Here is a 57,671-nt window from a genome sequence, read left to right as displayed (position 1 = left end):
GCAACTCTAATCATTACCGGATTTTTTAGGGGACCGACTCTCAAATCGGTACTCCTTGTATGCTAAATCCGGCCTCACGTCAAACACCTGAAACGTGTTCACTGTGAAAAAGAGTGCCAATAAAAGGCTTATTGCGCAGAAATAATACGCGGGGTAATGAACACCACCAGCTCGCGGCGCTCACTATCTTTTCCGTCATGACGGAATAACTGCCCTAGCCAGGGGATATCGCCCAGGAGTGGAATGCTGTCTCGCCCGGACTTTTTCTTTTGCGAGAAGATGCCGCCCAATGCCAGCGTTTCACCACTTTTAACCTCTACCTGCGTCTCGATTTCCTGGGTATCAATGGCCAGCACTTCGCCATCTGCCTGCTGCAATACCTGCCCCGGCATATCTTCCGTTATCTTCAATTTAAGGCGTATGCGGTCTTTTTGCAGCACGGTGGGCGTGACTTCCATCCCGAGAACCGCTTCCTTAAATTCCACCGAGGTAGCCCCACTTTCCCCGCTCGATACCTGATACGGAATTTCCGTGCCTTGCTTGATGCTGGCGGGTTGTAAGTGCGAAGTCAGCAAATGCGGGCTGGCGATAATCTCCAGCTGCTGCTGTTGTTCCAACGCCGAGAGCTCCAGCTCCAGCAGCCTGCCGCCAATTTTGCCGATGTTAAAACCGGCGTGAGTGGTCGCATTCGCCACCGAAAGATCGCTGTTAAGCGTGGTCATCTGCCCGGAACCGACGCTGCCTTCTGCATCGGCTAGGTTCCATTTCACGCCCAACTCGCGCAGGCTCTTTTCATTAATTGTTACGATATGCGCGGTCAACTCGACCTGCCCGACTGGCAAATCCATCTCACTGACCCAGGCGAGCAGGTCCGTCAGATGCGGTTGATCATCACGAACCAGCAGACGATTAGTGCGCTTATCAACCGTCATCGTGCCTCTGGCACTGAGCATTTTTTCTCCGGCTTTCGCCAGTTCCGTCGCATCAGCGTATTGCAAAGAAACGCTTTGTCCTTGCAGCGGTAACGTTTGTAAGCGCTTCTGGCTGTCGGCGTCGCTCTGCGCCTTTTTCTCCGCCAGCCAGGCTTTGGTATGCACAAACAACACGTTGCCCTGCGTTTCCAGCCCTAACCCCGCGCTACCGGTGACCGTCTGCAATGCCACTTTCCACGGCACATCAGTGAGCTGCAACGAGATCTGCCCGTTAACGTCCGGGGCGATAACGATATTCCGCTCGCCGAGCGCCGCGATAGCCTGAAGCACCTGACTGACCGGAACATCATCCACCGCCAGCGACACCGTTTTTTCTTTTGCCGGGACCGCCGCCGCCACCAGCAGGATCCCCAACAGCATCCTTCGCATCATCTTTCGTTCCCTCTTTCAGCCAGCGCCACTGCGAGGTTTCGCAATCTGCGTCGGCAGCCATGTCCATCTGCTCTGGCTGAATGCCAGACACAACCCAACCGTTATCCAGCCGCTGCCCTTTTATCAGGCGTCGCCATTTTCCGCTGGCATCGCGCACGATCCCCGTTCGCTGTTCGCCGAGGCTAACCATGCCCTGGTAATGCCAGAGCATCATCTGCGAAACGGCACAGCGGTCTTCCGGCGGCAGAAACGGGTCACGCATCCCCAACAACAGCGGCAGAGTAAGCGCCATCGGTACACGCCAGTCAGTCATCGCCGAGGGCCTCAAGCTGGAGCGTCACTTTCAGCCGCTGTCGTTCCGGCACAATACTGAATCCCCGTACCGACTGACCACGTTCCGCCAGCTGTATAAATAGCGGGGGAATACTCTGCCAGTTAGCCTCCAGAGCCAGCTCACCGCCTGCGCCTACTGGTTGCCAACTCACGAGATGGCTGTCTTCGGTATCGAAATCGAGAGCCGAAAAGGGTTTGGCTGGTGAGGCTGGTTCAACAGAATTAACACCCCGCAGCGGCATCATTTTCTGCCACTGTGAACTGAGCGGCACCGGCATCTCGTCGCTGATGACCTCACGATGGCAGTAAACCCCCAGCGCCATTAACAGCCCGACCATCACTAGCCCTATGCCGAGGCGAATACGGGGTGAGAAATCACACCAGCGTTCAGCGAGATTTCCCATCGCCGCCCTCCGCCTGTAGCTGATAGCTAAACTGCCAGCGCCCCTGCGCATCCCGAAGCATGGCTCCCGGGCTCACGGCGCGAAACCCTGGCAGGCTGCGTGCCGCCGTATCTACCTGTGACAGCGCGGGAAAGCGGTTAGCGAGCCCCGTAAAGCTGAAAGCGTTGCCCTGCCATGTCACCGCCGTCAGCCACGCCTGTTCAGGGAGATGTTCAGCTAAACGCTGCAGCGTGGATTGCCAGCGTCGGGTGAGTGCCCGCTCTTGACGCTGGGCCTCGACGCTTTCCCGCCGTTCGAACTCAGCATGCAATTGCTGTTCCCGCTGAATTAATGCCTGAAGCAGCGCCCGATCATTTTGCCGCCGCAGCACTTGCTCTTTCTGCTGGTGCATCTGCCCGGCCCGCCCGGCGAAAACCAGCATTAACGCGATTAGCCAGGCACCGACAAACAGCAGTCCCCAGAGACGCACACACTGCCGCCGACGCTGTTCACGCCAGCGCAGTAAATTCACTGGCCGCGCCATCTCACGCCACTCCTAAGGCAAGAGCCAGCGCGATGGCAAAGGCATCCCCTTGTTGAGGTAATGGAGGTTGAAGCTGATTGAGCGGAAACCAGGGATTAAAACTCAGCCCGCTTTCAGGCTGGGTGGTGCACACCAGCATATCGGCGGGGGCATCGGCGCTACAGCCCCATGCCTCACGAGTCGCCCACAGCCACTGCTGTCTGTCCTGCCAGCACACACCGGGCACCTCTTTCGCTATCCACGGCAGAAAGTTTTGCAGCGCGCTGGCATCCGGCGCGATTGCGCACAGATTCAAACCGGCGGCGTGAAGACGCTGTTGCAGTAGCTCCACGTCACGTCGTCTTACGGCGGTCACGCTGTAACTCTTGGTGTCAGCAGTGTGGTAATCAAACGCGAGGGTTTCACTTGGCATTTCTAGCTGCTTTGCCACCGTGCTGGCCACCCATTGCGCGGTCTCACTTTCGCGCAGAATCATCTGCGGTGGCGGGAGCTGTCTTTGCAGCGTGTCGGCAGCGGGAATCGCCGCGACAAGCCGATGAAAGCGCGGCATTTCACGCTGAATTCGGCGCAGGGCCGCAATAAGATGTTGTTCGCTGGCGTCCGTTTCCATAGGCAATTGCCACCAGCGCCTTAACGCTCGCCCGGAACGGGTTTTCTGTACTGCGACGCAGACGATACTCGCCTGCTGAAAGTGCAATCCTGCCTGCCAGTGACTGTAAGCCATTCTGAGATCTCCTTATCGTTTGAACCACGCACCTGCCCACGCCCGTACAGTTTGAAATATGACGGGTATATCAATGCTTATGGGTTGCCTTTATACTACCGCGCGTTTGTTTATAAACTGCCCAATGACCACTAAATGGGAAATCTCCGGTGAAGTTCGTAAAGTATTTATTCATCCTTGCAGTCTGTTGCATTCTGCTGGGAGCAGGCTCGATAATTGGCCTCTACAAATTTATTGAGCCCCAGCTACCCGACGTAGCCACACTCAGGGATGTGCGCCTGCAGATCCCCATGCAAATCTATAGCGCCGAAGGCGAGCTGATTGCGCAGTACGGTGAAAAACGTCGTATTCCTGTCACGCTGAGCCAAATGCCGCCAGAGCTGACAAAAGCCTTTATTGCCACAGAAGACAGCCGTTTCTACGAGCATCACGGGATCGATCCGGTCGGGATTTTCCGTGCAGCCAGCGTGGCACTGTTTTCTGGTCGCGCTACACAGGGTGCCAGTACCATCACTCAGCAGCTGGCGCGTAACTTCTTCCTGAGCCCGGAAAAAACGCTGACGCGTAAAATTAAAGAAGTGTTCCTGGCTATCCGCATTGAGCAGATGCTCAGCAAAGATGAAATTCTTGAGTTGTACCTGAATAAGATTTACCTCGGTTACCGGGCCTATGGCGTCGGATCTGCCGCGCAGGTCTATTTCGGTAAATCCATCGATCAGCTGACGCTGAGCGAAATGGCGGTGATTGCAGGCCTGCCAAAAGCCCCATCCACCTTTAACCCGCTGTATTCGATGGACCGAGCAACCGCCCGTCGTAACGTGGTGTTATCGCGTATGTTGAGCGAAAACTACATCAACAAAGCGCAATATGACGAGGCCATCCGCGAGCCGATCAACGCCCGTTATCATGCGCCAGAAATTGCCTTCTCCGCCCCGTACCTGACCGAAATGGTGCGCCAGGAAATGGTGAGTCGCTATGGTGACAAGGCCTACGAAGACGGCTATCGCGTTTACACCACCATCACCCGCAAAGATCAGCTGGCGGCGCAGCATGCCCTGCGCACCAACGTCATGGATTACGATATGCGTCACGGCTATCGCGGTCCGTCTAACGTGCTGTGGAAGGTGGGCGAAACCCCGTGGGACAGCCAAAAAATCACCGATAGCCTGAAAAGCTTGCCGACATACGGGCCACTTTTACCCGCGGTGGTGACCGCCGCGACCCCTCAGGATGCTACGGTGATGATGGCTGATGGCACCTCGGTTTCGCTGAATATGGACGGAATGCGCTGGGCGCGCCCGTACCGCTCGGATACACAGCAGGGTCCCACCCCGCGTAAAGTGACCGACGTGGTACAAACCGGCCAGCAAATCTGGGTGCGTCAGGTGAATGACAGCTGGTGGCTGGCACAGGTTCCGGACGTCAACTCAGCGCTGGTGTCAATTAACCCGCAAAACGGCGCGATCATTGCGCTGGTCGGCGGGTTTGACTTCAACCAGAGTAAATTCAACCGTGCCACCCAGGCGCTGCGCCAGGTCGGCTCGAACATCAAACCCTTCCTCTATACCGCCGCGATGGACAAAGGTCTGACCCTGGCGAGTATTCTGAACGACGTGCCTATCTCTCGCTGGGATGCGGGTGCCGGTTCCGACTGGAGTCCGAAGAACTCCCCGCCGCAATACGCCGGTCCGATTCGCCTGCGTCAGGGTCTCGGCCAGTCGAAAAACGTGGTGATGGTGCGCGCCATGCGTGCGATGGGTGTGGATTACGCGGCAGAATACCTGCAGCGCTTCGGCTTCCCGGCCAACAACATTGTGCGTACTGAATCGCTGGCGCTGGGCTCCGCATCGTTTACCCCGCTGCAGGTGGCGCGCGGTTATTCGGTGATGGCAAACGGCGGTTTCCTGATCGACCCATACTTCATCACCAAAATCGAAAACGACGCGGGTGGCGTTATCTTTGAAGCCAGACCGAAAATCGCCTGTGCGGATTGCGATATTCCGGTGATTTACGGTGATACGCCGAAATCTAACGTGTTGGAAAACAAAGACGTAGAAGATGTTGCGACCTCTCAGACGCCGCAGAATTCTACTGTACCGATGCCAAGCCTCGAGCAGGCCAACCAGGCGCTGGTCGCGCGGAGCGGCGGGCAGGAATACGCCCCGCACGTGATCAGTACCCCGCTCTCTTTCCTGATTAAGAGCGCGCTGAATACCAACGTCTTCGGCGAACCGGGCTGGCAGGGAACCGGCTGGCGCGCGGGTCGTGACCTACAGCGTCATGACATTGGCGGCAAAACCGGTACCACCAACAGCTCGAAAGATGCCTGGTTCTCGGGTTATGGTCCGGGCGTGGTAACGTCGGTGTGGATTGGCTTTGACGATCATCGCCGCAATCTGGGCCGTACCTCGGCGTCAGGCGCGATTAAAGATCAGATTTCCGGTTACGAAGGCGGGGCGAAGAGTGCTCAGCCGGCGTGGGATTTGTTCATGAAGGCAGCGCTGGAAGGCGTACCAGAACAACCGCTTACGCCACCAGCGGGCGTGGTGACGGTCAATATCGACCGCTACACCGGGCAGTTGGCGAACGGCGGGAACAGTCGCGCAGAGTACTTTATCGAAGGCACGCAGCCGACCCAACAGTCGGTGCATGAAGTGGGGACCACCTTGATAGACAACGGTGAAACCCACGAACTGTTCTGACAAAAAAGGCACCTCAGGTGCCTTTTTTTTGCCCGGCGTTTACAACCGGCCCTGCTCTTTCAGCCACTCGCGAACCAGGAACAGCGCGCTTACGTTTCGGGCTTCATTGAAATCCGGTTCATCCAGCAGCGTTAACAACTGGGCCAGCGGCCAGCGCACCTGCGGCAGCGGCTCAGGTTCATCGCCAGGCAGCGATTCCGGATAAAGATTTTCCGCTACCACGATATTCATTTTGCTGGAGAAATAGGACGGTGCCATGCTCAGTTTCTTCAGAAACGTCAGGTTATTGGCCCCGAAGCCGACTTCTTCTTTCAGCTCGCGGTTCGCGGCTTCGAATACGCTTTCACCGGCGTCGATCAGCCCCTTCGAAAAACCGAGCTCATACGATTCGGTGCCTACGGCATATTCGCGGATCAGAATAAGATGGTCATCAACAATCGGGACGATCATCACCGCTTCGCGAGTAGAAGGACGCATCCGTTCATACACGCGGCGCTCGCCATTGCTGAATTCCAGATCCACACTTTCGACGGTAAACAGTCGGGAACGGGCGACCGTTTCTACGTGATGGAGGATGGGTTTTGTTAATGGTTTATCCATGATGACCTGTGCTTGCTGTGATAACAGGGTAATTGTGCGACATGCCGCACAGTTTAGGCAATTCCTGTCGTCGTGTATTTACATCTGTGTAACTTTCAGCATCAGTCACTTTTTTAGATAAAAAGTCAAGCCCTTGCCTCAGTTTTGAGAATTTGCTGATATTCGCTTGCATTGACCTTTGTTATGCTCAAAAGTTGCGTCAGAACGTAATAAGTCTTTAAAGTTCTGGGTGATGCGTGCCGATAGCTAACTACGGGCTCACGTTCTGTGTTAATGGGCAACCGACGAAACCTGTAAGAATAAGTTTGATGGGAAAAGCATGGGCACCTTTTTGATTCTTCTCGCTGCTATGCTGGCCTGCGCATTGCTTGCAGGGTGGTTTTATCGACAGCGCTCGCAGCAACGGCGTCTTCCCCGACTGCACGCGTTTACTGGCGCTACCACGCGCAAACTGACCAGCGATGAGCGCGCTGCCGCTGAAAGCTATCTCGAAAGTCTTAGCCGTACGCTGGAAGTACCTGCTTCCGGTGCCACAGTGGCACCCGCGGTGCTGACCCTCAATGCCCAAAGTAACACGGTCTACAGCGTCACCCAGTCCATTACCCGCTACGGGATTACCACCGAAGACCCGAATAAGTGGCGCTACTTCCTCGACTCCGTTGAAATTCATCTCCCGCCTTTCTGGGAGCAGTACATCAACGACGAAAACGCGGTCGAACTTATTTATACCGATTCTTTGCCGCTGGTTATTTCCCTCAACGGCCATACGCTGCACGACCACAAGCAGGAAGCCAAAGGCTTTGCGCTGGAGCAACGCCCATCGACCCAGGCATCCATTCGCGGTGAAGAAAGCGAGCAGATTGAACTGCTGAACATTCGCCAGGAAACCCATGAAGAGTATGCCCTGAGTCGCCCGGACGGCCTGCGTGAAGCGCTACTGGTCGTCGGCGCGTTCCTGCTCTTTTTCTGCGCCCTGATGGTGCCGGAAGTGTTTGTCCCTTGGGTCACCGGCGGCGCGATTTTGCTGCTGGCATTCGGCCTGTGGGGCCTGTTTGCGCCCCCGTCTAAAACCGCACTGCGTGAAATCCACTGTCTGCGCGGCACGCCGAAACGCTGGGGCCTGTTTGGCGAAAATGACCAGGAGCACATCAACAATATCTCTCTTGGCATTATCGACCTGATTTACCCGCGGCACTGGCAGCCTTTTATCGCCCAGGACCTCGGCCAGCAGACGGACATCGACATATATCTCGACCGCCATGTGGTGCGTCAGGGCCGCTTCCTGTCGCTGCATAATGAAGTGAAGCATTTCCCACTCCAGCACTGGCTGCGCAGCGCAATTATCGCGGGTGGGGCACTGCTGATTGTGGTGATGCTGTGGATGAGCGTGCCGTTAGGGATGCCGTTCAAATTTACCCTTTCATGGCTGAAAGGCGCACAAACCATTGAGGCGACAACGGTCAATCAGCTTGAGCAGGCGGGCGTTCGCGTCGGCGATACGCTGCACCTTTCCGGCACCGGCATGTGTAATATCCACTCGCAGGGAACCTGGACCGCGCAGCAAAACTCGCCGTATATGCCGTTTGATTGCTCGCAGATTATCTGGAACGACGCGCCGCCGCTGCCGCTGCCAGAATCGGATATCGTGACCAAAGCCACGGCCCTGATGCAGGCGGTGAATCGTCAGCTACACCCGACCCCGGATGACAGCTCTCGCGTCAGCCCGGCGCTGCGTTCTGCGATTCAAAAATCAGGGATGGTACTACTGGATGATTTCGCCGATATCGTGCTGAGAACACAAGATCTGTGCTCTGCCGAAGACGACTGCGCCCGCCTGAAAAATGCGCTGGTCAACCTCGGGAACACCCGCGATTGGGACACGCTGACCAAACGCGCCAGCGCCGGGAAACTGGACGGGGTGAACGTGCTGCTGCGCCCGGTCAGCGCCGAGTCTCTGGATAATCTGGTCACCACCTCGACCGCGCCGTTCGTGATGCGCGAAACGGCTCGCGCGGCGCAGGCGCTTAACAGTCCGGCACCAGGCGGCTTCCTGATTGCCAGCGATGAAGGCAGCGATTTGGTGTCACAACCGTGGCCGTCGGTTAGTCTGTATGACTATCCGGCGCATGAGCAGTGGAGCGAATTTCAGCGCCTCGCGGGGATGCTGATGCGTACGCCGTTTACCGCCGAAGGGATTGTGACCAACTTATACACCGACGCCAACGGCACCAAACATATCAACCTGCACCGCATGCCGGACAGCGCCGGGCTGTGGCGCTACATCAGCATTACGCTACTGATGCTGGCGATGCTGGTATGTTTTGCCTGGAACGCTATGCAGGCCATTCGCCGCTATCAGCGCCACCGTATGCGGATGGCGGATATTCATAAATACTACGAGGACAGCCTCAACCCGGTGCTGTTAACCTCCACGGACCTGCTGCATCAGGATCCCACAGACCGCTAAGCCGCCTGCTCCCGCTCGCGCGACCGGTGTGATACCCTGTCGCGCATTCTTCCGGCTGGAGACGCACTATGCATTTTGACATTGCCTGGCAGGAGGTCGACACCGTTCTGCTGGATATGGACGGCACCCTTCTCGATCTCGCCTTCGACAACTACTTCTGGCAGCAGCTGGTGCCTGAAACCTACGGCGCGCAAAACGGCATCAGCCTGCAAGACGCGCGTGCGCGTATCAGCCAGGAATATCACGCCGTGCAGCATACGCTAAACTGGTACTGTCTGGATTACTGGAGCGAGCGTCTGGGGCTGGATATTTGCGCCATGACCACCGAGCAAGGGCCACGGGCCGTGCTGCGCGATGACACCGTGCCGTTTCTTGAGGCGCTGAAAGCCTGTGGTAAACGCCGCATTTTGCTGACCAACGCGCATCCGCACAACCTGGCGGTGAAGCTGGAACATACCGGTCTGGCATCACACCTTGATTTATTACTTTCGACCCACACATTTGGTTATCCGAAAGAAGATCAGCGCTTGTGGCAGGCTGTGGCCGAAGAAACAACGCTGGAAGCGCACAGAACGCTGTTTATTGACGACAGCGAACCGATTCTTGATGCCGCGGCGTTATTCGGGATCCGTTACTGTCTCGGCGTCACCCATCCCGATTCGGGTATCGCGGAAAAGCATTATCAGCGTCACCCGGCATTGAATGATTATCGTCACCTGATCCCGGCGATCCGGTGAAGGAGAAGCCATGAAAGAGAAACCCACTGATGCCGTCCGGCTCGATAAGTGGCTCTGGGCGGCCCGTTTCTACAAAACCCGTGCGGTTGCACGTGAGATGGTGGAAGGCGGTAAAGTGCATTACAACGGACAGCGCAGCAAGCCCAGCAAAGTGGTGGAAATGAACGCCACGCTGACGCTGCGTCAGGGCAACGATGAGCGCACGGTGATTGTTAAGGCCATCACCGAACAGCGACGCCCGGCTACCGAAGCCGTGTTGCTGTATGAAGAGACCGTCGAAAGTATCGAAAAACGGGAAAAAATGGCTGTGGCCCGTAAGCTGAACGCGCTGACCATGCCGCACCCGGACCGTCGCCCTGATAAAAAAGAGCGCCGCGACCTGATGAGATTTAAACATGGGAACAGTGAATAACCGTTCCCTTAAGAGAGAAAATGATGATTCAACACGATCAATTGCACCGCTATCTGTTTGAAAACGTGGCCGTACGCGGCGAACTGGTCACCGTCTCCGAAACGCTGGAGCAGGTGCTCGCCAACCACAGCTATCCGCAGCCAGTTAAAAACGTGCTGGCCGAATTGCTGGTGGCCACCAGCCTGCTGACCGCAACCCTGAAGTTTGCCGGTGACATTACCGTGCAGCTGCAGGGCGATGGCCCAATGTCGCTGGCGGTGATCAACGGCAACAACAATCAACAGCTGCGCGGTGTGGCGCGTGTTCAGGGCGATATCCCGGAAAATGCGGATCTGAAAACGCTGGTCGGTAACGGCTACCTGGTTATCACCATTGCGCCGGAAGAAGGCGAACGCTATCAGGGCGTGGTCGGTCTGGAAGGCGATACGCTGGCGGCATGCCTGGAAGATTACTTCCTGCGTTCAGAGCAGCTGCCGACGCGTCTGATCATTCGTACCGGTGAGCACGAAGGCAAAATGGCGGCGGGCGGAATTCTGCTGCAGGTGATGCCCGCGCAGAATGCTCAGGCGGCGGATTTCGAGCACCTGGCAACCCTGACCGACACCATCAAAGCCGAAGAGCTGTTTGGCCTGCCAGCCAACGACGTGCTGTGGCGTCTGTATCACGAAGAAGAAGTGACGGTTTACGATCCTCAGGCGGTCGAATTCAAGTGCACCTGCTCCCGTGAACGCTGCGCCGATGCGCTGCGAACGCTGCCGGATGAAGAAGTGGACAGCATTCTGGCCGACGACGGCGAAATCGACATGAACTGCGACTACTGCGGCAGCCATTACGTGTTCAACGCGATGGATATCGCCGAGATCCGTAACAACGCTTCCCCGGCGGATCCGCAGGTACATTGATCGGAAAAGCAAAAGCTCCCGGTGAGGGAGCTTTTGAACACTATCGATCACCGGTATCGTAATAATCAATCTTCATCCGCTCGCCAAAAATGGAGAGATCGTCCCACTCCTTTTTCACCGGCAGCACCTTGTTCTGACCCAACGCGTTGAGCAGTTCTTTCTTGGTTAACGATTTCGGGAATTTCCGGGATTCCCCCACCATTGCCCATTCCTGAGCCTTATGCCTGTAAATAATGGCCGTTCCCTGAGTAAATTGATACAGCACCCACTCAGGTTGCCCGTCATGATTGAGATCCTGACTGACCAGCAGGCAGTCCTCCTTACTCCTCAGGCAGGCCATAGAGAGATACTGTTCTTTTCCGATGGCGACCCACAGTTGCGCGTCCGGGTGTACATCCGCAGGCATCACGTCAACGTTGTCTTTTAACTGTGCCTGAGTCACCGCGCTGTCCACCTTTCCGCGTGGAGCCAATAACATGCTCAACTGTTGTCTGCGCTGAGGCGCGGCCATAAATTTCTCGTCCTGCTGGAGCGTTTGCAGCGCCTGCTGACCACGCTTACCCGCCTGGCTGAACAGGTAGAGGCTGACCTGCTCCGCTGTTATCTTTCCTGACTGATAGCGAGACATCTGGTCATTAACGCTAATCTTCCACACATCCAGCAGTGGGGTACGGAGTAAAATGAGAAAAATCAGCATCAGTAGAAAGACGCCAGGGACCACTTTGTCCTGCAATCTAAGGGGATCCTGTCGGTTAAACAGCAGGCTCACGCAATAGCCCATTGTCCAGATGAACGTAATGCAGGTGATCAGCACCGCATAAAGGCGTTCGGGCGTCCATCCGTACTGATGGACACGCAACCACAGTGCCCATGACGCCAGAAGGGCATACAACGGCAGCACCAGAATAGAAGCGTAGATAAGATAGCGCAGCCATGAAGGATAGCGCTGAACATTGCGTTCCGGGCCGAAAACGATGACGACCAAAAAGAGGGACATTAACGCCAGACAGTTCAGTAACCCTGCGGCAGAAATTTGGTGAGAAAGCCTCTCCAGCCCCACAAACGGCAGTACCACAATGAACGACAGCGTGAGCAGAGACAGTAAAGGTAGTAGCCAGCTGGCAAGCAGCGTCAACAGATTTTGGATAGCTGCCATCCGCTTTGCCTGATGCTGCGTCAGGATAACCGTCAGCGCAGATATCACCCCTGTTACCCCTGCAAAGAACCATCCGGAATCAAAGAAGATGTTGTTAAACAGCGCGATATCGACCATCTCGAACAATTTTGCCCACAAAAGCAAAATCAACCAGAAGAGGCCGTTGGCAATAACCACCGCCAGCAGCGTTAAGGCGTTAACCCCATTACGGTGATAGAACACCGTGTAAAACGTCTGGCCTTCAGCCGGTTCAAAACGCCATTGCAACCAGGGGAGTATCAGCAGGCCTATCAGCATCAGCTGTGCGCTAAACGTCAGCAACCATCCCTGACTATCCCACCGCTCAAGGCTGGCAAGCGCATCCTGATAACCGGCAGCGATGCCAAACAGCGCCAGCAATCCCCAAAGCCCCCCCAGGATGGCAAGTCTGAGAAGTAGCGGTTTTCGTGAAGAGGTAAACGCGGTGGAGGTCATCACGGTGGCAGGTACCGCCATCACAATGACCGCAAATGACCAAAAATTATTATCGCTCTCTGCCGTAAGCTGACTATACCGTGCCAGCAGGTAGCAAAGGATGCCCAGTACCAAGCCAACGAGCAAAACTGCTGCCCGGCTCGCTGGGGAATATCCGCTTTCATTATTCATCACAACTGCCCTGTTAATTAAAGCTGCATTTTCGTACAGAGCCGATGAATACGCACACCCTTTCGTCTTGTTTCAGATTAATGATCGAGACATGAATCGATTCTCGCTGTAACTCTTCCGTAACTTTCTTTCAGGAATGCGATTACATTCACATTCCACCAGTTCATTAAACCATTTATTAACCGTTTAAGAACATTTCCCCCCACTCAAAAACGTTTCCTGCCATAATCTGTCTCGCCTCGTGACAGGAGTCACCGTGTTTTCCGTTAGTTTGATGAGAGTCCGGATACGCAAATCTATGAGCCTGGTCGCGGTCTAAAACCCCTAAACAACCCTACAATCATTGGCAGTACATCTTGGCTAAGGAGCAGTGACATGCGTGTTAAAGGTATAACCCCGCAGGATCTCAAGGCTTATGGTATCAACGACGTCCAGGAAATCGTCTACAACCCCGATTACGACACCTTATTTAAGGAAGAGCTCAACCCCAATCTGGAAGGGTACGAGCGTGGCGTTCTGACGAATCTCGGTGCTATCGCTGTCGACACCGGTATTTTTACCGGCCGTTCGCCGAAAGATAAGTATATTGTCCGCGATGACACCACCCGCGATACCGTGTGGTGGGCTGATAAAGGCAAAGGCAAGAACGACAACAAACCGCTCTCTCCGGAAACCTGGCAGCAACTCAAAGGACTCGTCACCCAACAACTCTCAGGTAAGCGCCTGTTTATCGTCGATGCTTACTGCGGCGCAAACGCCGACACCCGTCTGTGCGTGCGCTTTATTACGGAAGTGGCCTGGCAGGCACACTTCGTCAAAAACATGTTCATTCGCCCAACCGACGACGAACTGGCAACCTTTAAGCCAGATTTCACGGTGATGAATGGCGCGAAATGCACTAACCCAAACTGGCAGCAGCAGGGCCTGAATTCCGAAAACTTCGTGGCCTTCAACCTGACCGAACGCGTCCAGCTGATTGGCGGCACCTGGTACGGCGGTGAAATGAAGAAGGGTATGTTCTCGATCATGAACTACCTGCTGCCGCTGAAAGGCATCGCTTCGATGCACTGCTCAGCAAACGTCGGCGAAAAAGGCGATGTCGCGGTGTTCTTTGGCCTGTCCGGTACAGGCAAAACCACCCTCTCCACCGACCCGAAACGCCGCCTGATTGGCGATGACGAACACGGTTGGGATGATGACGGCGTGTTCAACTTCGAAGGCGGCTGCTACGCGAAAACCATCCGTCTGTCCGAAGAAGCTGAGCCGGATATCTATCACGCCATCCGCCGTGATGCGCTGCTGGAAAACGTCAGCGTCCTCGCCGACGGCACCATCGATTTCGACGATGCCTCGAAAACCGAAAACACCCGCGTCTCGTACCCGATTTACCACATCGACAACATTGTGAAGCCGGTGTCGAAAGCGGGCCATGCGACCAAGGTCATTTTCCTCACCGCCGACGCTTTTGGCGTGCTGCCCCCGGTTTCACGCCTGACGGCCAACCAGACGCAGTACCACTTCCTGTCTGGCTTTACCGCCAAACTGGCCGGTACCGAACGCGGGGTCACCGAGCCAACGCCGACCTTCTCCGCCTGCTTTGGCGCTGCGTTCCTGTCGCTGCACCCGACGCAGTACGCTGAAGTGCTGGTGAAACGTATGCAGGCATCCGGGGCACAGGCCTACCTGGTGAACACTGGCTGGAACGGCACCGGCAAACGTATCTCGATTAAAGATACGCGTGCGATTATCGACGCCATTCTCGACGGTACGCTGGATAACGCCGAAACCTTTACCCTGCCGATGTTTGACCTGCAAATCCCGACCGAACTGCCGGGCGTGGACACCCATATTCTGGACCCGCGTAACACCTACGCGTCACCGGAACAGTGGCAGGAAAAAGCCAACGCGCTGGCGAAGCTGTTCGTCGAAAACTTTGAGAAGTACACCGATACGCCAGCAGGCGCCGCACTGGTAGAGGCGGGCCCGAAGCGGTAAGCCGCGGCTAGCAATAAAAAACCCGGCACGCGTTTCGCGCTGCCGGGCTTTTTTTAACGTTTTTTTTAACTCTCTTTGCTGCCAGACGACCGCATCACCGGCACCGGCAACCAGGCGCGAATCAACAACCCGCCCCGCTGGCTGGTGTCAATTTCCAGCAGACCGTTATGGTTGTCGATAATACGCTGCACAATGGCCAGACCGAGACCCGTTCCGCTGGTACTGCGAGCGCTATCCCCGCGAACAAATGGCTGGAACAGATGCTTCCGCTGCTCCAGCTGGATGCCCGGACCATCATCTTCGACCTGGAACCAGACGCGGTTAGGTTCACTCCCGCTGCTGACTTTGATCCAACCATTGCCGTAACGCGCGGCGTTGACCACCATGTTTGCCAGCGCACGTTTAATTGACAGCGGATGCATCCGCACCGGGATTTCTCCGGGCTGCATCTCGGTTTCAATTTCACGCTCGTAGCCGCTTTCCGCCGCCACCACTTCACCCAGCACCGAGTTTAAATCGCCCAGCTCCATCGGCATTTCCTGGCCGGTGCGCAGGTAATCGATAAACTGCTCAATGATGGCGTTACACTCTTCGATATCCTTGTTGATGGATTCGGCGAGATAACCGTCCTGTTCGCCCATCATCTCCGTCGCCAGACGAATACGGGTTAGCGGCGTACGCAAATCATGGCTAACGCCTGCCATCAACAGCGTGCGGTCGTCCGCCAGCTGCTTCACGCCTGCTGCCATATGGTTAAAGGCACGGGTCACCGAACGTACTTCCGACGCGCCGTATTCACGCAGCGGCGGCGGAATAATCCCTTTCCCTACCTGCAAAGCCGCATGTTCGAGATCGACAAGGGGTCGGTTCTGAATACGGATAAACAGCCACGCCCCCCCAATGGCCAGCAGCATAATCGCCAGGGTGTAGCGGAACAGCGGCGAAAAGTCGCCCTGATGGATTTCAGTCAGCGGCACGCGCACCCAAATGTTGGGCGACAGCCAGGTTTTCAGCCACACCACTGGCGAGCTTTTGTTGACCTCAACGCGCACTTCCGTTGGACCACCCAATTGCTGCGCCATCTGCTGGCTTAAGAATTCGTAATGCTGCGCCCAGCGCAGCCCGGCATCTTCCGCCGCTTCATCGGAATAGAGCGAAATGCCAAGCTCGCGGTAAATCTCACGCCGAAATGCTGGCGGCACCACCAGTTGGGTGCCGTCTTCGAGCTGCAGTTTGTCGGTCATCAGCATACGGACTTCGTACGCCAGCACCTTGTTGAACTGCTGCAGGCTCGGCAATATCGCGAAGTTCAGGACCACCAGATAGGTCGTCACCAGGCTGACGAACAGCAAGGTGACGATTAAAAGCAGCGTGCGGGCAAATGAACTTCGTGGTGAGAAGCGCATTCGCCTCATGCCTTAGAACCGTCCGGCACGAAGACGTAGCCCAGACCCCACACGGTCTGAATGTAGCGCGGATGCGCTGGGTCTTCTTCAACCATGCGACGCAGGCGAGAAATCTGTACGTCGATTGAACGCTCCATCGCCGAGTATTCCCGGCCACGCGCCAGGTTCATCAGCTTGTCGCGAGACAGCGGCTCACGCGGATGGCTTACCAGCGCTTTCAGCACCGCAAACTCACCGCTGGTCAATGGCATAGGCTCATCTTCACGGAACATCTCACGGGTGCCGAGGTTCAGCTTAAACTTACCGAAGGCAATGACCGCTTCTTCCTGTGACGGCGCGCCCGGCAGTTCGTTAGCCTGACGACGCAGCACGGCGCGGATACGGGCCAGCAGTTCACGCGGGTTAAACGGCTTTGGAATGTAATCATCGGCGCCAATTTCCAGGCCCACGATACGGTCAACTTCTTCCCCTTTCGCCGTCACCATAATAATCGGCATCGGGTTACTCTGGCTGCGCAGACGGCGGCAGATAGAGAGTCCATCTTCGCCAGGCAGCATTAAATCCAGCACCATCAGGTGGAAAGATTCACGGGTCAGCAGGCGGTCCATCTGTTCGGCGTTGGCGACGCTTCGAACCTGGAAGCCTTGTTCAGTCAGATAACGTTCAAGCAGCGCGCGAAGGCGCATATCGTCATCTACAACAAGAATCTTATAATTCTCTTGCATTGTGTGTACTCCCAGAAGGTTCGTAACAATTATGAGTGCGTATTCTCAAAAAAGCGTACGCTACGCTCCAGCTAAATCTGGTATAAATTCTAACCGAAATTGTTACAAAGCATATTTAACAGCAGCTTATCTGTACATTTCATCACAGAAAACTATTTTTTAACCATCTGTCGAATTCTTTGAGGCAAAATGTGCGCAAGCACAAGGTAGTCACAAGGTAGCATTACAATGAAAACGCCGCTAATCACCCGTGAAGGGTACGAGAAATTAAAGAAAGAGCTGGATTACCTCTGGCGTGAAGAACGCCCAGAGGTCACCAAAAAAGTGACCTGGGCGGCAAGCCTGGGCGATCGCAGTGAAAACGCTGATTATCAGTACAATAAAAAGCGGCTGCGTGAAATCGACCGTCGGGTTCGCTATCTGACCAAGTGCCTGGAAAATTTGAAAATTGTCGATTACTCACCGCAGCAGGAAGGCAAAGTCTTCTTTGGCGCGTGGGTGGAAATCGAAAATGACGACGGCGACACCAAACGCTTTCGCATCGTCGGCTATGACGAGATTTTTGGCCGCAAAGATTACATCTCGATTGATTCACCCATGGCCCGCGCGCTGCTGAAAAAAGAGGTCGGCGACCTGGCCGTCGTTCAGACGCCGGGCGGTGAAGCCAGCTGGTACGTCAATGAGATCGAATATGTGAAGTGACCCGCCTGGAACTCTCTGATTACGGACCCGAACGGCTGGCAATTTTGCCGTTCGATCCGTATAACTATCCCCTGATTTTCGACCCTAAAGATGAAATAAAGCCATGATGAATGATTCGCTCTGCCGCATTATTGCGGGTGAACTTCAGGCCAGAAACGAACAGGTAGCCGCTGCCGTTCGCCTGCTTGATGAAGGGAACACCGTGCCGTTTATTGCACGTTATCGTAAGGAAGTCACCGGCGGTCTGGACGACACCCAGTTGCGTAACCTGGAAACGCGTCTTGGCTATCTGCGTGAACTGGAAGAGCGTCGTCAGTCGATCCTCAAGTCCATCGACGAACAGGGCAAGCTGAGCGATGAGCTGGCCAAAGCCATCAAGGGCACCCTGAGCAAAACCGAGCTCGAAGATCTCTACCTGCCGTATAAACCGAAGCGCCGTACCCGAGGACAAATCGCGATTGAAGCAGGCCTTGAGCCGCTGGCCGATTTGCTGTGGAACGAGCCGTCGCATACGCCAGAAGACGAAGCCGCCAAATACATCAATGCCGACAACGGCGTGGCCGACACCAAAGCCGCCCTCGACGGGGCGCGCTACATCCTGATGGAGCGCTTTGCCGAAGACGCACAGCTGCTGGCGAAAGTGCGTGAGTATCTGTGGAAGAACGCCCATCTGGTGGCCGTTGTGGTCAGCGGCAAAGAGGAAGAAGGCGCGAAATTCCGTGATTACTTCGACCATCACGAACCGATTGCGACCGTGCCGTCTCACCGCGCGCTGGCGATGTTCCGTGGCCGTAACGAAGGCATTCTGCAACTGTCGCTGAATGCCGACCCGCAGTTCGACGAGCCGCCGAAAGAGAGCCAGGGCGAGCACATTATCATTAATCACCTCGGCCTACGTCTGAACAACGCCCCGGCAGACAGCTGGCGTAAAGGCGTGGTGAGCTGGACCTGGCGTATCAAGGTGCTGATGCACCTCGAAACCGAACTGATGGGCACCGTACGTGAACGCGCAGAAGACGAAGCGATTAACGTCTTTGCCCGTAACCTGCACGACCTGCTGATGGCCGCGCCAGCGGGCCTGCGCGCCACAATGGGCCTCGATCCTGGCCTGCGTACCGGCGTTAAAGTGGCGGTAGTTGACGGCACCGGCAAGCTGGTTGCTACCGACACCATCTATCCACACACCGGTCAGGCGGCGAAAGCGGCTGTCGCGGTGGCCGCGCTGTGCGAGAAACACAACGTGGAGCTGGTGGCTATCGGCAACGGCACCGCGTCGCGTGAAACCGAGCGTTTCTTCCTCGACGTGCAGAAGCAGTTCCCGAAAGTGACCGCGCAAAAAGTGATTGTCAGCGAAGCCGGGGCGTCGGTGTACTCCGCGTCGGAACTGGCAGCGCTGGAGTTCCCGGACCTCGACGTCTCTATCCGTGGGGCGGTGTCTATCGCCCGTCGCTTGCAGGATCCGCTGGCAGAGCTGGTGAAAATCGACCCGAAATCAATCGGGGTCGGCCAGTATCAGCACGACGTCAGCCAGAGCCAGCTGGCACGTAAGCTGGACGCGGTGGTCGAAGACTGTGTGAACGCCGTTGGCGTTGACCTGAATACTGCCTCCGTGCCGCTGCTGACCCGCGTAGCGGGCCTGACACGAATGATGGCGCAGAACATTGTCAGCTGGCGTGATGAGAACGGTCAGTTCCAGAACCGTCAGCAGCTGCTGAAAGTCAGCCGCCTGGGGCCAAAAGCCTTTGAACAGTGCGCGGGCTTCCTGCGTATTAACCACGGCGATAATCCGCTCGATGCCTCCACCGTTCACCCGGAAGCCTATCCGGTAGTCGAGCGCATTCTGGCGGCGACCGAGCAGGCGCTGAGTGACCTGATGGGCAACAGTAGCGCGCTGCGCGACGTCAAAGCCGTCGATTTTACCGACGAGCGTTTTGGTTTGCCGACGGTGACCGACATCATTAAAGAGCTGGAAAAACCAGGCCGTGACCCGCGTCCGGAGTTCAAAACCGCGCAGTTTGCTGACGGGGTGGAAACCATGAACGATCTGCTGCCGGGCATGGTGCTGGAAGGCGCAGTCACCAACGTGACCAACTTCGGTGCGTTTGTGGATATCGGCGTGCATCAGGATGGCCTGGTTCACATCTCTTCCCTGGCCGACAAGTTCGTCGAAGATCCACACACCGTTGTGAAAGCGGGCGACATCGTGAAGGTCAAAGTGATGGAAGTCGATCTGCAGCGCAAGCGTATCGCCCTGACCATGCGTCTGGACGAGCAGCCTGGCGACAGCAACACACGTCGTGGCAGCGGTGGCGGTCGTGAACAGAACGCCCGCCCGGCGGCCAAAGCGGCGAAACCTCGCGGTCGTGACGCGCAGCCTGCCGGTAACAGCGCAATGATGGACGCGCTTGCTGCGGCAATGAAGAAAAAATAAGCTTGTCCTTCTCAGGCCCTCTATTTTCAGAGGGCTTTTACTCTTAAATTATCCGCCTATTTATTTTCACTTTGATAACAACTCTGCTTTTTAGCAAACACACCTCTCAGCAGTAATATTGAGCCACATCAACTTCCCGTGAATTATTCAACAAACTGAACATCCGCTCACATTTTATTGATTGAAGGTGGAAACCATTCTCATTATCATCGTCGCTGTTGATATTTTATACTCTACAAAATTAGCGACCCAAGCAGGCCATATGCAATTCACTCCTGACAGTACGTGGAAGATTACCGGGTTCTCACGCGACATCAGCCCGGCTTATCGGCAGAAATTACTTTCGCTCGGCATGTTGCCGGGTTCGTCTTTTCATGTGGTTCGCGTCGCCCCGCTTGGCGATCCGGTGCATATCGAAACCCGTCGCGTCAGCCTGGTATTACGTAAGAAAGACCTGGCATTAATTGAGATTGAAGCGCTTACCCGTTAATTCCCGCCAGACATAGCGAGTTTTAGAAAATGAAGAAATTAACCGTTGGCCTGATTGGCAATCCTAACTCCGGGAAGACAACCTTATTTAATCAATTGACCGGGGCGCGTCAGCGCGTAGGCAACTGGTCAGGCGTAACGGTTGAGCGTAAAGAAGGTCAGTTCAACACCACCGACAGTCAGGTGACGCTGGTTGACCTGCCGGGCACCTACTCTCTGACCACCATCTCTTCGCAAACCTCTTTAGATGAGCAGATTGCCTGTCACTATATTCTGAGCGGTGACGCCGACCTGCTGATCAACGTGGTCGATGCCTCGAATCTCGAACGCAATCTGTATCTGACGCTCCAGCTGCTGGAACTCGGCATTCCCTGCGTGGTAGCGCTGAACATGCTGGATATCGCAGAGAAACAGCAAATCCGCATTGAAGTCGACGCGCTGTCGAAACGCCTCGGTTGCCCGGTTATCCCGCTGGTATCCACCCGTGGGCGTGGCATTGAAGCACTGAAAATGACCCTTGACCGCCACCAGGCTAATGATGATTTAGAGCTGGTGCATTATGCGCAGCCGTTGCTGCGTGAGGCCGAGGGTCTGGCGAAAGTGATGCCACAGGAGATGCCGCTCAAGCAGCGCCGCTGGCTGGGGCTACAAATGCTTGAAGGCGATATCTACAGCCTGGCGTACGCCGGAGACGCCGCACAGCAGCAGCTCGATGCCGTGACGCATCGCCTGCATGAAGAAATGGATGACCCGGCGCTGCACATTGCCGACGCGCGTTATCAGTCGATCGCCGCCGTGTGCGATGTGGTGAGCAACACCCTGACCGCCGAACCGAGCCGTTTCACCGCCGCCGTCGATAAAATCATTCTCAACCGTTTCCTCGGCCTGCCGGTATTCCTGTTTGTGATGTACCTGATGTTCCTGCTGGCTATCAACATCGGCGGCGCACTGCAGCCGATTTTTGACGCGGGTTCGGTTGCCATCTTTATTCACGGTATTCAGTGGGTGGGTGCGACCCTGCACTTCCCTGAATGGCTAACCATTTTCCTCGCTCAGGGGATAGGCGGCGGGATCAACACCGTCCTGCCGCTGGTGCCGCAGATTGGCATGATGTACCTGTTCCTGTCGTTCCTCGAAGATTCCGGCTATATGGCCCGCGCGGCCTTTGTGATGGACCGCCTGATGCAGTCCCTCGGCCTGCCTGGGAAATCATTCGTGCCGCTGATTGTGGGCTTCGGCTGTAACGTCCCGTCGGTGATGGGGGCGCGTACTCTGGATGCCCCGCGTGAACGCCTGATGACCATCATGATGGCGCCGTTTATGTCCTGCGGTGCGCGCCTGGCGATTTTCGCAGTGTTTGCGGCGGCCTTCTTTGGCCAGGATGGCGCGCTGGCGGTGTTCTCGCTGTACGTGCTCGGTATTGTGATGGCTGTCCTCACCGGGCTGATGCTCAAACACACCATCATGCGTGGGGAAGCCTCACCGTTCGTGATGGAGCTGCCGGTTTATCACGTTCCGCATCTGAAAAGCCTGATTATTCAGACCTGGCAGCGCCTGAAAGGCTTCGTACTGCGCGCCGGTAAAGTCATTGTGATTGTCAGTATTTTCCTCAGCGCGCTGAACAGCTTTACCCTCAGCGGCCAGGCGGCAGACAACATCAACGATTCCGCCCTGGCCTCGGTCAGCCGCGTCATCACCCCGCTGTTCAAGCCCATTGGCGTGCATGAAGACAACTGGCAGGCCACCGTCGGGCTGTTCACCGGCGCGATGGCGAAAGAGGTGGTCGTCGGGACGTTGAACACGCTCTACACCGCCGAAGATATCCAGCAGGAAGCGTTTAACCCAGCGGAATTTAATCTTCTGGATGAGCTGGGCGGCGCGGCAGAAGAGACCTGGCAGAGCCTGAAAGACACGTTCAGCCTGAGCGTACTGGCCAACCCAATTGAAGCCAGTAAAGGTGACGGGGAAATGGCTACCGGGGCGATGGGCGTGATGAGCAGCAAATTTGGCAGCGCAGCCGCCGCCTACAGCTACCTGATTTTCGTTCTGCTCTATATTCCCTGCATCTCGGTGATGGGCGCGATTGCCCGCGAATCGAGCCGCGGCTGGATGGGCTTCTCGGTGCTGTGGGGGCTGAATATCGCCTATTCGCTGTCGACGCTGTTCTATCAGGTGTCCAGCTTCCACCAGCATCCACGCTACAGCCTGACCTGCATTCTGGCGGTACTGCTGTTTAACGTGGTGGTTATCGGTCTGTTACGCCGCGCCCGCAGCCGGGTCAACGTGAATCTGCTGGCGACGCGAAAAACCGTCGACAGCTGTTGCAGCAGCCCGGCGGGCGACTGTCACTAAGGGGAAGACGATGGCGTCATTGATTGAACTGCGGGACATGCTGGCATTACAGGGGAGAATGGATGCACAGCAACTCAGCCAGGCGTTGCATACGCCGCGCCCGATGATTGATGCCATGCTGATGCGCATGGAGGCAATGGGCCGTGCGAAACGCATCGCCGAGGACGCATCGGCATGCCTGAGCGGGAGCTGCAAAAGTTGCCCGGAAGGCAAAGCCTGCTCACGCGAGTGGTGGGTACTTCAGTAAAAATGATAAAAAAGAAGCGGGCCTCAGCCCGCTTTTTGACATCTTGATAAGCGTTATTTGTAAACGTCGGCGTTAGCGTGAACGGTTTTTTCGTTCTTCTCACCGGCAATCACCACAAAGTATTTGCCGCCCAGTTCATCCGCTTTTTTCGACAGATCTCTTTTCGCATCCATCGGCGAAGTAGTACGGGACGTGGTGATTGAACCCACTTTGGTCAGGTTCATTTTCGCCACTTCGTCTTTCTGAATTTCTTTTGCCGCAAAGGCACCAAACGACAGGGAACCCAACACCAGTGCTGTAACCATACCAGTAGCATATTTCATAGCCGTACTCTCCTTATGACCATTTTATGTGGGCGCTGCTGGCGCGAAGGCAATCGGCCATCGCAGCGACCTTCTAAGTATTGACGCTAATAAGGATTTCGCCAGTTTGCCTTAAATATCAGACAATCACCGACTTAAGGGCCAGAAGCTGCTGACAAAACTCCGCCGGATGGGAGATGAACGGGGCGTGGGCCGCTTTGGCAAAAATGTAAGACTGGCTGTTCGGCCACTGCGCATCGAGCAGCGGCACTATCTTGCGCGGCACCAGTCCGTCGAGACGGCCATACAGGCGCAGGACAGGCATCGGAAGCGAAGCAAGCGGTTCACGTAAATCGGCCGTTTTGAGGATCTCCAGCCCGCCGTTCAGCACCTCTGTCGTCGGCATTGGCAGCGCCAGCACCGCGCTTTTGAGCAATTGCGCATCCTGACGCGCGCTTTCGGTACCCAGCGTCTGCAAGGCGAGGAAACGCTCGACGGTACGCTGGAAATCTTCACTCAGCTGGTGCTGAAATCCTGACAGAACCTCAGGTTTGATACCGGGCCAGTCGCCGTGAGCGGTAAAACATGGTGATGATGCGACGGTGACCAGCGCCTGCACGCGCTCGGGTGCCACAATCGCTGCCTGGCTGGCGACCAGCCCGCCGAGACTCCAGCCGAGCCAAATCGCTTTTTCCGGGGCTTTCGCGACTACCCGACGGGTCATCTCTTCCAGCGACAGCGATCCGACATCACCGCTGCGCCCGAAACCCGGCAGGTCCACCAGATGGAGTGTGAAATGCGAGCCCAGTTCCGGGGTGATGCAATCCCAGACCTCCGCGTTCAGTCCCCATCCGTGCAGCAGCACAAGATGACAATTTCCTTCGCCTTTGGTTTGCCACCAGATGTCGTTCATCAGTTATTGTTCTCATTCTTCGAATTCGGAGGGGAAATATGCTAACAGCCCACGGCTTGTGCTGGCTATGCAAAATGCCGCTGGCATTGACCCACTGGGGGATCTGCTCCCGCTGCACCCGCGCGTTGCGCACGGATGTTATGCGTTGCCCTCAGTGCGGATTGCCTGCCGGTAGCGACACATTCCCCTGTGGACGCTGCCTGCAAAAAGCGCCTCCGTGGCACCGACTGGTGACGGTGAATGATTACGCCGCGCCGCTTTCGACGCTGGTGCAGAATTTGAAGTTCAGCGGGAAACCTGAGCTGGCGTTGGCGCTGAGCAGACTGTTGCTGTTGCGTTTGAAACAGACACCGCCACGCAGGCCGGATAGACTGATTGCCGTGCCACTGTGGCAGCGCCGACACTGGCGACGCGGGTATAATCAGGCAGATGTGCTGTGCCGTCCGCTGGCGCGTTGGCTGGGCGTTCGCTATCAATCCGAAGCGATACGTCGTATCCGCCCTACGGCAACCCAGCATCAACTGTCGGCGAGGCGGCGGAAACAGAACCTGAAAAATGCGTTTCGTCTTGAAATTGCAGTCACCGGGCTCCATATCGCCCTTGTGGACGATGTTGTCACCACCGGCAGTACCGTGGCCGAACTTTCCCGCCTGCTTTTGCAAAACGGCGCAGCGTCAGTTCAGGTATGGTGCCTGTGTCGCACCTTGTAGACCCTCTGTGATGGGCGTATTATAACCGACTAAAGTAGTCAACTATTAGGCCAAAGCTATGATCCGTATTTCCGATGCTGCACAAGCGCACTTTGCCAAATTGCTGGCAAATCAGGAAGAAGGGACACAAATCCGCGTATTTGTGATTAACCCAGGCACCCCGAATGCTGAATGTGGCGTATCTTACTGCCCGCCGGATGCGGTGGAAGCGAGTGACACTGCCCTCAAATTTGACCTGCTGACCGCGTATGTCGATGAGCTGAGCGCGCCGTATCTGGAAGATGCGGATATTGATTTCGTGACCGATCAGTTAGGTTCCCAGCTGACGCTGAAAGCACCGAACGCCAAAATGCGTAAAGTGTCTGATGATGCGCCGCTGATGGAGCGCGTAGAGTATATGCTGCAAGCGACGGTTAACCCGCAGCTGGCAGGCCATGGCGGTCGCGTATCGCTGATGGAAATCACCGATGAAGGCTTCGCCATTCTGCAATTTGGCGGCGGCTGTAACGGGTGTTCAATGGTCGATGTGACGCTGAAAGAAGGGATCGAGAAGCAGCTGCTGAACGAATTCCCGGAACTGAAAGGCGTTCGTGACTTGACCGAACACCAGCGCGGTGAGCACTCTTACTATTGATGTTTAATGCCCTGTGGCGCTGCGCTTACCGGGCCTACGCGTGCTGATTTTCGTTGATCATCACAACCCCGTAGGCGCTATGCTTGCACGGGCCGACGAGAGTCTCGTGGCCCGCACACGTCTTATTTCCCTGCCGCTTTCCGCCGTTTATCCAAATCCTTAATCAGCTTATTCACTGTCCCATCGGCAAACATCGCTTCTAAGGTGGTGGTAAGCTTACGACGCCAGTTTTTGTACTGATAGCTGGTGCCAGGAATGTTCACCGGCCCGGCCATATCTAGCCAGTCTTCCGGCTGTAGTCCCAGTAACGCGCTATTGCTGTCGGCAATGTAACGCTGCATCCCGCGATTGAGGGTGTGGGTCATGCTCATCAGCGACGCCTTATGTCCGGTGCGTTTTGGCAGACAGCCGTACTGATGCAGCGCATCTAACAACCCCTGCTTCGCCCGCTCACGATCCTGATATAGCCCGCGCAGAATCACTTCATCCGGGTACAGGCCGAGCGTTTTACCGAGGGTCAAATCCCCGCTTTCCCAGTATCCGCGCAGCGTCGGCAGATCGTGGGTGGTCGCCACCGCCATCGACTGTTCCGGATACGCTTTCGGGGCACGGAACGTCTTCTCGTGATCGCTTTCGAAATAGAGCACTTTGTACGAATACACCCCGCTCTTTCGCAGCTTGCCGACGATCTCCACCGGCACCGTGCCGAGATCTTCGCCGATAACCATGCACTGATGACGTTTACTTTCCAGTGCCAGAATCGAGAGCAGATCGTCCACCGGGTAATGCACATACGCCCCGTGATCCGCCGTTTCACCGTAAGGGATCCACCACAGACGCAGGACCGACATCACGTGGTCAATTCGCAGCGCGCCGCAGTTCTGCATATTGGCACGCAGCAAATCGATAAACGGCTCATAGGCGCGAGCGGTGATGATATGCGGGTCCATCGGCGGCAGGCCCCAGTTTTGTCCCAACGGGCCGAGGATATCCGGCGGCGCACCAACCGACGCTTTCAGACAGTACAGCTCGCGGTCACACCAGGTTTCCGCCCCGCCTTCCGCTACGCCAACCGCGAGGTCACGATACAGACCAATCGGCATCGCGTGCCGCTGGCTTTCCTGCCAACAGGCAGCAAATTGGGTATACGCCAGCCATTGCAGCCAGAGGAAGAAATCCACTTCATCAGCGTGCTTCTCACAGAAGGCTTTCACTTCCGGGCTGTCGATATTTTGGTACGCCTCGGGCCAGGCAGGCCAGCCCCAGCGCAATTCATCTTCTCTCACCTGATAGGCATGCAGCGCGTCAAACGCGGCCTGCCAGTACAGACTTTCCCCTTCGTCACGCACGAACTGACGAAACGCGCGCATCGGCTCATCGTCACGGGCGGAGAAACCTTTCCACGTCATGCGCAGCGCAGTGATTTTCAGCGCCGTCACGGTGGCGTAATCCACCCACTCGGTATCGCGCACCGACTTCAGCGTCTGCTGAGTGGTCGGCAATTTCCACCACGCCTGCGCCTCTTGACTGTGCCTGAAATCCTCAAGGGCGTTAACGTCGATGTAAATCACATTCAGCCATCGGCGGGAAGATGGGCTGTACGGACTGGCGCTTTCCGGGTTCGCCGGATAGAGCGCATGAATCGGATTGAGGCCAATGAACGACCCGCCGCGGCGGGCAATTTCCGGCAGCATGACTTTTAAATCGCCAAAGTCACCGATGCCCCAGTTATGTTCAGACCGCAGGGTATAAAGCTGCACGCAGCTGCCCCACAGTTTTTTGCCCTGCCTGAGCGCCTGCGGCTCATAGCAGCGCTCCGGGGCGACAATCACCCGGCAATGCCAGCGATGGTCACGCTGAGTCACGGTCAAGGTGTGATACCCCTCCGGCAGGCGCGTCGGTAAATTCAGCGCTTTACCCGCCGTGGCTTTGCCCTGGTGCTGCGCGCCGTCTTCGGTGGTTAACAGCCAGCTAAACTCGCCGCTGCCTTCCACCGGCAGCGACATTTTTTTGCCGTGGGTAAACACCCGTACGTTGGGAACCGGCGTCACCGCCACCTTCGTGGCCGCGACACCGTGATGCATTGCGTCGAGCAAACGCCGCTTGGTTTCTGCACCAATAGACTGCGGTTTGCCGTGGGCATTGATGTAACTTGGGCTGATGCCCGCCGCCTGTGCGGCATTGTCCAGACGTTTGCTCTCCATAGCGCTCCCTTAGCGTTTTGCCTGCCAGATACGGCTCTGATAATCGCGGATGGACCTGTCCGAACTGAACATGCCGCAGCGGGCAGAGTTCAGGATGGCCGCCCGGGTCCAGGCTTCCTGGTCGCGATATAGCACGTCCACCTGCTTCTGCGCATCAACGTAAGTCGCGAAGTCAGCCATCACCAGATACGGGTCGCCGCCCTGTTTGCCGATGCTGTGCAGCATCTGGTCGAACGCATGTTTGTCACCGTCGCTGTATTTGCCGCTCTCCAGTTCTTTAAGCACCGCATCCAGCACTTTGTCTTTCTTACGCCATTTCAGCGGGTCGTAGCCTTTGGCCTTCAGCGCTTTCACTTCTTCCACGGTGTTGCCGAAGATAAAGATGTTTTCTTCGCCCACCTGTTCGGCGATTTCAACGTTCGCCCCGTCGAGGGTGCCCACCGTCAGTGCGCCATTCAGCGCCAGCTTCATGTTGCCGGTGCCGGACGCTTCTTTACCCGCGGTGGAGATTTGCTCAGATACATCCGCCGCCGGGATCATCACTTCCGCCGCCGACACACAGTAGTCTGGCAGGAACACCACTTTCAGCTTATCGCCGACGCTCGGATCGTTGTTGACCACGTCCGCCACTTTGTTGATGGCGAAAATGATGTTTTTCGCCAGGTAGTAGCCCGGAGCCGCTTTGGCACCGAACAGGAACACGCGCGGCACGCGGTCGGCCTGTGGGTTTTCGCGAATTTCTTTGTACAGCGCCAGAATATGCAGCAGGTTCAGGTGCTGACGTTTGTACTCGTGCAGGCGTTTGATCTGGATATCAAAAATCGCCTCTGGATTGATCTCAATCCCGGTGCGGTGCTTCACAAACTCGGCCAGACGCTGTTTGTTCGCCAGCTTGATATCGCGCCAGGTTTGGCGGAATTTCGCATCATCAGCGTATTTTTCCAGTTTGATCAACTGGTCGAGATCGTTGGCCCACTCTTTCTTCAACGTTTTATCAAACAGGGCCGCCAGCGCCGGGTTGCACTGTTTGATCCAGCGGCGAGGCGTGATGCCGTTGGTGACGTTGTGGAATTTGTTCGGCCACAGCTGGTGATATTCCGGGAACAGATCTTTGACCACCAAATCGGAGTGCAGCGCCGCCACGCCGTTGACGGCAAAGCCGCTCACCACGCACATGTTCGCCATCCGCACCTGCTTGTCATGTACCACCGCCAGTTTGGCCCACACCGCGCTGTCGCCCGGCCAGGTTTTATCGACCAGCTTTTTGAAACGGGTGTTGATTTCGTTGATGATTTGCATGTGACGCGGCAGCAGCGCTTTCACCAGTTTCTCATCCCAGCACTCGAGCGCTTCCGGCATCAGAGTGTGGTTGGTGTAGGCGAAGGTTTTGCTGGTGATCGCCCAGGCGTCGTCCCAGCTCAGCTGGTGCTCGTCAATCAGCACGCGCAGCAGTTCCGGAATGGCGATAGTCGGGTGCGTATCGTTGAGCTGGATGACTTCAAACTTCGGCAACTCGGCGAGCTTGCGGCCTGCCAGATGATGACGACGCAGGATGTCCGCCACTGAACAGGCACACTGGAAATACTGCTGCATCAGGCGCAGCTTTTTGCCTGCCAGATGGTTGTCGTTCGGGTACAGCACTTTCGTCAGTTTTTCGGCGTCGATGCCCTGCTGTTCAGCCCGCAGGAAATCGCCGTCGTTGAATTTGGTCAGATTAAACGGATGGGCATGGGTGGCCTGCCACAGACGCAGCGGTTGCGCCACGCCGTTACGGTAGCCGAGCACCGGTAAATCCCAGGCCTGGCCAACAATCGTGAACGCGGGCTGCCAGTCACCTTTCACCACTTTCCCGCCGATGCCAACCTGCACATCCAGGGCCTGATTGTGACGGAACCACGGATAGCTGTTGCGATGCCAGTCATCCGGGGCTTCCCTCTGCTGCCCGTCGGCAAACGACTGACGGAACAGACCGTACTGATAGTTCAGGCCGTAACCGATGGCAGACTGACCGACGGTCGCCATCGAATCGAGGAAACAGGCAGCCAGACGTCCCAGGCCACCGTTGCCAAGCGCCGGATCGGTTTCTTCTTCCAGCAGGTCGGTGAGGGTGATGTCATGTGCTTTCAGCACGTCGCTGACGTCCTGATACCAGCCAAGGTTCAGCAGGTTGTTGCCGGTCAGGCGGCCAATCAGAAACTCCATCGAGATGTAGTTCACGTGGCGCTGGTTTTTTTCCGGCTTCGCAACGGGCTGTGCGGCCAGCAGTTCTGCCAGCGCGCCGCTCACCGCGTGCCACCATTGATGCTGGGTCATTTCGCTGGCGGCCTGTAGGCCATATCGCTGCCACTGACGCGTCAGTGCAGCCTGAAATTGTGCTTTATCGAAAGTCGGCTGTGACATAAGGATCCAATCCTGTTAGCTAAAACGTTGGCGCTAGTGTGCCTGGCTACCTGTTTACCGTCCTCATCCCGACAGGCATTCACCGGGGAGGAGTAGCAGGGATGAGCGAAAAAATGTGATCTTCGCCACTATAACGTTAGCTATTAATGAGGATTGTGCTCAATTTCACAGCGCAGATTAAGAAAATGAAAAGACGTTTTGCAAAATAAATGTAAGCCAGGAAATGATTACTTACCTGTAATAATAATTGCGCACCGCCCTTTCATTCGTAATGGTTATTTCCCCACAAATGGAACGCGTTAATTAATCACGTTGAGAAATATCGCATCAGGGAAAATGCATTTTTGGGTGTTTTTAACAATTTAACGGATCCAGTATTCACGCGCACTGGCACCGGTTTCAGCCCATTCGTTTAACCATCATTAAGATTTGTGACACAGTGCAAAATCACAAGCATCCGATTCGGACATAACTTGCAATAATTATCCATATGTCCGAATTTAATAGACATTAATTACGAAGCGCGAAAAAAAACGAACTCCTACTCTCACAGTGAAGTGATATACCTATGTTGATTCCGTCTAAATTAAGTCGTCCCGTCCGTCTTGAACACACCGTGGTTCGCGACAGGTTACTGGCGAAACTTTCCGGCGCGAACAATTACCGTCTTGCGCTGGTAACAAGCCCGGCAGGTTACGGGAAAACCACACTCATTTCACAGTGGGCAGCAGGGAAAAGCGAATTGGGATGGTTCTCTCTGGATGACGGAGATAACCAACAGGAACGTTTTGCCAGCTATCTGATTGCCGCCATCCAGCAGGCCACCGGCGGGCATTGCACGGCCAGCGAAACCATGGTGCAGAAACGGCAATACGCCAGCCTGACCTCGCTGTTCGCTCAGCTCTTTATTGAACTCAACACCTGGCAGCGTCCGTTGCTGCTGGTGATTGACGATTACCATTTGATTACCAATCCGGTTATCCACGATGCGATGCGCTTTTTCCTGCGCCATCAGCCGGAAAACATGACCCTCGTGGTGCTGTCACGCAATTTGCCTCAGTTGGGCATCGCCAACCTGCGCGTGCGCGAGCAACTGCTGGAGATTGGCAGCCAGCAACTGGCGTTTAACCATCAGGAAGCGAAGCAGTTTTTCGACTGCCGCCTGACCTCACCGATTGAAGCCAATGAAAGTAGCCGGATGTGCGATGACGTTGCCGGTTGGGCGACGGCGCTCCAACTCATCGCCCTGTCAGCGCGGCAGAATAACAGCGCGGCGCATCACTCCGCGCGCCGCCTGGCGGGCATTAATGCCAGCCACCTCTCTGATTATCTGGTTGATGAAGTGCTGGATAACGTCGATCTCTCCACGCGTCATTTCCTGCTGAAAAGCTCGCTGCTGCGTTCAATGAATGACGCGCTGATCGTCCGGGTCACCGGGGAAGAAAACGGCCAAATGCGGCTGGAAGAAATTGAACGCCAGGGCCTGTTCCTGCAACGCATGGACAACACCGGGGAATGGTTCAGCTACCACCCGCTGTTTGGCAGCTTCCTGCGTCAGCGCTGTCAGTGGGAACTGGCAACCGAACTGCCCGATATTCACCGCGCGGCGGCTGAAAGCTGGATGGCGCAGGGCTTCCCGAGCGAAGCCATTCACCATGCGCTGTCGGCGGGCGATGCCAAAATGCTGCGCGATATCCTGCTCAACCACGCCTGGGGCCTGTTTCATCACAGCGAACTGGCGTTGCTGGAAGAATCCCTGGCCGCCCTGCCGTGGGACAGCCTGCTGGAGAACCCGCGGTTAGTGCTGTTGCAGGCGTGGCTGATGCAAAGCCAGCATCGCTACAGTGAAGTGAATACCCTGCTCGCCCGCGCGGAAGAAGAGATGCGCGGCGAAATGGATGCCACGATGCATGCCGATTTTAACGCGCTGCGTGCGCAGGTGGCCATTAATGACGGCAATCCGGACGAAGCGGAACGCCTGGCAATGGTGGCACTCGATGAGCTGCCGCTCGCCAGCTATTACAGCCGCATTGTGGCGACGTCGGTCCACGGCGAAGTGCTGCACTGTCAGGGCAAGCTCAGCAAATCGCTGGCGGTAATGCAACAAACCGAACAAATGGCGCGTCGGCACGAAATCTGGCACTACGGACTGTGGAGCCTCATCCAGCAAAGTGAAATCCTGTTCGCCCAGGGCTTCTTGCAGGCCGCGTGGGAAACGCAGGAAAAAGCATTCCAGTTGATCCGTGAACAGCACCTCGAACAATTACCCATGCATGAATTTTTGCTGCGCATTCGTGCGCAGTTGCTATGGGCCTGGGCGCGTCTGGATGAAGCCGAGATGAGCGCCCGTCACGGTATGGACGTGCTCGCCACCTATCAACCTCAGCAACAGCTTCAGTGCCTGGCGCTGCTGGTACAAAGCTCGCTGGCGCGCGGAGATTTAGATAACGCCCGCAATCACCTGAATCGTCTGGAAAATTTGCTCGGCAACGGGCAGTACCACAGCGATTGGGTATCGAACGCCGATAAAGTGCGGGTGATTTACTGGCAGATGATTGGCGATAAGAAATCCGCCGCCAACTGGCTGCGTCAGACACCAAAACCCGAATTTGCCAACAACCATTTTTTGCAAAGTCAGTGGCGCAACATCGCTCGCGCGCAAATCCTGCTCGGCGAGTTTGATTCTGCGGAAATGGTGCTGGAAGAGCTCAATGAGAACGCGCGCATGCTGCGTCTGATGAGCGATCTCAACCGTAACCTGCTGCTGCTGAACCAGCTTTACTGGCAGTCCAACCGGAAAAATGATGCTCAGCGCGTGTTAATGGAGGCGTTGACGCTCTCCAACCGCACCGGGTTTATCAGTCATTTCGTGATTGAAGGCGAAGCGATGGCGCAGCAGTTACGTCAGCTGTTGCAGCTCAATACCTTGCCGGAGCTAGAACAGCATCGCGCCCAGCGCATTTTGCGCGAACTTAATCAGCATCACCGGCATAAATTTGCCCATTTTGACGAGAACTTCGTCGAACGTTTGCTGACCCATCCGGAAGTTCCGGAATTGATCCGCACCAGCCCGCTGACCCAGCGCGAGTGGCAGGTGTTAGGCCTGATTTATTCAGGCTACAGCAATGACCAGATTGCGGGCGAGCTGGAGGTAGCGGCGACCACCATCAAAACGCACATTCGTAATTTGTATCAGAAGCTGGGCGTGGCCCATCGGCAGGATGCGGTGCAGCATGCGCAGGAATTGCTGAAGATGATGGGGTATGGCGTTTAGGGTTGGTGCAGCTTGATGCCCTCTCCCATCGGGGAGAGGGTTAGGCCATCAGCATAATTCTAACTGAATATTATTCTCGGCAATCACCTGCAACACCCCCGCCGGGGGCATCACGTCGGTGTACACCGCATCGACCATACTGATGCTGCCCATGTTCACCATCGCATTACGACCAAACTTCGAGTGATCCACCACCAGCATCACATGACGCGAGTTCTCGATAATCGCCCGCTTGGTGCGCACTTCATGATAATCAAACTCCAGCAATGAACCGTCGCTGTCTATCCCGCTGATGCCGAGAATGCCGTAATCGAGGCGAAACTGGGAGATGAAATCCAGGGTGGCTTCACCGATGATGCCACCGTCGCGGCTGCGCAGTTCGCCCCCCGCGAGGATCACCCGGAAATCGTCTTTCGCCATTAACGTGTTAGCAACGTTGAGGTTGTTGGTGACGATACGCAGATCAGAATGTTCCAGCAGCGCATGCGCCACCGCTTCCGGGGTGGTGCCGATATCAATAAACAGCGCCGCGCCGTTGGGAATTTGGCTCGCCACTTTACGCGCAATGCGTTCTTTTTCAGCGGCCTGCGTGGCACGACGGTCCTGCCACGAGGTATTGACCGCGCTGGACGGCAGCGCCGCCCCGCCGTGGTGGCGGAGGATCATCTTCTGCTCCGCCAGGTCATTGAGATCGCGACGAATAGTTTGCGGGCTGACGGCAAACTGCTCCACCAGCTCCTCAGTGCTGACATAACCCTGCTTTTTTACCAGCTCGATAATCGCATCATGACGTTGTGTTTGTTTCATGCAAGATCCCTGGAATTATTATGTTCGTTTTCGCACATTCTGCGTATCGGCAAACGCCATTGCCAGTCCGATTGCCAGCCCGGTAACGTGAGCCCCGTTGGCAATCGACATCCCGAAAAGATCCAGCCAGCCCACGACCAGCCACAACAGCGAGAAGATAATCAGCCCACGCGGGAGGTGAATTCCACTGTCAGGGTCGCGCTCGCCGCGCAGCCAGGCGTAACCCATCAGGGCGTACACCACCCCCGACAAACCGCCGAACCACGGGCCGCTAAACTTATGCTGGATAAAGCCGCTTAACAGGGCGCTTATCACCGTAATGACCAGCAGCTTTCCGCTGCCGATGCGCTTTTCCACCATGCCGCCGAGATACCACCACCATAGCAGGTTAAAGAGGATATGCATCAGCGAGAAGTGCATGAACGCGTGGGTGAAATAACGCCACAGCTCGAACTGCTGGGAAGGGTCATACGGCCACGCCAGCGCGATCATCACCGCCTGATCGCCGACCACATTCATCACAATAAACACCAGAATACAGGCGCACATAATGAGCCAGGTCAAGGGTCCGGCGTTGCTTTTCAGGGTAGCGATGAACGGAAAACGGCGGTAATGCAGACCGCTATTGGTGTGCCCCGACTGCCAACTGGCCGCCAGATAGCGCGGGTCAGCCGGGTTTTCCAGGAAACGCGCCAGCTCTGTCTCTACACGCGCGGCCTGACTTTCGTCGGCCAGCCACACATCGGTTTGGTCATGCTGCTGGATAGTCAGGACAACGCCCTGGGTTGCCATGTAGTCCACAAACGCCTGGGCGACGCGCGGGTTAGTAAAAGAGGTGATCATCAACATACGGAGCGTCGCTTATTCCACACAAAAGAGGACAGTATACTGACTCAGCTACCGTGCGCCACTTCCGCAGGAAAATGACGATGCCAGGCATCAAAGCCACCGTCCACGCTGTAGACCTGGTCAAAACCCTGTTGCAGCAAATACTGCGCCGCGCCCTTGCTGCTGTTGCCGTGATAGCACATCACCATCACCGACGTTTCGAAATCGTTATCACGCATAAATGCGCCCAGCGTGTCGTTAGTCAGATGAAACGCGCCCGGCGTGTGGCCCATCGCATAGCTCTGCGGATCGCGGATATCGACCATCACCGCCAGCCCCTGATGCAGCTTCTGGTGCGCTTCTTCTACGTTGATACATTCAAATTGGTCCATGGTGCTCTCTTTCAGTGATTCCAGGTGGAAAAGTTTACCGCCAAGTGTACGTCGTGACGGGAGGGAAACGCTAATTTGTTACACGCATCACTCTGAAATGTTTTTTTGATGTTACCAATTGCGCGTTTGTTTGCTATTATGAGCGATAACGAACATTAATGAACTTTAACGAAAGTGCACGAGGACGCAGCATGGAAACCAAAGATCTGATTGTGATAGGCGGTGGCATCAACGGTGCCGGTATCGCGGCAGACGCCGCAGGGCGGGGTTTATCCGTGCTGATGCTCGAAGCACAGGATTTGGCTTGCGCGACTTCCAGCGCCAGCTCTAAGCTTATCCACGGCGGGCTGCGTTACCTGGAACACTATGAATTTCGTCTGGTGAGCGAAGCGCTGGCCGAGCGTGAAGTGCTGCTGAAAATGGCCCCGCACATCGCCTTCCCGATGCGTTTTCGTTTGCCACATCGCCCACACCTGCGTCCGGCGTGGATGATCCGTATCGGCCTGTTTATGTACGACCATCTGGGTAAACGTACCAGCCTGCCCGGTTCGACCGGGTTGCGTTTTGGCGCAGAATCGGTGCTGAAGCCTGAAATCGTGCGCGGTTTCGAATACTCAGACTGCTGGGTCGACGATGCGCGGCTGGTGCTCGCCAACGCGCAGATGGTGGTTAAAAAAGGCGGCGAGGTGCTGACCCGAACCCGCGCCACCTCCGCGCGTCGCGAAAACGGCCTGTGGATTGTTGAAGGAGAAGACATTGATACCGGCGAGAAATTTAGCTGGCAGGCTCGCGGTCTGGTGAACGCCACCGGCCCGTGGGTGAAACAGTTCTTTGATGACGGGATGCATCTGCCATCGCCGTACGGCATTCGCCTGATTAAAGGCAGCCACATTGTGGTGCCGCGGGTGCATACCCAGAAGCAGGCCTACATCCTGCAAAACGAAGATAAACGTATCGTGTTTGTGATCCCGTGGATGGATGAGTTTTCCATCATCGGCACCACCGACGTGGAGTACAAAGGCGATCCGAAAAATGTCGAAATTGAAGAGAGTGAAATCAGCTATCTGCTGAAAGTGCATAATGCGCACTTTAAGAAACAGCTGGGTCGGGATGATATCGTCTGGACTTACTCCGGCGTGCGTCCACTCTGCGACGATGAGTCTGATTCCCCGCAGGCGATCACCCGTGATTACACCCTTGATATTCACGATGATAACGGCCAGGCCCCACTGCTGTCGGTCTTTGGCGGTAAGCTGACCACCTATCGTAAGCTGGCCGAACACGCGCTGGAAAAACTAACGCCGTACTATAAAGGCATCGGTCAGGCATGGACCAAAGAGGCTGTGCTGCCGGGTGGCGAAATTGGCAGCGACCGCGATGATTACGCCGCGAAGCTGCGCCGTCGCTATCCGTTTATCAGCGAAGGCATGGCGCGTCACTTTGCACGTACCTACGGCAGTAACACCGCGTTGATCCTCGGTGAAGCGAAAGGGATTGCGGATTTAGGTGAGCATTTCGGGCATGAATTTTATGAGGCAGAACTGCGCTATCTGGTGGAGCACGAATGGGTGCGGCGGATGGACGATGCGTTGTGGCGTCGAACCAAACAGGGTATGTGGCTGAATGCGGAAGAACAGTCCCGCGTGGCGCAATGGTTGGTACATCACGCGGGAAAGCGTGAACTGTCGTTGGCATCTTAGTCGACGAAATACCCTCTCCTTGAAGGGAGAGGGTATTGTTTTACAACCTCACCGGATCGATATGCCAGATAGTCTCCGCGTACTCCTGAATCGTCCGGTCTGACGAGAAGTAGCCCATGTTGGCAATATTGCGCATCGCTTTGGTGGTCCACTCTTCCGGGTTTCGATACAGCTCATCGACGCTCTCCTGACAGTCAACGTAACTGCGGAAATCGGCCAGCACCTGATAGTGGTCGCCAAAGTTAATCAGCGAATCCACCAGGTCACGGTAGCGCCCCGGCTCCTCCGGGCTGAACAACCCGGTGGCGATTTGCGATAGCACCTGATGCAGCTCTTCATCCTTATCGTAGTAATCCCGCGGCTTGTAGCCTTTGGCGCGCAGCGCGTCGACCTCTTCCGCCGTATTACCGAAGATAAAGATATTCTCGGCCCCGACGTGCTCCAGCATTTCGACGTTGGCCCCATCCAGCGTGCCAATCGTCAGCGCCCCATTCAGGGCGAACTTCATGTTACTGGTGCCCGATGCCTCGGTGCCCGCCAGTGAAATTTGTTCGGACAGATCCGCCGCCGGGATGATGACCTGGGCCAGACTCACGCTGTAGTTGGGGATAAACACGATCTTCAGTTTGTCGCCAATCTGCGCGTCGTTGTTAATAACTTTTGCCACGTCGTTAATGAGATGAATAATGTGCTTCGCCATGTAGTAGGCCGATGCGGCCTTCCCGGCGAAGATGTTCACGCGCGGCACCCACTCGGCGGTCGGATCGGCCTTGATGCGGTTATAGCGGGTGATCACATGCAGTACGTTCATCAACTGACGCTTGTACTCGTGGATACGCTTAATCTGTACGTCGAACAGCGACTTAGGATTCACCACCACATTGAGCTCGCGGGCGATGTACTCCGCCAGCCGCTTTTTGTTCTCAAGCTTAGCGTGCTGCACCGCCTGATTGACCAGCGGGTAATCCAGATGCTGTTCCAGTTCGCTGAGCTGGCTGAGATCGGTGCGCCAGGTGCGGCCAATATTTTCATCCAGCACTTCAGACAGCGGCGGATTCGCCAGCGCCAGCCAGCGACGCGGCGTCACGCCGTTAGTCACGTTGGTGAAGCGCATCGGGAAAATCTTCGCGAAATCCGCGAACAGCGATTGCACCATCAGGTTGGAGTGCAGTTCGGACACGCCGTTGACCTTGTGGCTGATAACCACCGCCAGCCACGCCATGCGCACCCGACGCCCGTCGGATTCATCGATTATCGAGGTACGGCTCAGCAGCCCGGTGTCGTTCGGGTACTGTTCCTGCAGGGTTTTCAGGAAGTAGTCATTAATTTCGAAAATGATTTGCAGATGGCGCGGCAGAATTTTGCCGAGCATATCCACCGGCCAGGTTTCCAGCGCTTCGCTCATCAGCGTGTGGTTGGTGTACGAGAAGACCTGACAGGTCACTTCGAACGCCTCATCCCAGCTGAACTTATGCTCGTCAATTAACAGGCGCATCAGTTCGGGGATCGACAGCACCGGATGGGTGTCATTGAGGTGAATGGCGATTTTGGCCGCCAGATTGCTGTAGGTTTTGTGCAGCTGATAGTGGCGGCTGAGAATGTCCTGCACCGTGGACGATACCAGGAAATACTCCTGACGCAGACGCAGCTCCCGCCCGGAATAGGTGGAATCATCCGGGTAAAGCACGCGGGAAACGTTCTCGGAGTGGTTTTTATCCTCCACCGCCGCGAAGTAGTCGCCCTGGTTGAATTTACCGAGGTTGATTTCACTGCTGGCCTGCGCGTTCCACAGGCGTAGCGTGTTGGTGGCGTCAGTATCGTAGCCAGGAATGATTTGGTCGTAGGCGACCGCGAGGATCTCTTCGGTTTCGACCCAGCGCGATTTTTTACCTTCCTGCTGGATACGCCCGCCAAAACGCACCGCATAGCGCGTGTTATGCCGCTTAAACTCCCACGGGTTGCCGTATTCCAGCCAGTAGTCCGGAGACTCTTTCTGTCGGCCATCGACAATGTTTTGTTTAAACATCCCGTAGTCATAACGGATACCGTAGCCGCGCCCCGGCAGGCCGAGCGTCGCCAGCGAATCGAGGAAACAGGCTGCCAGACGGCCCAGACCGCCGTTGCCTAAGCCGGGATCGTTCTCTTCATCAATCAGTTCTTCAAGGTCAAGCCCCATCCCTTCCAGCGCGTTTTTGACATCGTCATAAATACCGAGCGATAACAGCGCATTGGAAAGGGTGCGGCCAATCAAAAACTCCATCGACAGGTAGTAAACCTGCCGCACTTCCTGGGATAACTGGGCGCGGTTGGAGCGCAGCCAGCGCTCTACCAGGCGGTCACGCACCGCAAACAGCGTGGCGTTCAGCCATTCGTGTTTATTGGCGATGGCCGGATCTTTGCCGATAGTGAACATCAGCTTGTAGGCAATCGAGTTTTTCAGTGCCTCAACGCTGAGTGTGGGTGATGCGTAGGTAAACGGTGCATTCATAGCAATGGGTCCTGTGATTACATCAAGCGTTGATAAAGCTCGCGGTAAGATGTCGCCGCGACTTGCCAGCTAAAATCCATGCTCATCGCCTGACGCTGGACATACCGCCAGAGCGAGGGGCGCGACCACAACACGAAAGCACGCCGGATAGCCCTTAGCAGCGACCAGGCATTACTGTCTTCAAACACAAAACCACTGGCGACGCCGTCGGCCAGATTTTCCAGCGAGCTGTCAGACACGGTATCCGCCAGCCCGCCGGTACGCCGCACCAGCGGCAGCGTGCCGTATTTCAGACCGTACAGCTGCGTTAAACCACACGGCTCAAAGCGGCTCGGCACCAGAATCACGTCGGCCCCGCCCATGATGCGGTGCGAGAACGCTTCATGATAACCAATCTGTACCCCCACCTGCCCCGGATGCTCGGCGGCAGCGGCGAGGAAACCTTCCTGCATCACCGGGTCACCTGCCCCCAATAATGCCAGCTGGCCGCCCTGCTCGAGCAAGCCCGGCAGCGCTTCCAGCACCAAATCCAACCCTTTCTGGCTGGTCAGGCGGCTCACGACGGCGAACAGCGGCACTTTTTCATTAACCTTCAGCCCCATCGCAATTTGCAGCTGGCGCTTATTTTCGGCCTTCTCTTCCAGCTGATCGCGGCTGTAGCGCGCCGCCAGCAGCAGGTCGTTTTCCGGGCTCCAAATCTCAGGGTCGACGCCGTTAAGGATCCCCGACAGCCGCCCTTCCTGATGACGCTGGCGCAGCAGCCCTTCCAGCCCGTAGCCAAACTGCGGCTCGGTAATTTCCCGGGCATAGGTTGGGCTGACCGCCGTGATGTGATCGGCGTAATAAAGCCCGGCCTTCAGGAACGAAATCTGGCCGTTAAACTCCAGCCCATGCATGTTGTAGAACGACCACGGCAGGTCAATTTCATTCATGTGATGGGCGTAAAACATCCCCTGGTAAGCCAGGTTATGCACCGTAAACACTGACTTTGCCGGATGGCCTCGGGCCGCGAGATATGCCGGAGCCAGCCCCGCATGCCAGTCATGCGCATGGACAATTTCCGGACGCCAGAACGGGTCAAGCCCGCAGGCCATTTCACAGCCCACCCACCCTAACAGCGCAAAACGCAGCACGTTGTCGGTGTACGCAAACTGGTTGGTATCGTGGTACGGACTGCCGGGGCGCGCATAAAGGTGTGGGGCATCAATCAGATAGATGCCCACACCGTTAAAATGGCCAAATAACAGCGAAATCGGCCCGGCGAACGTATCGCGACGGGTCACCACCTGTGCGTCCGTCACCCCGCGACGAATATCCGGGAAAGCGGGCAGCAGTACGCGCGTATCCACGCCATCGGCAATCTGCGCAGCCGGTAACGCGCCAATCACATCCGCCAGACCGCCGGTTTTCAACAGCGGGAACATCTCTGAACATACATGTAAAACCTGCATTATCGCTCCTGTCAGCCCTGCAGTTTGCGCAGCATTTCACGCGTAACCAGCACAATACCTTCCTCAGATCGGTAGAAGCGACGCGCATCCTCTTCCGCATTTTCCCCAATGACCATGCCCTCAGGTATGACGCAGGCCCGGTCGATAACACAGCGGCGCAGACGACACGAGCGCCCGACCCAGACGTCCGGTAACAGCACAGCCGAATCAATGTTACAGAACGAGTTAACGCGCACCCGTGGGAACAGCACCGACTGCACCACCACCGAGCCAGAGATGATGCAGCCGCCGGAGACCAGCGAGTTCAGCGTCATCCCGTGACTGCCGGAACGGTCCTGCACAAATTTGGCCGGGGGTAGCGACTCCATGTGCGTTCGAATTGGCCAGTCCTGGTCATACATATCAAGTTCTGGCGTGACAGAGGCGAGGTCGAGGTTGGCTTTCCAGTAGGCCTCGAGCGTTCCCACGTCGCGCCAGTACGGCTCGGCTTGCGGGTCAGACTGTACGCACGATAATGGGAATGGATGTGCATACGCCATGCCAACTTTGACGATTTTCGGGATGATATCTTTGCCGAAGTCATGGCTGGAGTTGGCATCGTCGTCATCGGCGGCGAGCAGTTCATAAAGATAGTCGGCATCAAAGATATAGATACCCATGCTGGCGAGGGCTTTGGTGTCATCGCCCGGCATGGTTGGCGGCTTGGCCGGTTTTTCAACAAAATCGATAATCTTGTCTTCGTTATCCACTGCCATCACGCCAAACGCGGTTGCCTCAATAACGGGCACTGGCATACAGGCTACGGTGCAGCGTGCGCCCTTCTCGACGTGGTCGATGAGCATCCGCGAATAGTCCTGTTTGTAGATATGGTCCCCGGCGAGGATAACGATATATTCGGCCTTATAGCGACGAATAACGTCGAGGTTCTGCGTGACCGCATCGGCGGTGCCGCGATACCAGTTTTCACCGCTGACGCGCTGCTGTGCGGGCAGGAGGTCGACAAACTCATTCATCTCTTCGCTAAAAAACGACCAGCCGCGCTGAATGTGCTGCACCAGGGTGTGCGACTGATACTGAGTGATCACGCCGATACGGCGGATACCCGAGTTAATGCAGTTAGAAAGGGCGAAATCGATAATGCGAAATTTGCCACCGAAATGCACGGCAGGTTTGGCCCGGGTTGTGGTTAAGTCTTTGAGTCGGGTTCCGCGCCCGCCGGCGAGGATGAGCGCTACCGATTTGAGCGGCAGTTGACGCGCTAACATCAGAGGATCGTTCTTTTCAAGTCTAACCATGATTAACTCCTTTCCTCGCTCGTTATACTTCCGAGCGGACCTTTTCGAAGACGCACACTCCGTGCGCGGGCCCATGCCAGACAGCCAGGGTCACCGGATTATCCTCTCCGGCGAATGGAGGAATGGCACGCCATTCCCCTTCAGGTAGTGCAAAATCGGCAACGCCCTGTGAGGCATTCAGCGTCATCAGCCAGGTCCCGGAAAGCAGGATTTGCATCCGTGGGATACCGGTCTGCCACGCGTCTGCGCTTAAGGGCTGCGCATCCTGATCAAGCCAATAAACGCTACCATCTCCCTCTTGCCACCAGCGGTCCCGGGTTAACGCCGGGATGCGCTGGCGCAGATGAATGAGGGTTGCGGTAAACGTGGTCATGCCAGCGTTGGCCTTTTCCCAGTCGAGCCAGGTCAAGGGGTTATCCTGGCAGTACGCATTGTTATTCCCGTGCTGGCTATGACCGTGTTCGTCCCCGGCCAACAGCATCGGAGTTCCCTGAGATAACAGCAGCGTTGCCATCAGGCCATGAACGCTGGCCCGCCGCCGCTCGATAACATCAAGGTTGGCGTCTAATCCTTCTATACCATGGTTAAAGCTATGGTTATTGTTAGTGCCGTCGCGGTTTTCTTCCCCGTTTGCCTCATTGTGTTTCTGATTGAAACAGACGCAGTCGCGCAGGGTGAAACCGTCGTGGGCGGTAACCAGATTGACCGAGGCTGACGGTTTACGCTCCCCACGCTGGAACACATCGCTGGACCCCGCAAAGCGGCTGGCGAAATCCCCGAGCGACAGGCTTTGCTGAAGCCAGAAACGCCGCGCAGCATCGCGGAAATGATCGTTCCATTCCGCGAACAGTGGCGGGAAATTCCCGACCTGATAGCCGCCGTCACCGATGTCCCACGGCTCCGCAATCAACTTCACGGCGCTCAATTGCGGATCGTTTTTGATAGCCTCAAACAACGGCGCATCCTGACGAAATTCCGGCGTTCTGCCCATCACCGAGGCCAGGTCAAAACGGAAGCCGTCCACGTGACACTCATCTACCCAAAAACGCAGGCACTGGCGGGCATATTCCACTGAGCCAGGCGTACTGAGATTCAGGGTGTTACCGCAACCGGTCCAGTTGTGATAATCGCCATCGTCCCTTATCCAATAATAGCTACGGTTGTCGATTCCGCGCAGGGAGAAGGTCGGTCCATCGAGATCGACCTCCGCGCTGTGGTTGAGGACAATGTCGAGGATCACCTCTATTCCCGCGGCGTGCAGTGCCTTGACCGCATCACGAAATTCAGTGAGCGCGGTATCGGGCGAGCGGGCGTAGCGCGGGTCGACGGCGAACATAGCCAGCGGGTTGTAGCCCCAATAGTTGGTTAGCCCGAGGCGTTGTAAACGCGGTTCGCTGGCAAAATGCGCCACGGGCAGCAGTTCAATCGCCGTGATGCCAAGTTTTTTGAAGTAGGCAATCATCAGCGGGTGGGCGAGTGCGCCATAGGTGCCAGCCAGTTCTTTGGAAATGCCCGGATGCAGATACGTCAGCCCTTTGACGTGCGCTTCGTAGATAACGGTGTTACCCCACGGCGTGCGCGGCGGGGCGTCGTCTTGCCAATCGTAATCAAGATCAACCACCACTGATTTCGGTGCGACGCCCGCACTGTCGCGGTTATCAGGCGTATCGTGCCCGCCGTGCAACCGATCGTCGTCCCGGGCTTCGCCGTCCACACGATGGGCGCATGGGTCGAGCAGCAGCTTCGCCGGGTTAAAGCGATGCCCCTGCTGTGGGTCCCACGGGCCATGAACGCGAAAACCGTAGCGTAGTCCTGGCCGGGCATTGGCCAGATAACCGTGCCAGACGTTGTCGCTGCGGCCCGGTAAATCTTCCCGATGCTCGTTGCCGTCCTGGTCAAACACACAGAGTTCAACCCGTTCCGCATGCGCGGAGAAAAGGGTGAAATTCACGCCCTGACCGTCGAAGCTTGCGCCAAGCGGGGTGGGTTTCCCTGCCGTGAGTTTACTCATTCAGCCTCCCGGACCAGCCAGATAGTTGACAGCGGGGGCAGCGTCAGCGACAACGAATTGGGGCGGTTATGGCTGGCAATTTCATCGCTGTACACGCCACCGCCGTTACCCGCGTTACTGCCGTGATAGTGCATCGAATCAGTGTTGAGCACTTCGCGCCAGCGGCCCGGTTGATTGACGCCAAACCGATAGTGATGGCGCGGAACCGGGGTGAAGTTGCTGGCGACGATAATTTCGTTGCCCTGGCGGTCACGGCGGACAAAGACAAACACCGACCGTTCATGATCGTCGACCACCAACCACTCAAAGCCGTAGCTGTCGTAATCCAGCTCGTGCAGCGCTTTATGGTGGCGATAGGTCAGATTCAGGTCGCGCACCAGGCGCTGCACACCGTGATGCCAGTTATCGCCGCCGTTCAGCAGATGCCAGTCGAGGCTGCTGTCGTGATCCCATTCGCGCCCTTGCGCAAATTCATTGCCCATAAACAGCAGCTTTTTGCCGGGGAAGGCATACAGCCAGCCGTAGTAGGCACGCAGGTTGGCAAATTTCTGCCACGCATCACCCGGCATCCGGTCGAGAATCGATTTCTTACCGTGGACCACTTCGTCATGCGACAGCGGCAGCACGAAGTTTTCGGTGCCGTTGTACAGCATGCCGAAGGTAAGTTTGTCGTGATGATGCTTGCGATACACCGGATCGAGCTTCATGTAGTCGAGGGTGTCGTGCATCCAGCCCAGGTTCCACTTGTACCAGAAACCGAGCCCGCCCATATCCGGAGGACGCGACACGCCCGCGAAATCGGTGGACTCTTCTGCCATGCTCACCGCGCCCGGCACCTGTTCGCCGAGAATGCGGTTGGTGCTGCGCAGGAACTCGATAGCTTCGAGGTTCTCGCGCCCGCCGTGTTCGTTCGGCACCCACTCGCCCGCTTTGCGGCTGTAGTCGCGGTAAATCATCGACGCCACGGCATCCACACGCAGGGCATCAATGCCGAAACGCTCTATCCAGTACAGCGCGTTGCCGACCAGATAGTTTTGCACTTCCCGGCGGCCATAGTTGTAAATCAGGGTGTTCCAGTCCTGATGGTAGCCTTCGCGTGGGTCGCTGTGTTCGTACAGCTCGGTGCCATCAAATTTCGCCAGCGCAAAATCGTCCGACGGGAAATGGCCCGGCACCCAGTCGAGAATCACGTTCAGCCCGGCGTTGTGTGCGGCGTTGATGAAATAGCGGAAATCTTCTCGCGTGCCGAAACGGCGGGTCGGCGCGTAAAGCCCGGTAGGCTGATAACCCCAGCTGCCGTCGAACGGATGCTCGTTGATCGGCAGCAGTTCCAGATGGGTGAAACCCATCCATTTGGCATATGGCACCAGCTGGTCGGCCAACTCGCGGTAGCTCAGCCAGAAGTTGTTATCGGTATGGCGACGCCAGGACCCGAGATGCACCTCGTATATGGCAATCGGTGCGTCGAAATTATTGGCCTGTTGGCGCGATTCCGGCTGCTCGATTTTTTCCGGCAGACCGCAAATCAGCGATGCCGTTTCCGGGCGCATTTGCGCTTCAAAGGCGTACGGGTCAGATTTGATCCGCAGGTGGCCATGAGCGTCGATCATCTCGAATTTATAGAGCTGACCGTTATGCGCGCCGGGAATAAAAAGCTCCCAAATGCCCGACTCCGCCCGCAGGCGCATCGGGTGGCGACGACCATCCCAGTAGTTGAACTGCCCGACTACCGACACGCGACGCGCGTTCGGTGCCCAGACCGAGAAACGGGTGCCGGTCACGCCTTCCATGGTCGCCGCATGTGCGCCCAGCGTTTCGTAAGGCCGCAGGTGCGTGCCTTCCGACAGCAGCCAGGCATCCATGTCCTGCAACAGCGGGCCGAAACTGTACGGGTCATCAATCAGGTTTTGCTGGCCGTGCCAGAGCACAGCCAGCTGATAGCGGAAAGGATTTTTGCGGCGTGGCATAACGCCACAGAAGAAACCGCGCGCGTCGAGGCAGTCGAGCTGACCTATCTTGCGTCCGGTTTTTGGTTCGACGACCCACACCTCGGTGGCATCGGGTAACAGGGCGCGCACTTCCAGCCCTGCGTCAGTGCTATGCATGCCAAGCACGGAAAAGGGATCCGCAAAATGGCCTGCAATAAGGGCATTAATCACGTCTCTATCAATACGATCGGACATGCTATTCATCCTGTTATAGGTGCCGCTGTTTCCAGTACCTGTAGCGACTTTTTTTGACCTGAACGACGCAGCACGTGTGCTTCCTTTTTCTGCGTCGCCCCACCTCAAGGAAAAAACTCTCCCTTAAGCATAGCCAAGGCTTTATCTGACTCCTGGTAAAAATGAAGGTAATAGTTAATACGTATAAAGAGACGGGCACAAAAAAGGGGTGACTCAGCACCCCTTTTTTCATTTTGTTACGCTAACTGTCGCAACATCCGCCGTAGCGGTTCAGCGGCACCCCACAAGAGCTGGTCGCCGACGGTGAAGGCCGAAAGATATTCCGGCCCCATGTTCAGCTTACGCAAACGCCCGACCGGGGTGGTCAGCGTGCCGGTCACCGCCGCTGGCGTCAGTTCGCGCAGGGTGATATCGCGGTCGTTTGGCACCACTTTGGCCCACGGATTGTGTGCCGCCAGCAGCTCTTCCACCGTTGGAATAGAGACATCTTTTTTCAGTTTGATGGTGAAGGCCTGGCTGTGGCAGCGCAGTGCGCCGACACGTACGCACAGTCCGTCGACCGGAATAACGTTTTGGCTGGCGAGAATTTTGTTGGTCTCGGCCTGGCCTTTCCACTCTTCGCGGCTCTGACCGTTATCGAGCTGTTTGTCGATCCACGGGATCAGGCTCCCGGCCAGCGGTACGCCGAAGTTGTCGACCGGCAAATCGCCGCTGCGGGAAAGCGCAGTGACTTTGCGTTCGATATCAAGGATCGCCGACGCCGGGTTCGCCAGCTCGTCCGCGACGTAGTTATGCAGCGCACCCATCTGGCAGAGCAGTTCACGCATATGACGCGCGCCGCCGCCGGAAGCCGCCTGATACGTTGCCACGGAGACCCACTCGACCAAATCCTGCGCGAACAGGCCGCCGAGCGACATTAGCATCAGGCTGACGGTACAGTTGCCGCCGACAAAGGTTTTCACGCCGTTATTGAGGCCATCGGTGATGACAGCCTGGTTAACCGGATCCAAAATGATAATGGCGTCATCTTTCATGCGCAGCGAGGACGCCGCATCAATCCAGTAGCCCTGCCAGCCGCTTTCACGCAGCTTTGGATAGATTTCGTTGGTATAATCGCCGCCCTGGCAGGTGACAATGATGTCGAGTGCCTTCAGCGCCTCCAGATCAAAAGCATCCTGCAACGTGCCAGCACTCTGGGTGCCGAATGCAGGCGCAGCCTGACCAAACTGTGAGGTGGAGAAGAAGACCGGGCGGATGGCGTCAAAATCGCGCTCTTCTACCATGCGTTGCATGAGTACTGAGCCGACCATTCCGCGCCAACCGATAAAACCAACATTTTTCATAGCGTGTATTCCTGCAGAGGGATGTGCTGATGTCCTGACCCCGATGTTCTCGAAAGAATGCAGGGTATGCCTCACATTACAAAATGCAGCCAAAGTCGCAAGTGAAAAATATCAATGATTATGCAGGATTCAGTAAAGAAGCTTATTTAACGCGTCATTTTCAACGCGTAGAGACCGTGTGAAACACAATTATCAGGGAACAATCTATGAGTGAAATCCTTTCCGCTGCGGTGCTGTTGATCCTGATTATGGATCCGTTGGGCAACCTGCCGATTTTTATGTCGGTGCTGAAACACACCGAGCCCAAGCGCCGCAGGGCCATTATGATCCGCGAGCTTTTAATCGCTCTGCTGATCATGCTTATTTTCCTGTTCGCGGGTGAAAAAATTCTGGCGTTCCTGAACCTGAGCGCGGAGACGGTTTCTATCTCTGGCGGCATTATTCTGTTCCTGATTGCCATAAAGATGATTTTTCCCGGCAATGATGGCGACAGCAACGGCTTACCGGCCGGTGAAGAACCGTTTATCGTTCCGCTGGCGATCCCGCTGGTTGCCGGTCCGTCGCTGTTGGCAACGTTGATGCTGCTGTCGCACCAATATCCGAATCAGATGAGTCATTTAGTGATAGCGCTGATGCTTGCCTGGGGCGGTACGGTAGCGATTCTGTTGCAGTCGGGGCTGTTTTTACGCCTGCTCGGCGAGAAAGGGGTTAACGCGCTGGAACGCCTGATGGGGTTGATTCTGGTGATGCTCGCCACCCAGATGTTCCTGGACGGTATCCGGGTGTGGATGAAGGGGTGACATTAAAGTTTAGAGGAATTGTTCCGTTCACCCGATGTTCAGCAGGTTTCCGCAACCCGCACCGAACGTGAACGGAACAAATCCACTATGCCAGAAAAAGTCGTCGGCCTGGCCGAAAATCTAGCTCAGCAGCGTAAACGCAATCATCCCAACAATCGCACCGACGGTACCCAGAATGGTTTCCATCAGCGTCCAGGTCTTCAGCGTCTGCGCTTCGGTGGCTCCGGTAAACTTACCGAACAGCCAGAAGCCTGCGTCGTTAACATGGCTCACCACAATCGAACCGCCAGCGATACAGATAGACAAGGCAGCCATCTGCGCACCGGTGTAGTGCAGCTTTTCGATAACCGGCATCACCAGACCCACCGCTGTCAGACAGGCTACGGTCGCGGAGCCCTGAATGATACGCACCGCCGCCGCCAACACGAAGCAGGTAATGGCAATCGGCAGGCCCATCCCGGTCAATGCTTCACCCAGCGCCGGGCCAACACCGGAATCCACCAGCACCTGTTTGAACACCCCGCCTGCCCCGATAACCAGCAGAATAATACCCGCGGGTTGCAGCGCAGCACCGCAGATTTCCATCACCCGGTCTTTCGGCATTCCCTGACGCATCGCCAGGCCATAAATCGCCACCAGACACGCCACGAGGATCGCGGTGAACGGATGGCCGATAAACTCGAACCACTCATATGCCGTCGAACCCTGCGGTACAAAGTGAGCCGCGATAGTTTTCAGGCCAACCAGCACCAGCGGCAGCAGGATCAGCGCAAGGCTGAAACCAAAGCTCGGCATTTTGCCTTCGCCCAGATGCGGCTCGGAGATATCGTCCGGAATGTGCAGCTCAACGTGACGACTGATGAAGTTACCCCACAGCGGCCCGGCGATAATCATCCCCGGAATAGCCGCGCACAGGCCAATTAAAATCATCCAGCCAAAGTCAGCGTGCATCTGTGAGGCCAGCAGCATCGGCGCAGGCCCAGGCAGCAGGAACGCAGCGGCGGCGGCAACGCCCGCAAACAGCGGGATCACCAGCTTCACCAGGTTGGTGCCGGTGTGACGCGCCATCGAGAACGCAACGCTAATCAGCAGCACAATCGCCACTTCGAAGAACAGCGGCAGCGCACAGATAAGCCCTGCGAGGCCTATCGCGTAGTGCGCCCGGCTGTGTCCGAAGGACTTCAGCATTTTGACCGCAATCTGATCGACCGCGCCGGTCTCATGCAGAATTTTGCCGAACATCGCACCCAGAGCGACCACAATCGCGAGGAAGCCGAGCGTTCCGCCCATCCCTTTTTGCATAGTGTCGGCGATTTTATCGAGCGGCATACCCGAGAAAAGCCCTGCACCAATAGACACCACCATCAAAGCCACGAAGGCGTGCATACGCGCCTTCATCACTAAAAACAGCAGCAGCAATACGGAGCCTACGGCTGTTAAAACAAGCGTTAATGTACTCACTACTTACTGCCTTTGTTGATTAACTCAATCGTGCTGGCGACCACGCCTTCCAGCGGCTGATCGATATCAACCACTAATACATCGGACTCATCCGCACCCGGCTCTTGCAGGGTTTCGAACTGAGTGACCAGCATCTGAGTTTTAAAGAAGTGGCCTTTACGCGCCTTCAGACGGCTTTCGATCACGTCGAAATCGCCTTTCATGTAGATAAAGGAAAGGTTCGGATTGCCTTCGCGCAGAAGGTCACGGTAGCTTTTTTTCAGCGCGGAACAGACGATCAGCGACACTTTATTGGTGCGCTGCATGGCGAACGCGGCGTCGTTCAGGGCCTGCAACCACGGTTTACGGTCGTCGTCATTCAGCGCTTCGCCGGAGGACATTTTGACAATATTGCTGCGCGGATGGAGGAAATCGCCGTCAAGAAACGCGGCATGAAGCTGATACGCGACTTCGCTGGCGACGGCAGATTTTCCGCTCCCAGAGACGCCCATCAGAACGTAGACATGATGATCATGGTTAGTCGTGCTCAAAGCGATGCTCCCACAAGGTCAGTTTGTTACGGGTAACTGTTATCGGTAACATTGTCCTGCCGGGCTTTTGGATAAGCAATAACCTGTCGGACGATAAACTGAGTTGTGTGATCTACTTCAAACTTGTCGGATTAAATAGATCCACCCGGTGACAATGTGAAACCTAAATCTAACATCTTAGGCGTAACAATTTCACCCCGGATACGTGCCAGCAGACGTTCAGCGCCAATGCGCCCCATACGTTCCCGCGGGGTCAGGACGCTCGCCAGACGCGGTTCCATCACCTGGCCGATGTCGTGGCCGTGAAAACCGGCAATCGCCATATCGTCAGGAATTTTTAAGCCCAGACGCTGACACTCAAACGCCGCACCGACCGCAAGGTCATCGTTGGTACAGAAAATACCGTCGAGCTGCGGGTATTCACGCCGCGCCTGACGCATCAACTCAATGCCGGAAGAGTACGACGACGACTGCTCAACCATCACGCTGTAGGGGGTAAGGCCCGCCTCGCGCATCGCCTGCTCGTAGCCCTTCTGTTTGATGATCGTACGTTCGTCGAGACGCGCCCCAAGATAGGCAATGTGGCGATGGCCGCGCGAAATAATGGTGGCGGTCATCTGGCGCGCGGCTTCAAAGTTGTCGAATCCAACGGCGATATCAATGCACGGCGACTGGCTGTCCATCAGCTCGACCACCGGGATGCCGGAAACTTCAATCATTTTGCGGGTGCGTGCGGTGTGGGTACGCTCGGAGAGGATCAGCCCATCGATATTCCAGGAAAGCATGGATTCCAGACGTTCCTCTTCCATTTCCGGCTTGTAGCCATAGTGGGCGAGCATCGCCTGATAGCCGTAGGCGTCGGTCACGCTTTCAATGCCTTTCAGCACTTCGGCGAACACCTGGTTGGTCAAGGAAGGAAGAAGTACGCCAATCGCGCGGCTGGTCGCATTGGAAAGAATATCCGGGGCGCGGTTGGGAATGTAACCCAGTTCATCCAGGGCGATAGCAATCTTGCCACGCAGCGCTTCGGAAACTTGTTCCGGGTTACGCAAAAAACGGCTGACCGTCATTTTGGTCACGCCGACGCGATCGGCCACATCCTGAAGTACGGGTCTTTTCTTTTTCATCGTCCAGAGGCTGATAAAGGGGGAGACATTCCACCAGTTTATCATGGACGTGACGGAACCTTCCCGAATATCCAGGAAGGTTCTTCTATTTTATTTAATCAGGATCATACCGGCGGCAGATCGAACAGCAGAATTTCAGCGTCGCTGTCAGCGTGAACCGAAAGCGCCTGCTCATCCCAAATCGCCAGGCCATCAGCGGCGGTCGCTTTAGTGCCGTTAATCGACACCTCGCCTTTCACCACCTGGATCCACACCTTGCGATCCGCAGCAATCTGATGCACCGACTGTTCGTCTTTCAACAGCGCCCAACGGTACAGCTCCATGTCCTGATTCACTTTCAGCGAACCGTCGCGAGCGTCAGGTGACAGCACCAGCTGTTTACCCTGCGTGGCGTCAAAACGACGCTGCTCGTAGCGCGGCGTGATGCCGTTTTCCTGCGGAATAATCCAGATTTGATACAGATGCAGCTTTTCCGTTTTGCTCGGGTTGTACTCCGAGTGACGTACCCCGGTTCCGGCGCTCATAATCTGGAATTCACCGGCAGGCACCTGCTCTTTGTTGCCCATGCTGTCTTCATGTTCAACCGCGCCTTCCAGCACGTAGGTCAGAATTTCCATGTCTTTGTGCGGGTGAGTACCGAAGCCCTGACCGGCATCAATCACGTCGTCGTTAATGACCCGAAGCGCGGAGAAGCCCATGAAATTCGCGTCGTAATAATTGGCGAAAGAGAAAGTGTGCCAGGAGTCCAGCCAGCCGTGATTTGCATGGCCACGTTCGTTTGCTTTGCGTAAGTAAATCATGATGTCTAACTCCGTGTTCGTTTCGATGGAGTTAGTGTGGACCGGAACCGGCCAGGATGATAGTGGGTGAAAATTGACTCCTCTGTTCAAAATTTATGAACAAGAACAGAGAAGCCAAATCCGCTTATTTCGCGAGGGTTACCGTGGCAGGCGAAGCCTGTTCGAAGGCCCGTTCGAGGATCTCCAGATTGGTCAGAGCTTCAGTTTCCTTGACGTAATTCGGCGCACCGTTTTTCAGGGTTTGATACAGCGCGTCGTACACCCGGCCATAGTCACCGATTTCCGGTTTCACGTCCTCACGCACCGTCTCGCCCTGGGCGTTCACGTACTCCAGGTATCCAATGCTGTCGTCGGCGGCAAAGCCCGGCTCGCCCGGCATGATATTGGCCTTCAGACTGGTTTCCTGCTGGTCGATACCGAATTTCAGGTATGAGCCCTTGGTGCCATGCACGATAAATTTCGGGTAATCGATTTTCACCAGGTGGCTGGTTTTGACGATCGCCTTCAGGTTGCCGTAGAACAACTGCGCCTCAAAGGTATCGTCCGGGTTAGCTTTGTTTCGCAGACTGCGGATGTCATACGCCACGTGGTCCGGGCGACCAAACAGCGAGATGATTTGGTCCATGGTATGCACGCCCAGACCATAGAACGCACCGTCCTGCGGCAGGCCTGGCTGAGTTGACACGTCCGGGCGGTAGTAATCGAAATGACTTTCAATTTCCACGATATCGCCGAGTTTGCCGCTCTCGATGGCCTTTTTGGCGGTCAGGAAGCAGGAGTCAAAGCGACGATTCTGATACGGCGTGACCGTCAGCCCTTTCGATTTTGCCAGCGCGAACAGTTCTTTTGCTTCGGCGAGGGTCGGGGTGAACGGTTTTTCCACCAGCACGTTTTTTCCGGCTTCCAGCGCCCGTTTCGCATAATCAAAGTGGCTGTCGGCATGGGTGCAGACCACCACCAGTTTGACCTGCGGATCGCCCAGCACGTCGTTTAAGTCACTGGTGAAATGAATATGCTGATACTGCGGCTGCTGCTCGTCCGGCTTGGCGCTACGGCGATAAATATGCGCCACGTGCCAGCTCTCTTTGCGGTTAAGGACGTACGGGAGGTGATAGCGGGTCGTGCTTTTTCCGAAACCAATAAATGCGCAATGTAGGGTCATGGTTCAGTCCTTTTTGACTTTGAATTATCCCTACCATACTGGAAGTCAGCACAGGCAGACATCTCCATTTTTCTCCATTTTGCCCAAATTAGTTGGCGGTGTAGCAAGGCGGCAAGGGAGCTTATCCCCAGGAGCTTACTGGAGTAAGTGACTGGGGTAAGTGAGCGCAGCCAACGCCGCTACGGCGTCAAATAAGAGGGGCAAAAAAAAAGCCAGCGCGAGGCTGGCTACAAAATAATACTGGAAGCAATGTGAGCAATGTCGTGCTTTCAGGTTCTCCGTAAGGGTCTCCCTGAACGCATGGCAATAATAATCATTATCATTCGCACTTGTCTAGCGCTTTTTAACAAAAAACAGTGGTTGACGAAATTTTGTGACTCGGAGATGTTAAAGAGGACAACTAACCTCCCGCAGACGGGATAAGGAAAAAGGCATGAGTACGAGTGAGATAATAGTCCGCCACGTTGACGCCACCGACGCAGCAGCTTTACATCAGATGCATACGCATGCGGATGTTTATCACTCGACGCTACAAATTCCTCATCCTTCAATGGAGATGTGGCACGAACGCGTGATGCGTAAACCCAACAGACGGCAGCTCGTGGCCTGCATTGATGAGCGCGTCGTGGGCCATCTGGCGCTGGACGTGATGGAAAACCCGCGTCGCAGCCATGTTGCCACCTTTGGCATCAGCGTCGCAGCGGAATTCCAGAACCGGGGCGTCGGCAGTGCGCTGCTGCGGGAGATGGTCAACCTGTGCGACAACTGGCTGCGCGTCGAGCGGATTGAATTGACGGTGTTCGTCGATAATCCGTTAGGTATCGGCCTGTACCGCAAGTTCGGGTTCGACGTTGAAGGCACCGGTAAAAACTACGCCCTGCGCAACGGCGAATATGTGGATGCGTATTTTATGGCGCGGATGAAATAATTTGTCCGAAAAGTGCCCGGCAGCGCTACGCTTGCAGGACCTACAAAATCGTAGGCTCGGCAAACGCAGTGCCGCCGGGCAAAAAATCAGTATCCTGCCGTTAAATCATCCACTGAACGCGGGTCCGAGGCACCATACAGCGTGCCGTCCGGGCCGACCATTATGCTCTGGGTACTGCCCATCGCCTCTTTGACGGCCACCTTCTGACCTTTGTCTGCCAGCAGCTTCAGGGTATCCGGGCTAAAGCCCTTCTCCACCCGCAGTTCATCCGGCAACCATTGATGATGGAAGCGTGGCGCATTGGTCGCTTCGGCGACGTTCATCCCAAAGTCGATGGTATTCACCACCATTTGCAGCACAGTGGTGATAATCCGGCTGCCGCCTGGACTGCCGGTCACCAGCCAGGTTTTCCCGTCTTTCACCACGATGGTTGGCGACATCGACGACAGCGGACGCTTATGCGGCCCGACAGCGTTCGCCTCCCCGCCGACCAGGCCGTACACGTTCGGCACGCCCGGTTTGGCCGAGAAATCATCCATCTGGTTATTCATCAGGATGCCGCTGTTCCCCGCCACAATGCCGGTACCGAACGTGGTGTTCAGGGTGTACGTCACCGCCACCGCGTTGCCGTCTTTATCCACCACCGAGAAATGGGTCGTTTGATTGCTTTCATACGGTGCCAGTTTGCCGGGGCGAATCTGGCTCGACGGCTTGGCCTTATTCAGGTCGATTTCAGCGGCAATAGATTTGGCGTAATCCTTGCTGGTCAGCGCCTGCCACGGCACTTTGACGAAATCCGGGTCGCCGAGGTATTCCGAGCGGTCGGCATAGGCGCGCTTCTCAGCCTCCGCCATCACCTGCATCGCATCAGCGCTGCCGAAACCGTATTGGTGCATATCGAAGTTTTCCAGGATGTTCAGGATTTCAACGATATGAATCCCCCCGGACGACGGTGGTGGCATGGAGAACACCTGATAGCCGCGGTAATCGCCGCTGATAGGCTCTCGCTCCACCGCTTTGTAGTTCGCCAAATCGTCTTTGGTTATCAGCCCGCCGTTCTTTTTCATTTCCCCGGCAATCTGGTCAGCAATCGATCCTTTGTAGAATGCATCCGGGCCATTTTCAGCAATCATCTCCAGACTTTTCGCCAGATTGGCCTGCACCAGCTTGTCGCCCTTTTTCAGCGGCTCGCCGTTTTTCCAGAAGATGGCTTTACTGTTTTCATGATTGGGAATGACTTCACTGCCGTAGGTTTTCAGGTCATCGGCCAGCGCATCGTTCACCGTAAAGCCCTCTTTCGCGAGCTTAATGGCCGGACGCACCACTTTGTTGAGCGGCATCGTGCCGTACTCTTTCAGCGCCAGCGAGAAACCGGCCACCGTGCCCGGCGTGCCGGACGCCAGATGCGAGGTCAGCGATTTTTTGCTGTCAGGGTTACCCTGATCGTCGAGGAACATATCGCGGGTGGCCTGCGCCGGGGCCATTTCGCGGAAATCAATCGCCGTGGTTTTGCCGTCTTTGGTGCGCAGCAGCATAAACCCGCCGCCGCCGAGATTACCCGCTTGCGGGTGCGTCACCGCCAGCGCGTAGCCCACGGCCACCGCGGCATCGACCGCATTTCCGCCCTGTTTGAGGATCTCCACGCCAACATTCGTCGCCATTTCATCTACCGACGCGACCATGCCCTGTCGGGCACGAACCGGGTGGAAAACATCCTCTTCAACACCATACGACACCGGTGGTGCCGCGGGTGACGCCGTGTTGGCCGCCACGCTGAAACTGCCTCCTGCCAGCAGAGCAGCAATCGCCGCCCCGCGCCAAAAACGGGTTTCAATCATTGTTATTCTCCAGGTGAAAGGGTCATGCGCCCGCTTAAGCCTGGTTCAGAATTCCTAAAAAATCATCGTAATGGCGAATTGGAGGTAAACTTAAGGAAGCCCCAATGGGGAGGAGGAAAAGATGAAAACGTTAATTTTTCTGACGGCGCTTGTGCCGTTTGCCGTTTTAGCACAGCCATTGAACCCGACCAATAACCCTAATCAGCCGGGTTACGTGATCCCCAGCCAGCAACGCATGAAGACCGAAATGCAAACGCAGCAGCTGCAGCAGAAAGGGATGTTGAACCAACAGTTGCAGACCCAGACGCAGGTTCAGCAGCAGCATCTGCAAACCCAGATGAACAATAACCAGCAGCGGGTGTTAAACGGGCAGCCGGGGGAGCAGGTGCTGCCAAATGCCCAGGGCGGGATGTTGAGCGGCGGAAACAGTGACAAAATGCTGAACAGTTCGTCGCAGCACATGCTGCCGCAAACGCAGAACGGTGACCTGCTCAGCACCCCATCTAACCCTCAACCGCTATCCCGTTAACGACGACAACCCTAGCGGAAGTCTGGCCCGATAACGTCAATCGCATCGGTACAGATGCAGTCCACGCCCCAGCGCAGCAGCTCTGACGCCCGCTGGGGTTTGTTCACCGTGTACACCAGAATGTGCAGCCCTGCCGCTTTGAGCATCTTCACGCGCGTTTCATCCAGCAACCGATGATTGAGGTGAATCGACACGCAACCCAGACGAGTGGTTAGCGCCTGCCAGTCATCACGCCATTCATCGAG

Annotated in this window: 47 protein-coding genes (1 of these 47 running past the window's edge); 18 read left to right on the top strand and 29 right to left on the bottom strand. The window is 56.1% G+C overall.

Going from position 1 to position 57,671, the window contains the following annotated elements; all coding sequences use genetic code 11:
* Positions 1-128 precede the first annotated feature (128 nt).
* The 5 genes from hofQ to SIK69_RS05050 are packed head-to-tail and all read right to left on the bottom strand — an operon-like array spanning position 129 to position 3,348.
* Positions 129-1,352 (bottom strand): DNA uptake porin HofQ, encoded by a 1,224-nt coding sequence (hofQ, locus tag SIK69_RS05070; protein ID WP_374941350.1) that lies wholly within the window; start codon positions 1,350-1,352, stop codon positions 129-131.
* Positions 1,279-1,677, bottom strand: coding sequence for a HofP DNA utilization family protein (locus tag SIK69_RS05065; RefSeq protein ID WP_319785574.1), 399 nt, complete (start codon positions 1,675-1,677; stop codon positions 1,279-1,281). Before SIK69_RS05065 ends, hofQ begins: the two co-directional genes overlap by 74 nt.
* The gene (locus SIK69_RS05060) at positions 1,670-2,101 is read right to left on the bottom strand and encodes a HofO family protein (protein WP_319627015.1); all 432 of its coding nucleotides are present in this window, start codon (positions 2,099-2,101) and stop codon (positions 1,670-1,672) included. Before SIK69_RS05060 ends, SIK69_RS05065 begins: the two co-directional genes overlap by 8 nt.
* On the bottom strand, positions 2,085-2,624 hold the full coding sequence (locus SIK69_RS05055) for a PilN domain-containing protein (protein WP_319785573.1): 540 nt from the start codon (positions 2,622-2,624) through the stop codon (positions 2,085-2,087). Before SIK69_RS05055 ends, SIK69_RS05060 begins: the two co-directional genes overlap by 17 nt.
* Before the next feature lies 1 nt (position 2,625).
* Positions 2,626-3,348, bottom strand: a complete 723-nt coding sequence (locus SIK69_RS05050) for a pilus assembly protein (RefSeq protein ID WP_319785572.1) — start codon at positions 3,346-3,348, stop codon at positions 2,626-2,628.
* Positions 3,349-3,497: 149 nt separating this feature from the next.
* Here SIK69_RS05050 and mrcA point away from each other — a divergent pair, with 149 nt between their 5' ends.
* On the top strand, positions 3,498-6,050 hold the full coding sequence (mrcA, locus tag SIK69_RS05045) for a peptidoglycan glycosyltransferase/peptidoglycan DD-transpeptidase MrcA (RefSeq protein WP_319785571.1): 2,553 nt from the start codon (positions 3,498-3,500) through the stop codon (positions 6,048-6,050).
* Positions 6,051-6,089: 39 nt separating this feature from the next.
* Here the strand turns inward: mrcA and nudE are convergent, their stop codons facing one another.
* Entirely contained in the window at positions 6,090-6,650 is a 561-nt protein-coding gene (gene nudE, locus SIK69_RS05040; protein WP_319627019.1) for an ADP compounds hydrolase NudE, read from the bottom strand.
* A 319-nt stretch (positions 6,651-6,969) separates the two neighbouring features.
* Between nudE and SIK69_RS05035 the strand changes: the two genes are divergently transcribed.
* The 4 genes from SIK69_RS05035 to hslO all read left to right on the top strand — a co-directional run bounded on the left by SIK69_RS05035 (position 6,970) and on the right by hslO (position 11,168).
* The gene (locus SIK69_RS05035) at positions 6,970-9,117 is read left to right on the top strand and encodes an intracellular growth attenuator family protein (protein ID WP_319627020.1); all 2,148 of its coding nucleotides are present in this window, start codon (positions 6,970-6,972) and stop codon (positions 9,115-9,117) included.
* 68 nt (positions 9,118-9,185) lie between these two features.
* Positions 9,186-9,854, top strand: a complete 669-nt coding sequence (yrfG, locus tag SIK69_RS05030; protein ID WP_319627021.1) for a GMP/IMP nucleotidase — start codon at positions 9,186-9,188, stop codon at positions 9,852-9,854.
* Positions 9,855-9,864: 10 nt separating this feature from the next.
* A complete protein-coding gene (gene hslR, locus SIK69_RS05025; RefSeq protein WP_319627022.1) occupies positions 9,865-10,266 on the top strand; it encodes a ribosome-associated heat shock protein Hsp15 in 402 nt (133 codons plus the stop codon).
* Positions 10,267-10,289: 23 nt separating this feature from the next.
* Positions 10,290-11,168: an Hsp33 family molecular chaperone HslO gene (gene hslO / locus SIK69_RS05020; RefSeq protein WP_319627331.1), complete on the top strand. Its 879-nt coding sequence runs from the start codon at positions 10,290-10,292 to the stop codon at positions 11,166-11,168.
* 40 nt (positions 11,169-11,208) lie between these two features.
* On the opposite strand, the gene SIK69_RS05015 is transcribed toward hslO, so the two are convergent.
* Positions 11,209-12,969 carry a DUF4153 domain-containing protein gene (locus SIK69_RS05015; RefSeq protein ID WP_319785570.1) on the bottom strand — a complete coding sequence of 587 codons (1,761 nt, stop codon included), beginning with the start codon at positions 12,967-12,969 and terminating at the stop codon, positions 11,209-11,211.
* Between the two features lie 375 nt (positions 12,970-13,344).
* Between SIK69_RS05015 and pckA the strand changes: the two genes are divergently transcribed.
* On the top strand, positions 13,345-14,964 hold the full coding sequence (gene pckA, locus SIK69_RS05010; RefSeq protein WP_319785569.1) for a phosphoenolpyruvate carboxykinase (ATP): 1,620 nt from the start codon (positions 13,345-13,347) through the stop codon (positions 14,962-14,964).
* 65 nt (positions 14,965-15,029) lie between these two features.
* On the opposite strand, the gene envZ is transcribed toward pckA, so the two are convergent.
* Both envZ and ompR read right to left on the bottom strand, forming a co-directional pair.
* Entirely contained in the window at positions 15,030-16,379 is a 1,350-nt protein-coding gene (envZ, locus tag SIK69_RS05005) for a two-component system sensor histidine kinase EnvZ (protein WP_319785568.1), read from the bottom strand.
* Positions 16,376-17,095, bottom strand: coding sequence for an osmolarity response regulator transcription factor OmpR (ompR, locus tag SIK69_RS05000; RefSeq protein ID WP_001157751.1), 720 nt, complete (start codon positions 17,093-17,095; stop codon positions 16,376-16,378). Before ompR ends, envZ begins: the two co-directional genes overlap by 4 nt.
* Before the next feature lie 228 nt (positions 17,096-17,323).
* On the opposite strand from ompR, the gene greB reads away from it, so the two are divergent.
* The 5 genes from greB to feoC all read left to right on the top strand — a co-directional run bounded on the left by greB (position 17,324) and on the right by feoC (position 23,316).
* Complete coding sequence (gene greB, locus SIK69_RS04995) at positions 17,324-17,797, top strand: transcription elongation factor GreB (RefSeq protein ID WP_319627026.1); 474 nt, start codon at positions 17,324-17,326, stop codon at positions 17,795-17,797.
* A 103-nt stretch (positions 17,798-17,900) separates the two neighbouring features.
* A complete protein-coding gene (locus SIK69_RS04990) occupies positions 17,901-20,228 on the top strand; it encodes a Tex family protein (RefSeq protein ID WP_319785567.1) in 2,328 nt (775 codons plus the stop codon).
* A 262-nt stretch (positions 20,229-20,490) separates the two neighbouring features.
* Positions 20,491-20,718 carry a ferrous iron transporter A gene (feoA, locus tag SIK69_RS04985; protein ID WP_159464868.1) on the top strand — a complete coding sequence of 76 codons (228 nt, stop codon included), beginning with the start codon at positions 20,491-20,493 and terminating at the stop codon, positions 20,716-20,718.
* 29 nt (positions 20,719-20,747) lie between these two features.
* Positions 20,748-23,069, top strand: coding sequence for a Fe(2+) transporter permease subunit FeoB (gene feoB, locus SIK69_RS04980; RefSeq protein WP_319785566.1), 2,322 nt, complete (start codon positions 20,748-20,750; stop codon positions 23,067-23,069).
* Positions 23,070-23,079: 10 nt separating this feature from the next.
* Positions 23,080-23,316, top strand: a complete 237-nt coding sequence (feoC, locus tag SIK69_RS04975; protein ID WP_319627030.1) for a [Fe-S]-dependent transcriptional repressor FeoC — start codon at positions 23,080-23,082, stop codon at positions 23,314-23,316.
* A gap of 53 nt (positions 23,317-23,369) precedes the next feature.
* Here feoC and SIK69_RS04970 read toward each other — a convergent pair whose 3' ends face one another.
* Both SIK69_RS04970 and bioH read right to left on the bottom strand, forming a co-directional pair.
* Positions 23,370-23,639: a YdgH/BhsA/McbA-like domain containing protein gene (locus SIK69_RS04970; RefSeq protein ID WP_319627031.1), complete on the bottom strand. Its 270-nt coding sequence runs from the start codon at positions 23,637-23,639 to the stop codon at positions 23,370-23,372.
* A 118-nt stretch (positions 23,640-23,757) separates the two neighbouring features.
* On the bottom strand, positions 23,758-24,531 hold the full coding sequence (gene bioH / locus SIK69_RS04965; RefSeq protein WP_319785565.1) for a pimeloyl-ACP methyl ester esterase BioH: 774 nt from the start codon (positions 24,529-24,531) through the stop codon (positions 23,758-23,760).
* 38 nt (positions 24,532-24,569) lie between these two features.
* Between bioH and gntX the strand changes: the two genes are divergently transcribed.
* Together gntX and nfuA are read left to right on the top strand one after the other, a co-directional pair.
* Positions 24,570-25,241 (top strand): DNA utilization protein GntX, encoded by a 672-nt coding sequence (gene gntX, locus SIK69_RS04960; protein ID WP_319785564.1) that lies wholly within the window; start codon positions 24,570-24,572, stop codon positions 25,239-25,241.
* A 58-nt stretch (positions 25,242-25,299) separates the two neighbouring features.
* A complete protein-coding gene (gene nfuA, locus SIK69_RS04955) occupies positions 25,300-25,875 on the top strand; it encodes a Fe-S biogenesis protein NfuA (RefSeq protein ID WP_319785563.1) in 576 nt (191 codons plus the stop codon).
* Between the two features lie 122 nt (positions 25,876-25,997).
* Here nfuA and malQ read toward each other — a convergent pair whose 3' ends face one another.
* Positions 25,998-28,079, bottom strand: coding sequence for a 4-alpha-glucanotransferase (malQ, locus tag SIK69_RS04950; protein ID WP_319785562.1), 2,082 nt, complete (start codon positions 28,077-28,079; stop codon positions 25,998-26,000).
* A gap of 9 nt (positions 28,080-28,088) precedes the next feature.
* On the bottom strand, positions 28,089-30,479 hold the full coding sequence (malP, locus tag SIK69_RS04945) for a maltodextrin phosphorylase (protein ID WP_319785561.1): 2,391 nt from the start codon (positions 30,477-30,479) through the stop codon (positions 28,089-28,091).
* A gap of 568 nt (positions 30,480-31,047) precedes the next feature.
* On the opposite strand from malP, the gene malT reads away from it, so the two are divergent.
* The gene (gene malT, locus SIK69_RS04940; protein WP_319785560.1) at positions 31,048-33,753 is read left to right on the top strand and encodes an HTH-type transcriptional regulator MalT; all 2,706 of its coding nucleotides are present in this window, start codon (positions 31,048-31,050) and stop codon (positions 33,751-33,753) included.
* A 48-nt stretch (positions 33,754-33,801) separates the two neighbouring features.
* Here malT and SIK69_RS04935 read toward each other — a convergent pair whose 3' ends face one another.
* The 3 genes from SIK69_RS04935 to glpE are packed head-to-tail and all read right to left on the bottom strand — an operon-like array spanning position 33,802 to position 35,780.
* A complete protein-coding gene (locus tag SIK69_RS04935) occupies positions 33,802-34,560 on the bottom strand; it encodes a DeoR/GlpR family transcriptional regulator (protein ID WP_319627038.1) in 759 nt (252 codons plus the stop codon).
* 18 nt (positions 34,561-34,578) lie between these two features.
* On the bottom strand, positions 34,579-35,409 hold the full coding sequence (gene glpG, locus SIK69_RS04930) for a rhomboid family intramembrane serine protease GlpG (protein ID WP_319627039.1): 831 nt from the start codon (positions 35,407-35,409) through the stop codon (positions 34,579-34,581).
* A gap of 44 nt (positions 35,410-35,453) precedes the next feature.
* Complete coding sequence (gene glpE, locus SIK69_RS04925; RefSeq protein ID WP_319627040.1) at positions 35,454-35,780, bottom strand: thiosulfate sulfurtransferase GlpE; 327 nt, start codon at positions 35,778-35,780, stop codon at positions 35,454-35,456.
* A gap of 191 nt (positions 35,781-35,971) precedes the next feature.
* Between glpE and glpD the strand changes: the two genes are divergently transcribed.
* Positions 35,972-37,480: a glycerol-3-phosphate dehydrogenase gene (gene glpD, locus SIK69_RS04920; RefSeq protein ID WP_319785559.1), complete on the top strand. Its 1,509-nt coding sequence runs from the start codon at positions 35,972-35,974 to the stop codon at positions 37,478-37,480.
* A gap of 40 nt (positions 37,481-37,520) precedes the next feature.
* On the opposite strand, the gene glgP is transcribed toward glpD, so the two are convergent.
* From glgP to asd, 6 genes are all read right to left on the bottom strand, one after another.
* A complete protein-coding gene (gene glgP, locus SIK69_RS04915; protein WP_319627042.1) occupies positions 37,521-39,968 on the bottom strand; it encodes a glycogen phosphorylase in 2,448 nt (815 codons plus the stop codon).
* A 17-nt stretch (positions 39,969-39,985) separates the two neighbouring features.
* Positions 39,986-41,419 (bottom strand): glycogen synthase GlgA, encoded by a 1,434-nt coding sequence (gene glgA, locus SIK69_RS04910; protein ID WP_319785558.1) that lies wholly within the window; start codon positions 41,417-41,419, stop codon positions 39,986-39,988.
* Between the two features lie 11 nt (positions 41,420-41,430).
* On the bottom strand, positions 41,431-42,714 hold the full coding sequence (glgC, locus tag SIK69_RS04905) for a glucose-1-phosphate adenylyltransferase (protein ID WP_319627044.1): 1,284 nt from the start codon (positions 42,712-42,714) through the stop codon (positions 41,431-41,433).
* Positions 42,715-42,736: 22 nt separating this feature from the next.
* Complete coding sequence (gene glgX / locus SIK69_RS04900) at positions 42,737-44,725, bottom strand: glycogen debranching protein GlgX (protein ID WP_319785557.1); 1,989 nt, start codon at positions 44,723-44,725, stop codon at positions 42,737-42,739.
* Positions 44,722-46,908 carry a 1,4-alpha-glucan branching enzyme gene (glgB, locus tag SIK69_RS04895; RefSeq protein WP_319785556.1) on the bottom strand — a complete coding sequence of 729 codons (2,187 nt, stop codon included), beginning with the start codon at positions 46,906-46,908 and terminating at the stop codon, positions 44,722-44,724. Before glgB ends, glgX begins: the two co-directional genes overlap by 4 nt.
* 236 nt (positions 46,909-47,144) lie before the next feature.
* On the bottom strand, positions 47,145-48,251 hold the full coding sequence (gene asd / locus SIK69_RS04890) for an aspartate-semialdehyde dehydrogenase (RefSeq protein WP_319785555.1): 1,107 nt from the start codon (positions 48,249-48,251) through the stop codon (positions 47,145-47,147).
* Positions 48,252-48,457: 206 nt separating this feature from the next.
* Between asd and SIK69_RS04885 the strand changes: the two genes are divergently transcribed.
* Positions 48,458-49,051: a YhgN family NAAT transporter gene (locus SIK69_RS04885; RefSeq protein WP_319627048.1), complete on the top strand. Its 594-nt coding sequence runs from the start codon at positions 48,458-48,460 to the stop codon at positions 49,049-49,051.
* Positions 49,052-49,171: 120 nt separating this feature from the next.
* Here SIK69_RS04885 and gntU read toward each other — a convergent pair whose 3' ends face one another.
* The 5 genes from gntU to SIK69_RS04860 form a co-directional block, all read right to left on the bottom strand.
* Positions 49,172-50,512: a gluconate transporter gene (gene gntU, locus SIK69_RS04880; protein ID WP_319785554.1), complete on the bottom strand. Its 1,341-nt coding sequence runs from the start codon at positions 50,510-50,512 to the stop codon at positions 49,172-49,174.
* A complete protein-coding gene (gene gntK / locus SIK69_RS04875) occupies positions 50,512-51,042 on the bottom strand; it encodes a gluconokinase (RefSeq protein WP_319785553.1) in 531 nt (176 codons plus the stop codon). Before gntK ends, gntU begins: the two co-directional genes overlap by 1 nt.
* Positions 51,043-51,173: 131 nt before the next feature.
* Positions 51,174-52,169 (bottom strand): gluconate operon transcriptional repressor GntR, encoded by a 996-nt coding sequence (gene gntR, locus SIK69_RS04870; RefSeq protein WP_319627051.1) that lies wholly within the window; start codon positions 52,167-52,169, stop codon positions 51,174-51,176.
* A 104-nt stretch (positions 52,170-52,273) separates the two neighbouring features.
* Positions 52,274-52,969 (bottom strand): pirin family protein, encoded by a 696-nt coding sequence (locus tag SIK69_RS04865; protein WP_319627052.1) that lies wholly within the window; start codon positions 52,967-52,969, stop codon positions 52,274-52,276.
* Between the two features lie 124 nt (positions 52,970-53,093).
* On the bottom strand, positions 53,094-54,131 hold the full coding sequence (locus SIK69_RS04860) for an oxidoreductase (RefSeq protein WP_319785552.1): 1,038 nt from the start codon (positions 54,129-54,131) through the stop codon (positions 53,094-53,096).
* A 433-nt stretch (positions 54,132-54,564) separates the two neighbouring features.
* Here SIK69_RS04860 and yhhY point away from each other — a divergent pair, with 433 nt between their 5' ends.
* Entirely contained in the window at positions 54,565-55,059 is a 495-nt protein-coding gene (yhhY, locus tag SIK69_RS04855) for an N-acetyltransferase (protein WP_319627054.1), read from the top strand.
* 86 nt (positions 55,060-55,145) lie between these two features.
* Here yhhY and ggt read toward each other — a convergent pair whose 3' ends face one another.
* The gene (gene ggt / locus SIK69_RS04850) at positions 55,146-56,897 is read right to left on the bottom strand and encodes a gamma-glutamyltransferase (RefSeq protein WP_319785551.1); all 1,752 of its coding nucleotides are present in this window, start codon (positions 56,895-56,897) and stop codon (positions 55,146-55,148) included.
* Positions 56,898-57,018: 121 nt separating this feature from the next.
* Between ggt and SIK69_RS04845 the strand changes: the two genes are divergently transcribed.
* The gene (locus SIK69_RS04845; protein ID WP_319627056.1) at positions 57,019-57,426 is read left to right on the top strand and encodes a DUF2756 family protein; all 408 of its coding nucleotides are present in this window, start codon (positions 57,019-57,021) and stop codon (positions 57,424-57,426) included.
* Between the two features lie 11 nt (positions 57,427-57,437).
* Here the strand turns inward: SIK69_RS04845 and ugpQ are convergent, their stop codons facing one another.
* A protein-coding gene (gene ugpQ, locus SIK69_RS04840) for a glycerophosphodiester phosphodiesterase (protein ID WP_319785550.1) crosses the window boundary here: on the bottom strand, positions 57,438-57,671 show its end. It continues 504 nt past the right edge of the window; the window shows 234 of its 738 coding nt (coding positions 505-738); its start codon lies off the right edge, out of view; the stop codon is at positions 57,438-57,440.

This window comes from Scandinavium lactucae (assembly GCF_033843265.1).
GTDB classification, from domain to species: Bacteria; Pseudomonadota; Gammaproteobacteria; order Enterobacterales; family Enterobacteriaceae; genus Scandinavium; species Scandinavium lactucae.
The sequence above is the reverse complement of the archived record's forward strand: the minus strand, read 5'-3'. Positions and strand labels throughout refer to the sequence as shown.

Excerpts from the sequence above, each read along its gene's own strand:
- hofQ (WP_374941350.1), bottom strand. The coding sequence starts at position 1,352 with ATGCTGTTGGGGATCCTGCTGGTGGCGGCGGCGGTCCCGGCAAAAGAA.
- SIK69_RS05065 (WP_319785574.1), bottom strand. The coding sequence starts at position 1,677 with ATGACTGACTGGCGTGTACCGATGGCGCTTACTCTGCCGCTGTTGTTG.
- SIK69_RS05060 (WP_319627015.1), bottom strand. The coding sequence starts at position 2,101 with ATGGGAAATCTCGCTGAACGCTGGTGTGATTTCTCACCCCGTATTCGC.
- SIK69_RS05055 (WP_319785573.1), bottom strand. The coding sequence starts at position 2,624 with ATGGCGCGGCCAGTGAATTTACTGCGCTGGCGTGAACAGCGTCGGCGG.
- SIK69_RS05050 (WP_319785572.1), bottom strand. The coding sequence starts at position 3,348 with ATGGCTTACAGTCACTGGCAGGCAGGATTGCACTTTCAGCAGGCGAGT.
- nudE (WP_319627019.1), bottom strand. The coding sequence starts at position 6,650 with ATGGATAAACCATTAACAAAACCCATCCTCCATCACGTAGAAACGGTC.
- SIK69_RS05035 (WP_319627020.1), top strand. The coding sequence starts at position 6,970 with ATGGGCACCTTTTTGATTCTTCTCGCTGCTATGCTGGCCTGCGCATTG.
- yrfG (WP_319627021.1), top strand. The coding sequence starts at position 9,186 with ATGCATTTTGACATTGCCTGGCAGGAGGTCGACACCGTTCTGCTGGAT.
- hslR (WP_319627022.1), top strand. The coding sequence starts at position 9,865 with ATGAAAGAGAAACCCACTGATGCCGTCCGGCTCGATAAGTGGCTCTGG.
- hslO (WP_319627331.1), top strand. The coding sequence starts at position 10,290 with ATGATTCAACACGATCAATTGCACCGCTATCTGTTTGAAAACGTGGCC.
- SIK69_RS05015 (WP_319785570.1), bottom strand. The coding sequence starts at position 12,969 with ATGAATAATGAAAGCGGATATTCCCCAGCGAGCCGGGCAGCAGTTTTG.
- pckA (WP_319785569.1), top strand. The coding sequence starts at position 13,345 with ATGCGTGTTAAAGGTATAACCCCGCAGGATCTCAAGGCTTATGGTATC.
- envZ (WP_319785568.1), bottom strand. The coding sequence starts at position 16,379 with ATGAGGCGAATGCGCTTCTCACCACGAAGTTCATTTGCCCGCACGCTG.
- ompR (WP_001157751.1), bottom strand. The coding sequence starts at position 17,095 with ATGCAAGAGAATTATAAGATTCTTGTTGTAGATGACGATATGCGCCTT.
- greB (WP_319627026.1), top strand. The coding sequence starts at position 17,324 with ATGAAAACGCCGCTAATCACCCGTGAAGGGTACGAGAAATTAAAGAAA.
- SIK69_RS04990 (WP_319785567.1), top strand. The coding sequence starts at position 17,901 with ATGATGAATGATTCGCTCTGCCGCATTATTGCGGGTGAACTTCAGGCC.
- feoA (WP_159464868.1), top strand. The coding sequence starts at position 20,491 with ATGCAATTCACTCCTGACAGTACGTGGAAGATTACCGGGTTCTCACGC.
- feoB (WP_319785566.1), top strand. The coding sequence starts at position 20,748 with ATGAAGAAATTAACCGTTGGCCTGATTGGCAATCCTAACTCCGGGAAG.
- feoC (WP_319627030.1), top strand. The coding sequence starts at position 23,080 with ATGGCGTCATTGATTGAACTGCGGGACATGCTGGCATTACAGGGGAGA.
- SIK69_RS04970 (WP_319627031.1), bottom strand. The coding sequence starts at position 23,639 with ATGAAATATGCTACTGGTATGGTTACAGCACTGGTGTTGGGTTCCCTG.
- bioH (WP_319785565.1), bottom strand. The coding sequence starts at position 24,531 with ATGAACGACATCTGGTGGCAAACCAAAGGCGAAGGAAATTGTCATCTT.
- gntX (WP_319785564.1), top strand. The coding sequence starts at position 24,570 with ATGCTAACAGCCCACGGCTTGTGCTGGCTATGCAAAATGCCGCTGGCA.
- nfuA (WP_319785563.1), top strand. The coding sequence starts at position 25,300 with ATGATCCGTATTTCCGATGCTGCACAAGCGCACTTTGCCAAATTGCTG.
- malQ (WP_319785562.1), bottom strand. The coding sequence starts at position 28,079 with ATGGAGAGCAAACGTCTGGACAATGCCGCACAGGCGGCGGGCATCAGC.
- malP (WP_319785561.1), bottom strand. The coding sequence starts at position 30,479 with ATGTCACAGCCGACTTTCGATAAAGCACAATTTCAGGCTGCACTGACG.
- malT (WP_319785560.1), top strand. The coding sequence starts at position 31,048 with ATGTTGATTCCGTCTAAATTAAGTCGTCCCGTCCGTCTTGAACACACC.
- SIK69_RS04935 (WP_319627038.1), bottom strand. The coding sequence starts at position 34,560 with ATGAAACAAACACAACGTCATGATGCGATTATCGAGCTGGTAAAAAAG.
- glpG (WP_319627039.1), bottom strand. The coding sequence starts at position 35,409 with ATGTTGATGATCACCTCTTTTACTAACCCGCGCGTCGCCCAGGCGTTT.
- glpE (WP_319627040.1), bottom strand. The coding sequence starts at position 35,780 with ATGGACCAATTTGAATGTATCAACGTAGAAGAAGCGCACCAGAAGCTG.
- glpD (WP_319785559.1), top strand. The coding sequence starts at position 35,972 with ATGGAAACCAAAGATCTGATTGTGATAGGCGGTGGCATCAACGGTGCC.
- glgP (WP_319627042.1), bottom strand. The coding sequence starts at position 39,968 with ATGAATGCACCGTTTACCTACGCATCACCCACACTCAGCGTTGAGGCA.
- glgA (WP_319785558.1), bottom strand. The coding sequence starts at position 41,419 with ATGCAGGTTTTACATGTATGTTCAGAGATGTTCCCGCTGTTGAAAACC.
- glgC (WP_319627044.1), bottom strand. The coding sequence starts at position 42,714 with ATGGTTAGACTTGAAAAGAACGATCCTCTGATGTTAGCGCGTCAACTG.
- glgX (WP_319785557.1), bottom strand. The coding sequence starts at position 44,725 with ATGAGTAAACTCACGGCAGGGAAACCCACCCCGCTTGGCGCAAGCTTC.
- glgB (WP_319785556.1), bottom strand. The coding sequence starts at position 46,908 with ATGTCCGATCGTATTGATAGAGACGTGATTAATGCCCTTATTGCAGGC.
- asd (WP_319785555.1), bottom strand. The coding sequence starts at position 48,251 with ATGAAAAATGTTGGTTTTATCGGTTGGCGCGGAATGGTCGGCTCAGTA.
- SIK69_RS04885 (WP_319627048.1), top strand. The coding sequence starts at position 48,458 with ATGAGTGAAATCCTTTCCGCTGCGGTGCTGTTGATCCTGATTATGGAT.
- gntR (WP_319627051.1), bottom strand. The coding sequence starts at position 52,169 with ATGAAAAAGAAAAGACCCGTACTTCAGGATGTGGCCGATCGCGTCGGC.
- SIK69_RS04865 (WP_319627052.1), bottom strand. The coding sequence starts at position 52,969 with ATGATTTACTTACGCAAAGCAAACGAACGTGGCCATGCAAATCACGGC.
- SIK69_RS04860 (WP_319785552.1), bottom strand. The coding sequence starts at position 54,131 with ATGACCCTACATTGCGCATTTATTGGTTTCGGAAAAAGCACGACCCGC.
- yhhY (WP_319627054.1), top strand. The coding sequence starts at position 54,565 with ATGAGTACGAGTGAGATAATAGTCCGCCACGTTGACGCCACCGACGCA.
- ggt (WP_319785551.1), bottom strand. The coding sequence starts at position 56,897 with ATGATTGAAACCCGTTTTTGGCGCGGGGCGGCGATTGCTGCTCTGCTG.
- SIK69_RS04845 (WP_319627056.1), top strand. The coding sequence starts at position 57,019 with ATGAAAACGTTAATTTTTCTGACGGCGCTTGTGCCGTTTGCCGTTTTA.